Consider the following 57,671-nt stretch of genomic DNA (forward strand, 5'->3'; position numbering starts at 1 on the left):
GGGCAGAAGCTCTTGCCCGAAGGGCAGACCATGGGTAGCCGCAGGCGTAGCCTGACGGTGCGAATACCGCCACAATCCCCCTCCCCGTTGCGTTGCACGCACGGCTACCCACGGTATCCCCTGTCGGGGATTACAGCCTGCACCCCTCGTTCGCACCCATTAGGTGAAAGAAGCAACAACTCGGCTTTCGATATGAACTCCCGTGCCTATGTGGCGGCCAGCTTCAGAGCTCAACTTCAGAAACGATCAATCTGATTATTGGGAGCTTGGCTCAGCAGTTCCGCAGGAGTGGGTTGTTTAGTGGTTTCGTGCTTCAACCGGTGGTGGTTTTTCTGAGAGTGACAGGATGTTGGGGTATAGCAGAGTCGCGATGGCGACTTCTGGTGGTTTGGGCAGGCCCTGAGGCGTGATTTGCGGGCTGAGCGCACCGGTTGCATAACCGTCTTGCGTAGGGTTCCGAGGGCAGCTGACGTCGTAGTAATCGTAGCCATCCACCGCAACTGCCCGGTCTGGCGCGGTGGGGCCCGCGAGCATGCGCAGAAGGCACAGAACAATTCCCAGCCTTCAAGCCAGGAGAGCCGACGAGCCTCTACTCTGGCGGTGAGAAGTTCGGAAAGAAGGAACCGCAGGGCGAGGATGTAGATGAAGAGAAGGACACTTGAGCAGTATGAGGATGGAAACGTTGATGTCCATGATACGACAATCCGGCCTCCCGCGAGATCTGTTTGAGTAAACGAAGATCACCGGCCCCCTGCGTCCGCGGATTGCTCCGGTGGGTCCGATCGTTGGGATTCGGCCCTTTCGAGTTTGAGCTTCTTCGCACGGCCGAGATTGAGGCAGAGGCTTCGAAGGTCGGAGACTATCCTGAGCCTCCGGGAAATCGCATCTTTCGACATATCCCGGCTAATCCCGCGACTCGTGGTCAGAGCCGTATTTACCCCGTTCTGGACAGCCTCGTTCAGTCGCCAGGCGGCCTGCTAAACAGAAGCGCGCCTGAGAGGATTCGAACCTCCAACCCCTGGCTCCGGAAGCCAGTGCTCTATCCATTGGGCTACAGGCGCAGAGAGTTTGAAATAACTCAACAGTTCAAATGCTAGACCCGCCCGTGCATGATGTCAAGTTGGCCGAAATTCTTGCATTGGTCTTAATCGGCCCGATCCGCCGGGGAACTGTGCAGACCTGGCTCGACGCATGAGTGAGGCGCTCAGCGATTGAGCAGTCTTCCCACAATTGCGGATTCCGTCACAGAGAGAATCCTTGCGGGGAGAATCTGCCCCGTCGAGGCATCGTCCGCATCGACTGACACGTTGAGGTAGTTGTCCGAGAGCGCCACGCGCTTGCCAGACCTGTCGTCGGTTTTTTTGAGCACAAGCACGTTCAGTGTGTTTCCAACCAACGTTTGGGCGAAGTTGAGCCTTTTTGTGCGACTTAGACGCCGAAGCAACCTGCTGCGCCTCTTGACCTCTTCCGAGAGGATCAGCTGGCTTTGGGAGTAGCGTTTGGCGGCAGGTGTGCCCGGCCGAACCGAGTAGGAGAAGACGTGCAAATACGATAGGTCGATGTCTTGTATGAACTGCATTGTCTCACGGAAGCTGGCCTCGTCCTCGGCCGGGAAGCCGACAACTAAGTCCGCACCGATACACATTTGGGGGCACCTGGTCTTGAACCAGTTGACCAGTTCTCTGTAATCGGCCGTCAAATAGCGCCGGTTCATGGCTCTTAGAACGACGTCCGAGCCGCTCTGAAGCGGAATGTGGAGATGCCGACAGATTCTGTTGGACGAGACTATCGCCTCCTTCAGCTGCTCATCGAACTCCATCGGCTCGATCGAGCTCAGGCGGATGCGGCGGACGTTTGTGCTCTCAAGTATGCGGCTGAGCAAGGTTACCAGGGTAGGCCCAGCCACAAGATCGACGCCATAAGTGCCCAGGTGCGTTCCACAGAGAACGACTTCCTGATAACCTCTGTCCACCAATGTTTGTATCTGATCTATTACCCAGTCAGGCGACATGCTGCGGTTCGGGCCTCTCGCCGTTGGGATAATGCAGTACGCGCATTGCGAATCGCAGCCCTCCTGAATCTTCACAAAGGCGCGAGAATAATTGAAGAACCGCTCGATCATCGGGTATTGGTCAGTCGGTGCCGACTCGACCGGCTGCCAGACAGGCGCCTCCACAGCGCGGTCGCGTAGGAGGCGCCGAAGCAGGGAGACGATGCGCGTCTTCTCTTTGTTGCCTATCGCAACGTCAACCCCTGGAATCGAGGCGATCTCCTGGGGCGCCACTTGGCTGTAGCAGCCTGCGACCACAATCAGGGCGTCCGGGTTGAGTCGTTGGGCGCGCCTGATGGCTGCTCGGCTCCTGCGGTCGGTCTTGGCTGTAACCGTGCAAGTATTGATGATATAGACGTCCGATGGCCGGCTAAAATCGATTATCTCAAGGCCCGCCTTCTCCAGCTGCGCCGCCATTGCAGCGCTCTCAAATTGGTTCAACTTGCAGCCAAGTGTGAAGAACGCAACAGTTGTCATGATTTAAGTCCTGAGTGCGAAATCACGGCGCTCCAGCAGCGTATGGAGCAGTCCTACAGATACCTACCCATTCACGGTTTTTCCTATGCATAGATCAACACTAATACAGAAGTGCGAGTTTTTCGCTCGGTGTTCTTTTTGTTTTTTTGCGGTTGTGCTGATTGTTTCTTACACTGTTAGGAAACTGAAATCGAGCTCTATGAAAATAACGCTCGAAAGATTAGAGATATGGGCGTTCACCACTATAGCCGGGCCGTTATTGTTTATTTGAATGCTAAAAAAGTACTTGACTTTTTACGATAGAGACCAAAGGATTAAGATGAGTAGGTAGCTTGATCAATCGGATCGGGGATCGAGATGATGCAGAGCAGAGCGCTTCACTATTTTGCTCAGCTGCATGAGTTTGTTGATTCGGCAATCGATCAGCGCGTCTTTGGGGGGGTCGTTTTCTTCGTCAAACGCGAGGGTGATTGGATACTTCATAGCGCCAAAGGTTTTCTGGATACTGGTTCAGAAGACACTCCGATGGACGAGGACATCATCTTCGACGTTGCTTCTCTCACTAAGGTACTAGTTACCACACCTTCAATAATGCTCCTTCAAGAGGCTGGCGAGCTCTCGATCGATGACCCAGTGGCCGATTACATCGAAAGCTTCCGCGGCACAGAGAAGCTCTCCGTTACAATCAAAGACCTCCTTACGCATTCGTCCGGCCTGCCGGCGTGGGCGCCTCTTTATGTTTTTGCTGACGACAAGAAGACCGCGATCGAGTTCATCAGCCACCTTCCTCTCCAGTATAGCCCCGGGGAGGAGATCAAGTACAGCTGCCTCGGTTTTATACTTCTGGGCGGAATAGTTGAACTAGTCTCTAGCCAGAACCTCGCGGAGTTTGCACGCGAGCACATATTTGAGCCGCTTGGCCTGCGCCAGACTTTCTTTCATCCTCCGCGTGACTTTTTCAGCCGGATCGCTCCGACTGAGCACGGAAACGTGTTCGAACAGGCTAAGGCCGCTCGGTTTGTTGAGGAGTTCTCGACCGTGGCGTCTCAGGACAGCTGGCTGATGCCTCGGCTGAGTCAAGCCGAGAAGCGGCTCAACTCGATGAGGCGCGATGGACTCATAAGAGGTGAGGTGCACGATTCTAACGCGCACTTCCTCGGTGGCGTAAGCGGCAATGCTGGCCTTTTCAGCTGCGCCTCGGACATCGTGAAGATGGCCGAGCAGTTTCTCCCGGGTGTTAGCAGTCGCGAGAAAAAAGCGATTCTCTCGCCCGAGAGCATCAGGCTGACCATAACCCCGCAAAAAGAGGTGGGTGGTGAGCGCCGAGGGCTGGGCTGGCAGCTGATCAAGGGCAACGGTACAAGCGGCGGCCGCGTGATGTCCAAGAGCGCATTTGGCCACACCGCGTTTACCGGTTGCAGCCTTTGGATTGACCCTCTGCGCGAGCTTGCCGTGGTCCTACTGTCAAATGCCGTGTGCCCCAGATATCAGCCGGGGCCGATGACTGCTTTCAGGCCAGCTTTCCACGATCTCGTCGTGAAGTTCTCCGACTGCATCTTCACGCCAGCCCACGCCTAGATCTCGCATTTTACCTTGTTGTTTCTACTGCAACGAAGTATATTTTCAATCTTGGTGTTTTGCATCAGTAACTGCGTCCTGCTCATTGTGGGCGGGCGCTTGTAACATCAACTTCCCTGAAAGGAGGCAGAAAGATGAGAGCAGCGGTTGTCCTTCTAGGCTCTGCACTGGTTCTGGCGCTGTGGACGATAGCGCTGGCTGAGCCAACGGTAACTATCTACACCGACGCCGACACATATCAGTCCGGCGACACGATCGAGGTCACGTTAGGTGTAGAGAACCCAGACGGCTCTACGACGCTTGACTTATGCATCGGCTTGCTGATGCCTGACGGGAGCATATACACCATGGGGCCGTCCGGCTGGGTCCAGACAATAGTGCCCTGGAACGCGGAGGTAAGGATGCCTGGCCAGTTCGACATGACAGCACACTTCCGCTTCGAGGTTCCTTCAGTGCTGCCTGCGCCGCCGATTAGCCAAGGTGGGGAATACTACTTCGCCTCGCTCTGCTTAGACCCTGGGACTTGGGGCTGGGCCAGCAATTTTAGCCTTGCGCCTTTCAGCTACAGTTCAGGCGGCCCTTCGACGGACGTTACGATGGTGCCTATTGCCGCCGGGTCGTTTCTGATGGGCTCTCCGGACGACGAGTTGAGACGAGATCCGGACGAGGGGCCGCAGCGGACGGTGAATATCTCGGCGTTTCAGATGTCGGAGACGGAGGTAACGCAGAAGCAGTTTGAGGACGTGATGGGCTGGAACGACTCTTACTTCAGCGGCGATGACCATCCGGTTGAGCGAGTTACCTGGTTTGACTGCGTATCGTTCTGCAACGAGTTGTCCGAGGCTGACGGCTATACGAAGTGCTATACGATTTCAAACATAGGTTACGACGGGGATCACATCACTTCAGCTGAAGTGACGTGCAACTTCGGCGCAAACGGCTACCGGTTGCCGACGGAGGCCGAATGGGAGTACGCTTGCCGCGCTGGGACGACGACGCGGTTCTACACAGGGGATTCTGATCCCGATCTCCGCCGTGCAGGTTGGTATTTTAACAATTCGGGTCAAACGACACATCCTGTAGGCGAGAAGGAGCGGAACGCTTGGGGTCTGTATGACATGCACGGGAACGTATGGGAGTGGTGTTGGGACTGGTATTCATCACGTTATTATGGGACGCGGCCGGATCCGGATAGTGATCCGACGGGCGCCAGTAGTGGCGCCGTCCGGGTCCTACGCGGCGGCGGCTGGTACGGCCTCACCTGGAGCTGCCGTTCGGCTGGCCGCGACTGGCCCGAACCGGGGTACGGGTACTATGGCTACGGTTTCCGCGTGGCCAGGTCGTCTAATTGATCACTTGCCCACTTTGCTACTTGCGTCACCTGGCGAAGGGTCAAGAAGGGCGCAAGCCCAAGAAGACCCTTCGCCTGTCCTTATGAGGATTATGAGGAGGGGGAGTGATTCGCGCTCCCCCGAATCCCACAGCTGAACGGGATATAGGGGAGGTGTCGGCCACAATTCCCCCATCTGAAGATGGGGGCTAGGACAATGATAGCCTTCTATATCGCCTCGGCTGAAGCCGGGCGATAGTGCTGCCCGGCATGGTCCCGTGCGCCGGGCGGTGAGACTTTGCTGGATCGCCAAGCTCCTTCTTCGTGTGTTTTCGTGAACTTCGTGGATGCCCCCTCTTTTCGGCAGGCTGGAAAGCCCACCCTACACCCAGAGATCCCTCCTTCGTGGATTCCTCTACCGCTCCTTGAAAGCAATAGCCAGTGCCTGTTACGCTTGGAGGCATGGCTAGACAGAAAAAAACAATCGCAATTGGCTTTCCGATCGTTCACTCAGTGCAGGGCGGCGCAGAGGTATTGGTGTCGTCGCTTCAGTCGGCGCTTGCTGGGAAAGGACACAATGTTTCCAGGATCGAGATTCCATTCAATTTCTCGCCCGCCAAGCAGCTGATAAGGGACTGCCTGGCCTGGCGTCTGCTCGACCTCACCAAGAGCTACCTTTCGCCCTACGACATCTTCATCGCCACCAAGTTCCCGTCCTACGTCGCACGGCATCCCCAAAAGGTGGTTTATCTTATGCATCAGCACAGGGAGGTTTACGAGCTCTGGGGCTCTCGATATAGCCAGCTTAAAAGCAGCGAGGAAGACCTCGGGATAAGAGACGCCATTATCTCGATTGATAATCGGGCTCTGGCCGAGGCCAAGTCCATCTTCACCATCTCTAAGCGAGTGAGTGAGCGGCTGAGGCGATACAACGGCCTCGAGAGCAAGGTTCTATATCCGCCTCCGAGGCTGGGCAACGTATTCCGATGTGAGGCTTTTGAGCCGTTCATCTTTTGTCCGGGGAGGTTGGAGCTTAACAAGCGACTGGACCTCGTGCTGGCTGCGCTCGCCAAGTGCAAGGTCAAAACCAGGTGCGTGATCGTGGGCAGCGGGCCGCAGGAGCGCGCGCTTAAGAAGCAGGCTAAGAAGCTCGGGCTCGGCGAGCGGGTCGATTTTGCGGGCTGGGTGGATGACAAGACGCTGCTCGATCTCTATGCGAGATGCGTGGGCGTGGTGTTCGCCCCGAAGGATGAGGATTTGGGGTTCATCACACTCGAGGCTTTCCTCTCGAAGAAGCCGGTAATCACGACCGAGAGTTCCGGGGCAGTGCTGGAGTTCGTTGAGGACGGGGTTACTGGATACGTGGCTTCTACAGGGCCCGATGCGCTCGCCGAGAAGATCGATCTTCTGGTGGCTCACCCGAAGCGTGCAAGAAAGATGGGCGAGGCGGGATACGAGACCGCGAGCAAGATCACCTGGGACTACGTCGTTGAGCACCTTGCGGAAGGATGAAGGCGGAAGGATGAAGGATGAAGGCGGAAGGCTGAAGTACTTCCTTCTCTGCTTAGCGATCTGCGTTCTCAGCGGTATCTTCGGCGGAGTTGTAGCTCTGAGGAAGGCGCAGTACGCGCCTGTGGACCGCTCAGTTGCCGTGGCACTTGCGTTTGCCCTTCCGGCCTGGTTTCTGCTGACAACGGCCGTGATGTTGGTGTGGAAGAGACGAGGCAACGGCACGTGGGAGCGAGCGGCGTTTTTCGATCTCTTGTTCTACGCCTTCTTGCCGGTGGCCGCTGGGAGCCTTTGCGGTCTGGACCTGGTTGACGAGCTGTCGATGATTCGGATATTCACCACCATCGCGGTCTTGAAAACGTTGGCGACGGTCTATTTCATGGCACGGACGAGCGATTCTGGTTCTGGGCGGTGGCCGGCCGCGCTGTTTGGGACGGTTCTGTCGCTTGGGGTGGTCCTGACAATCGTCGCCATTTCGGGCCAGAGAGAGCACATCAGGGCCGCGATCAAATTTGGGCCGGACGTCTATCTCACGAGAGAGCACTACACTTTAAGCGAGCCTGTCAAGGCCGGAACGTTCGCGAGAAGGGTTCGGGTCAAGACCGCTCTGGTGCATTCTGGCGGGATATTGCAGGACACAAAGATTGCTCACCTGAGGGTGACGGATACAACGGGTCGGCGCTACGATTTCCCCCTGCGAGCCGGCGTGGACGCCTGCGAGAAATGCTACGAGATCCCTAACACTCGCACGCACATAAGGCACACAAGATCGCACGAGGGGGAATGCTCCGTGGAGTTTCTGGCTCACGGGCAGGCGTACATGGGGCGCAACTGCTCCGCCACATTCAGTTTTGGCAAACGCATTAAACCGAATCTGGTTGAGGTCTTCTTCTCGCTCGACGATCCCAAGCAGGGCCTACTCCGCATTTATCTAAGAAAAATACTGTTTCTCGATCAATGAGCACCCTCATCTACCTCGCCTGCACACTCTGCCTCGCTATCGCATCTCGCCTGTGGTTGACGGGCTATTGGCTCGCGCTGGACATCCCGAGGACGGAGATAGTGTCCGAATACACGCCGATCGTGCTCGTTCAAGCCGTGGTACTGCTGCTTTTACTGCCAAAGCTCGGCGTTCGCAAGAGAGTTAACTCGGCCGCAAAGCTCGTCTGCGCGTTCGGGGCTGTTGCCTTTCTCATCTTCGCATCACCGCTTGTAACGGCCGAATCGCGATATTTCGAGGCGATCGAAGGGACCGTTCTTCTTGGGCTGATAATCGCGGTCTCGGTGACGCTGCTAGTAACGCTCTTCCGCAACGTAGAAGAGCTGTCCAAGCGCAGGCTCGTCATAGCCCTGGTGGTTGTGTCTGCATCGTGCTACTTCTGGTTCGGGCTTTGGACCTACGATCAGCACCCGCCGGACGGTGACGAACCATATTACCTTCTGACAGCGCACAGCCTCGCATACGATCTTGACTTCGACCGCACCAACAACTTCAAGAACAAGGAGTACCTTGCTTACTATCCATACACGCTTCAGCCGCAGTTCCGCAGCATCAAGATCAAGGGTAAGGAGTATGAAGTCCAGAACTACAATGTCGGCTTTCCGCTCCTGATAGCGCTTCCCTATCGCCTGTTCGGGTTCCGAGGCGCGGTGGCCCTCATCAATCTTCTCGCCGCCTTGTTAATCGCAAACGTCTTTTTGCTTTCGCAGGAGCTCGGCGCAGGCAGAAGACATGCCCTGCTCGGTGCGCTCATCTTCGGCTTCTCGGTGCCCATGCTCAATTATGCGAACCAGGTATTCCCCGCCACCGCCAGTGCTCTGGTGGCCATCTATGCCTTCAGACGGCTTTCCCGGATCGGCCCGGGCAAGCGGCGTGAGATGCTCATCCTGCTTGCGCTCTGTGTGGCTCTGTTCATGCTCAAGTTAAGGCTGTCGCTTCTCATCGCTCCCATTCTTCTGGTAGCGATGTGGAGAATGACGAGGAGAAAGGCGACTTGGCTCTATGCTTCGGGAGGGCTCGCAGTGCTCATCGCGTTGGGCTACATGCTGCGCGACCGAATCGTTACGCTACGCCTTCTCACATCGCGCCTTGACGAGTTTCTGCGGATGGGTGTTGGGGACCTTGCGCCAGCAAGCGGGCTTTTGGGCCAGATGCTGGACCAGCAGTTCGGACTGCTCGTGCTCGCACCTCTCTATGTTCTGTCGATTGCGGGTGCGGTCTCGCTGAACAGGAATAACCGAGGCATGTTGGCGAGAATGCTCTTGGTCATCGGGCCGTACTATCTGGTCGTTGGTTCGATGCCCTGGTGGAACGCGTCATGGTGCCCGCCTTGTCGTTTCCTGATAGTGGTCTTGCCGTTTTTTGGCGCACTGCTTGGCTTGGGGCTTGCTCGTATTGCGACGTTCAGGCAGGCGGCGGCCCTCAGCTTCGCGGGAACGGTCTCGGCCATGGTTGCATTCTGGCACCTTCTCTCCCCCGTGTTCCGATACGATCAGGCCAACGGAGCAAACCGAGCCTTCTGTCTTTTGCACATGAACACCTACATCGATCTGTCGCGGTTTCTGCCGTCATTCTTCCGAAGCGACATCATGACGCCAGTCAAGGTGCTGTTTGAGATGCTCGCATTTGCACTTCTGCTTGTGGCAATTGCGAGGGTCGGCAAGCGCGGGTCGAAGGGCGAGGGCATCTTCAAGACCGGCAGATACCTTCACGCTGGCGCAGTGGGAATAGCGGCCGTTGCGTTCGTGCTCGTGGCTGGGACGCTCTGTGATATTAGCATCCCCAAATGTACGTATGAGATGGAGGACGAGCCGCTTTCGATCTATGACCCACCTTCGAGAGCGTTCATTAAGGGCGGCCGGCGAATGACGCCCGGCTATCCGCTCGAGCGCGACGTGCAGCTTGCGCCCGGCGAGAAGCTTATTATTGTTGAGGCGATGATGCGCAACCCTATCTGGACGACAGTGCCACACCTTTGGCTTCAACTTGAGGGCGATTCTGAGACGGTCCGTGTCATCGATGAGCCTGTCGATGTTGAGCTGATGCAGAAGTACTACAACCGAATCAGCGTCGCCGGCGGGCACTATCGGATGCGGCTTGGGATAACGATACCCGGCGTGGATATGAAGAAGATCAACCCTGACAAGGTGGCCGACATCTACGTTGACCGCGTGCAGATATTCGATGCGGATGGGCTCGAGGCCGTTCTCTACGCCAACTTCGGGCGGCTGTATGGCCTGTTTTCGCTGCAAGAAGGAGTTGATTTCATGGGGCAGGCATACTTCATCCAGCCGCGCTACAAGAGCTTGGGCGAGACAGTTTTTCGCTCGTTTATGAAGGCGAAGAGTTGGCCGGAGGCGGCGGACTTCTATTCTTTTCGGGCAGATTCAGACCCATTCGATCTTGGAGCATACCCTCCGGAAGCGCTGCTGATGCTTGCTGAGGCGGAGTTGGACAGGCGGAAGTATCGTCATGCGCTTCAGATTCTCAGGCCAGTTTTAGGAGAGTCAGCGGTCTCGCCCAGGGCAGAGCTCGTCGCCGCCAAGGCACACATAGGCCTCAATCAGATTAAGGACGCGCTGTCTATTCTACCGAACGACGCGGCCGACCCTGCGGTCTTGAGCGAGGCGGACTACCTGCGCGCCGTGTGCCTGATGCGGGAGGGCGGAACTCGCGAGGCGTTCAATCTCCTCGTCAAAGTTGCAGAGCAGTCGTTCGAGCAGCGATTCGATGCGCTGTGTCAGCTCCTTTCGTTGGCCAGAGGTCTCCACGACGATGTCCAGGCAAACCGTGCCACACGGCTGATGCAGGCGACCAGAACAACGGAGCTTGCGCCAGACGAGATGGCCAAGTCCGGCGGCAGGCAGGCCGACGGCGGCTGGTTGCTCGAGCGTAACGGCTTCTTTGAGGCGCCGGTCCAGGTTCTCTCCGACACGCTGGCGATCAAGATGAGCGTCAAGGCGGAGGGAACGTTCGAGACGCACGTTGAAACGGGGCTTGTGATCGATCCAGCGACGGGGCTTGCCAGGTATGTCTTTCCGAATCTCGAGGTTACGCTTGGGGACCTGCCGCCCAAGTACATTCGCGTCCCGTTTCTCAATTGGACCGACACGTTTGTGTTCTTTGATGGGCTCGAGCCGGGCATCTATAACCTGCGAATCGCATACATCAACGACCACACATTCCAGAAGGACAGGCAGGACCGCAAGTTCTTTCTGCGGCATATCTGGTTTCAGAGCGCCATCGTGTTTTTTGGAGATGAGCTAAAATGGCAGATCGATAGCAAAAGGGGCGTCGCAGTTTTTGAAGCTAGGATCGCCCCTCGCTTTCCGATCGAGTCTTTCGCAGTCAACCTGAGCAAGTTCCCTGCCGGGCAGCAGGCAGAGTTTAGGCTCGAGATTGATGGCCAAAAGCGCGCCTCTGTACGCCTCGACCAGACCGCGGGGAGTTTCGTCGAGCGCAAGCTTGCTCTTTCGCCGGGGAGTTATCACGTCTTATTGACACTTCTGCCGGTGGGCGCCGCGAGCGAGGTTCAGGAAATTGCAGGAGGGATTGAGTTGATAGGATTCTCGTATTGAGTATGGAAGAGTCGCACCCGACTCCGCCTGAGTGGTGGGAGGCGCAGGCCAGGGAGGATCTGATAACGGCCAAATTCAACCTAAAGGGGCAGAGATACTATGCAGCGGCCTTCTTCTCCCATCAGGTCGCAGAGAAAGCCCTGAAGTCCGTCATTCTCCGTCGAGGTCAAGATATGCCCTACACGCACAGCCTCAAGCTGCTGCTTGCCGTCTGCGAGCCATCGCCCGCCGTGCGCGAGGCGGCGCTGGACCTTGCGCCTGAATATGGCAAAGCCAAATGTCCTTACCACGCCCGAGGCGTCCCGGCGAACCTTTACGATGAAAAACGCGCGGCCGAGTGCATCGTGCTCGCAGGCATCGTGCTCGCCTGGGCGCTCGGGGACATGGCCGGCGGCAGAGACGTGATCAGCTCCTGAACCCGGATTATCCACAAAATCTGTATCAGGGATGGGCAATATGGCGTAGGACTGCTTGTTCATGCAGGCTATGGCTTTTTGGGGAGTGCGGGTTCACGCGGCGTGCCCCTTTCTCTGAATCACCGCATTAAAATACGGTGATATGGACGGTTCTTATTATATTAGCACCCATCTTCAGATGGGTGGGCTTAGGATGCGAAGGCGCCCCTCCTCCTCCCTCCGAGATTCCTCATCTGGAGAGAAGAGAGAGGAGGGCGTCGAGCCGCTTCTCCTCTCGAGAATCCTTATGTAAAGGGCATATAGAGGCGGCGGGCTCCCCGGATCCCCCATTTGAAAATGGGGGTTAGGGCAATGGTAGCCCAGAAGCATCGCCTCGGCTGAAGCCGGGCGATGAGGCGAGATCGATGAGATGGTGCCGTCAGGCCGTCGCAGTCCAAAAACTGCTCGGCCGAACGGCCAATGCTATTATCCCGGTGAAGGCCATTTTCGGCGAGGTCGCATACAGGGCGTCAGGATGAGCGTTCGGCGCCGGTCCCAGATGCCTCCCCTGCTAACCTGTCGAGATCGAGGCTGTCTATGAAACCGAGCTCGAGCGCAACGGCGGTCTTGTAAAAACTGACCGCCCGCTTGGTCTCATCCTTGTTGGCCATCGAGAAGAGGTGTTTTAGGAGGGCCGCCGCAAGCCTCAGCAACTCCAGACCCATGATCAGGACGCGGTGCGTAAAAAGGGCGAGGCGCCCGTAGTGCTTCCTGATGAAAATGTGTTTGGAGGCGAGGTATTTCAGGACGGTGAAATCGCCCCATCTCTGCTCACAGGACTTGCCCCCGAAGTGGGTAATACATGCGTTGTGGACGAAGAAGACCTTGTAGCCGGCTTTCTTGGTTCGGTAGCACAGGTCAGTGTCCTCATGAAACATGAAGTAGCCCTCGTCGAACGGGCCGATCCGCTCCAGGGCGGTTCTTTTGAGCATTAGGCAAGCGCCTACGAGCCAATCGACCTCGCGAGTTTCGTCGTGGGCCCAGTCTTCATAGACGAGCTTGGCGCGCACACGTTGCGAGAAGATCGGCTTGAAGAGAAGGTGGGACATCATGAGATTCAGGTTTGTGAGGAAGTTCCTTGCTGAGGGCTGGAGAGAGCCGTCTTCGTTGAACAGCTTCGGCCCTACGAGACCTATCCTGTCGTCGGCGTCAAGGACATCGATCATGGCCTGGAACGCGCCCGGCTCCACGATGGAGTCCGGATTGAGAAAGCAAACATGCCGGCCTATGGCGCGCCTCGCCGCGAGGTTATTTGCGGCGGCGAAGCCCTCGTTGCGGAGGTTTTTGATGATCTTGACGTTGGGATACCTCTTTCCTAGGGCCTCGACGCTTCCGTCGTGCGAGGCGTTATCGACGACGATTATCTCGTGCGGCAGGCTTCCAATGGTCCTCTTGATCGAGTCGATGCAGTCAAGCAGGAGCTGTTTGACATTCCAGTTGACGATAATTATCGAGACCTCCGGTCGCGGCTGGGCAATCGCATCTAGGTAGGTGTCGTCAAAAAAGACTTGCAGCGCCGGCCTCTTGGCCGAGTGAAGCTCCTCGTAAATGCCCAAGGTCTGGGACGCCGTCTTCTCCCAAGAGAAGAGCGACGCGCGGGACAGCCCATCCTTTCTCATCTTGCTCCGCAGCGACTCGTCTGTCAGAACCTTGTACATCGCCTCAGCGAGCTCCTCGATCGAGTATGGGTTGATCAGGATCGCCGCGTCGCCCACTATCTCCGGCAGCGACGACGAGCTTGATGTGATGACTGGCGCTCCACAGGCCATCGCCTCAAGCGCAGGTAGGCCGAAGCCTTCGTAAAGCGAGGGGAAGACAAAGAGCTCTGCCCCGCTGTACAGCCTGGGTAAGTCCTCATCCTTGACGTAGCTTGTGAAAATTATCGAGTCCTCAAGGCCAAGCTCCCTGATGGTGGTGAACACATCGCCATAAAGCCAGCCGAACATCCCGCAAACGACGAGCTTGTGCTCGAGGTTCATCTCGGTTTTCAACAGATGATAGGCGCTGAGAAGCCTCGGCAGGTTTTTTCTGGGCTCGATGGTGTTGACGCACAGGATATACGGGCCCTCGATGCCGAACTTCTCCCTAGTCGCGACGATCTCCGCTGGGTCGGTCACGGGCTTGAGGTGCTCATTTGTAGCGGAATAGACCACCCTGACCTTGCTCTCGGGGACTTTCAGTATGCGGATCAAGTCCTCCTTCGTGTGAAAGGATAAGGCGATGATTAGGTCGGCCTTTTCGACGCCGATCTTGGTCATCTGCCTCATGTACCAGAAGTATTTCTTGCTGTTAGTCTGCGGGAACGTATAGACCACAAGGTCGTGCACCGTAACGACCGACTTGTACCTGCCGGAGACCACCGGCAGGAAATAGCCAGGATCGTGAAAAACATCGGTCTCGGCCAATTTAAGCCGGTATGGCAGATAAAAGTTGCGCCAGAAGTCGCCGACTAAGTGATTCTCAATCGTTATCGGGGTCACATAGGTGTTGAAGTTGGGATTCTTGAAATCAACCCTATTGGTCTTCAGCGGATTGCAGAAGATAGTGTATTGATTTCTGGTATCGATCCGCTCCATCGCGCGAAGGAGGTTGAAAGTATAGACACCCATCCCGGCGTGGCGGTCGCTTATCCTCCTGGCGTCTATGGCGATGTTCATTCGGGGCTCAGAGGGATGCGGTGGCTGTCGCTCAGAGCAGCATGTCTAGCGAGCGCATCCGCGAGGCGGCGCCGGGCACAGCCGCTGGCGACGGCGTTGGCTCGCCCCCATGCTTAAGCGAAGGGAGATAGGACTGCTCGAGCATCTTTCGTGCATCAGGCATCAGCTCGATCGCCTTTTGGACTTGATCGTCAATGGCCGTGAACGTCTTGGCGGCCTCCTTGTTGCCCCACAGCGAGCGCACGATGCGCCATCTGATGTAGGTCTTGACGTACTGCTCCTTCTCGCCCACGAGCTCTTCCTTAGTGATCTCTACGCCGTTTTTAGCCGCAAAAGCGAGGAACTCCGAGATCATCTCATCCGTAACGCTGAAATCCATGCCCAAATCTCTGTGCGTGGCCGCGTAGTGCAAACCAAACAGCGTGAATACGTTCTTGCGATGTAGCTTCTCAAAGCCCTTGCCAAGTTCGGTGTATTTGACAACAACGTCCGGATAAATGCCGCCGCCCCCACCCAACTTCCTACCTGCTCTAGACCTATAGATGGCGTGGTTCTCCTTCTCCTCCTCTGTCGTCTCCGCCAGATACCCACTGCCGTATTGCGAATAAGGCTTCTGGATGCACCTGCCAGAAGGAGTGTAGTACCTCGCCGTCGTCAACACCAGCGTCCAGTTGTGCGGCAGCTGGATAACGCTTTGAACCAGCCCCTTACCAAAACTCCTTATCCCAACGATGAGGCCCCTGTCGTTATCTTGAACTGCCCCCGCGACGATCTCCGCTCCCGAAGCAGTGCCGTCATCGATCAACATGATAACAGGCATGTGAGGCAGCTTAACTTCCTTGCTCGCGAAAACCAGCTGGTCAGACTTAGGGGTCCTCCCTTTGGTCGAGACAATGGGCAATCCCGCATCAAGAAACATGTCGCTGACTGCGATCGCCTGATTAAGAAGGCCGCCACCGTTGTAGCGCAGGTCGAGGACCATTTCCTGCATCCCTTGTTTCTCAAGCTCGTGAATCCCCTTTCTCATCTCGCTCGCTGTCGTCTCGGCGAATCTCGTGAGCCTGAGATAGCCTATTGTCTCGTCTAGCATGAAGTAATAGGGAACGCTGGATGTTGGGATTCTGCCTCGCGTGATTGTGAACACCAGCGGTTCCGGGACGCCCTCTCGCTGCACGGTAATCGTGACCTTCGTCCCCTCCGGGCCTTTAAGTTTTTTTATCACATCTATCGTTGTAATGCCCCGCGCATCCTCGCCATTTATCTTGACGATGCGGTCGCCCGCCAGCAGCCCTACCCTGGACGCCGGCGTGCCCTCGATCGGCGCAATCACCGTCAATATCCCACCAATTATGTCGAACTGGATGCCAACCCCATAAAAGCTCCCCCTCTGGTCCTGCCGCAGCTGTTCGCTCATCAGCTTGTTCAATATGTGAGAGTGCGGATCAAGGCTTCTCAACATTCCCTGGATGGAGGCCAAGATCAGCTTCGAGGGCTCCTGCTTCTCCACGTAGCGGTGCTGAACGATGCTCAGCACCTCGTTATATAGGAAAAGATTCCTGAAATGTGTTGAAAGATTGGAGCCAACGCCGACGCCAACCGCCGCAAAAAGAGCGACCAATATGACCGTCGTTACCCCGCGTAGCACTCTTCTCACTGTTCGATATCCTCGCTCTTATCCTTTATGGAACCTGGCTCTGAGCGGAAGTGCTCGTCAATCCTCGTCGCCAAAAACCTGCGCCGTGAACACGTAAATCGTCGCGCCTTTCTTGTAGGCATCGCTGGGAAGCCCGGCCTTATGGCAGGTCTGCTCCAGAAACGTCGTCCTGTCCCAGCCATACTCCGTGGCCACCTGCGGCAGCAGAACGCCCCTGAACGAGCCCCGCTCGATCTCAAGCCCGTGAACGCCAACCTCGACCTCGTCAATGCTACTAATCTTGGATAAGTCCGAAAGAACTGAGATCTCTATCTGCATGTCTCCGGTCTCAGAAACGCTCATCGGCGGAAACCTCGGGTCCTGAGTCGATGCCGCAACCGCCATCTCTTGAACTATCCTGTAAACCGGCTCCGAGACCGGCGAAAACCTACCTATGCAGCCCCTGAGTGAACCCTGGCGCTTGATCGTCACGAACGCTCCGCGCCTCATTTTGAGCCTCTCGGATTGAACCTCGACCGTCAGCGCCCGATGGTGCTTCACGTATTCCTTTATGGTTTCCCTGGCGATAGCAAGCAGCTGTTTCTTCTCGCTATCGTTCAGCTGTTCATTCATGCTAATGCTCCTACCCTCTTGCCTGATCTTGCCCGTTGGGATTGAAACTGCAACGCTACAGTAGCCCACAACAGCGCCTTTATGTCCAGATGTATCTCCCGAATTGAGATACTTAAGGCCCATCATTGATCCTGCACCAAGCCTCTTCGCAACTTGCGCGAGAGTCAGAACCGCCGATCCGCCACACAAGCAGGTCGCCTCGCTGTTGAGCCTCTTCTCCAACGCCACCACATCCAATCTCTTCAGCATCTCGAACGTCATAAGGTCCATCTGACATGCCTCGTCGAACGGACGGTAGTGCGACATATCGCTGCTGGCAACGATGATGACGTCCTTCTGCTGAGAGATGACCTTCGTCAGGACCGAGGCCAACCTCGCAGAATACGCCGTACGGTTGACCAGTATTGGAACGATCTTGAAGCCTCCCTTCAGCGAACGCTGCAAGAAAGGCAGCTGCGACTCGAGCGAATGCTCCCTAGCGTGCGCCTGAGGGACGTATCGGAACTCGCCGCCTGACGCCTTGATTATCTCATCTGCGAGCTTCCTATCATTCTTTATGATACCCAGCGGCGTCTCGTAGTCCTGCACATTGTTGACGGATACCCCGTCGAGTGGGGACCGGTGCGAAGGCCCGATGACTATCACCGTGTTCACCCTCTGGCCTGACTCGGCAAGGAGCTTGTAGCCATACCCGGCCACAGGACCCGAAAACACGAAGCCGGCGTGGGGCGAGACGAGCCCAATCAGCCGACCCTTGACCTTTGGGAGACCTTTCGCAGCCTCCATGAACCCGTCAACCATTTCGGCGAGGTCATCCTTTCCTGCTGGATACCACTGCCCAGCAAACACCGGCAGCCTGACTTCTATTCTTGGCGGGACCTTGGCGCCGCTCTCCTTAGCCTCTGTCTTGTCCGCGCCGAATATGGCACACGGAATGACCGCCACAACGAAAATAGCAACCATTACTTGCAGCCCGCTCAACCATCTACGACCGCTTCTCGCCTTAGGCATCGTTGTTACTCCCTCAATCAGGAACACGCATCCATGCGCATCAGATTCTCACACCGCATCGGAGCTCACACAGCGAGCTCCGCCCCAAAACGGCATCAATTATCATAGCTCAAGCAGCCAAGAACGTAAAGCCTCGGGGAAAGCCCGGGGGAAATCGCTCTCCCCAGCCTCTCTGATTCTGCGGGCCCCAATAATCGAAAGGCAGGGCAAGCACCGCCCCTACGACTCAACACCAACCTCTTGGACAGCCCCTATGTTCCACCGCATTTCGAGCAATAATCCGGCTACGATATGACAGAATAGGCGCTTGCCTATCGTCACCGCAGCGGAAGCTCCGGCAGGCTCTCCGCCGCACGACGAACCGGCGCGAAGGACCTGCGATGCACGGGGCAAGGTCCGAACCTGTTCAGGGCGGCCACATGCGCCCTGCTGCCGTAGCCTTTGTTGCTCGCAAAACCGTAGCCAGGATATTCCATTTCGAGCTCGCACATCAGCCGGTCCCGATATACCTTCGCGATGATCGAGGCGCTGGCGATCGAGAGGCTCTTGTTGTCGCCGCCCTTGACGGTTACTTGCTGGACCGCCCCCGGCATCCTTTGATTTCCATCCACGAGGACGATGTCAGGCGGTTCATTCAGATTTTGGACGGCTTGGGCCATCGCCATCAGCGCCGCCCGCAGGATGTTGATCGAGTCTATCGTCTCCGGTCCCACAACGCCGACGCCATAGCTCACGGCGTTTTTGGTAATGACGTCAAATAAAAACTCACGGGCCGAGGCGCTCAGCTGCTTTGAGTCCCGTATTCGACTGTCGTTGAACTCGTGCGGCAGGACAACCGCTGCGGCAACAACAGACCCGGCAAGACAGCCCCGACCAACCTCATCCACGCCCGCGATTCGCCGGTAGCCCTCCTGACGGATTCCCTCGTCAAATCCCCACATGTCATCACGCCGACCCGAATAGCTCGGAGATGTCCCCTCAGTCATAGACCAATCTCATGTCAACAGCCGCTCAACGGCTGCCGCCACCTTCACCGGCGATATGTTCTTGATGCAGGCCATACTCTTGCACCTGCGCTTGTAACAAGGTCCACAGGCCATCGCGTGTTGAAACACTGCCGAAGGATTCCCGAACGGGCCGTTTCTCGCGGGGTCTGAAGGCCCAAAGAGCGCCACAGTTGGCCGACCGAGGTTGGCGGCGATATGAAGCACAGCCGTATCTCCTGACACGACGACATCGCACGCCTCAAGAAGTGCGCAAAGTCTGGAAATGCCGACAGGCGGCGCAAAGAACACATCGTCGTCCGCGTCTTGCCCTAACGCTTGCAGTATCTCCTCGGCATACTGCTTCTCCCCAGGCCCATAAAGCAGAACGAATCGCATTCGGCGGCCGAGGTCCGTGTCCATAAGAGCTCGTATGACCCTCGCGAAATTCAGCCCGCCCCAACGCTTGGTCTCCCACCCAGCGCACGGATTAAGACCAATGAGCAGGTCATCTGTTCGCACGCCTTTCTCGCCAAGAAAATCGCGGATCGCACGCCGAGCGCCGTCACTTACCACGATGCCCCCTCGTGCCCCACGGCAAAAGTCGGCCTTCGGCACCGGCTCGACGTCGCCGAGCTCCTCCGCAACGCACCAGATGATTGAGCAGAGCTTCTCAACAACATGCTGCACATCAACGGCGTGCCAGCACTTGCGATTGATGAATCGTGCGCTCAATCGCTCCCGGCACTCACGACTCGGAAAGCCGAATCTCAGTCGGGATTTGGACAGCCACGCCAACACACTGCTCTTGAGAAGGCCTTGAAGATCAATAGCGGCGTCATATCTAGCGCTCCTGAGATGGTCCACCAGCCGCCGAATCTCGAACAACACTTTCAAAGGCCGCAAGAAGAGATCGCGACGCCAGCGCTTCGTGTCGATAACAATCCTTGAAGAGATGTCCACGTTACCGTCGAGAACTAGGGCTGATTTCCGCTCTATGAGCCAATCTATCACTGCATCAGGATAGTGTGTTCGGAGCTGATGAACCGCTGGCAACGCGTGGACAACGTCCCCGATCGAGCCAAGTTTTATGACTAGAAACCTTCTCTGTTTCATGCCGAGAATACTATTGCACATATCCCAAAACCTCAAAGCACGACCAGGCAGGTGGCTTGACCCAAGATTGTAGGTAATGTTGCGCTTGTGTCATGGGGTCGGCATAAATGCCGCCCAGGTCGCGGTCTGCGAACGCGTGAGTTGAACATTGACTCATCGCCCGACTTCAGTCGAGGCGATCCAGAAGGGCTACTATAATGCTAGCCCCCGAATTCATTCGGGGGGCCTGCGGCACGCCGGCGCTCTCCTCATCTCTTCCCTTCACACAGGCATTCCGGGAGGGAGGAGGAGGCGCCTCGCCTTCTCAAGCCACCCGAATGAATTCGGGTGCTAGGATAATCAGAGCCTCCTATATCACCAGGTTAAAACGCTGCCTAGTTGAGTGCAAAAGTTCACCTACAATCTAGAAGCACGACCAGGCAGGCCCGGTCTTGCCTGAAGGAATATCTTTTGACTCCACGCGACCTCTAGTATGCTCCCAGTGAGAATATCAACCAAAGGAGAGGCACGTTGTCCAAATCGGTTGTCATTTTAGGTGCAGGACCCGCGGGCCTTGCTACTGCCTACTATCTCTGCAAGGGCGGTTTCAACGACATAACGCTCCTGGAGAAGGAGAAATTCGTGGGCGGCATCGCCGCCACGCTGCGCCGTGATGACACGCTGTTCGACTTTGGCAGCCACAGAATACATCCTGCGTGCGATGCCGAGACTCTCTCGCTGCTAAGGTCGCTTCTCGGTAGCGATCTCCTAACCAGGCCCAGACGAGGCGCGATATGCCTCTCGGGACACATGGTAGAATATCCCCTGCGCCTCGCTCAGATCGCCTCGGCCGTGGGCTGGCTCAAGGGCGCCAGGCTCCTGGCAAGCTTCGGCAAGCAGAAGCTCTTCCCCGCCTCGGCCCCACAGAACCAGGAAACGTCAGAAACGCTCCTTGTGAGCCGATTCGGAAGGGCGATGTTCGAGCTCTTCTACAAGCCATACACAACGAAGGTCTTTGGCATCTCGCCCGCTCTGATGTCGCCAGAACAGGCGAGGCGCCGTGTGGGGGCTAAGAGTCTGCTCGAGATCGCCAAAAACGCCCTCAACCTGAAGACGGCGAACACTGCCAATCCGGACACATTCCTCTACCCCCGACTTGGATTCGGGCAGACATGCGAGGCGCTCGCAGATGAGGTCCGAAAGGCCGGCGCCTCAATAATCCTCGACGCCTCGCCAAAGAAGATTGCGCTTTCTGGCGCTCGCATAGGGCAGCTGGAGTATATAGCAAAAAAGCAGAAGCACACGCTGAAGCCCGACTTCGTATTCTCGACCATCCCGCTTCAGTCGCTCACGTCGCTCTGCCTGCCGCGCTCCAATCCTGCCCATCAGGCCGCCGCGTCGCTCAAAACAAGGTCGCTGGTGCTGCTTTATGTCGTCCTGAATAAAGAGAGAGTCGGCGAGAAGGATGCTTATTACTTCCCCTCCGGCGACATTCTCTTCAATCGCATCTCAGAGCAGAAGAACTTCAGCCCAGAGATGGCGCCAGCGGGCAAGACTCTCCTCTGCGCCGACATCAGCTGCGATGTGGCCGACAGATTCTGGCGACTCACCGACGAGGAGGTCTTTCAGACGGTCAAGGAATCGCTGCGGCGTCTGGGGCTAATCGCTCTTAAGGACGTGGATTACTGGTTTACGCGACGGGTGAGGTTCGCATATCCCGTCTATTCGCTCGGCTACGAAGAGCACCTTCAGACCGTCTTGGACTGGGCTGACCCAATCGAAAACCTGATAACGCTTGGCCGGCAGGGGCTTTTTGCGCACAACAACTTCCACCACTCCGTGATGATGGGCAAGGCCGCCGCCGAACACTTGCTCTCTGACAAGCCAAAATCCGAGGGCTGGAACAGGGCCCGCCGTGCGTTCGACGACTTCAAGGTAATCGACTGATACTGAAGGCGTCAGGGGCATCATAGATGGCTCTAATGCCAGCCAGAGCCGCACCCCACGTCGAGGCCCCGGACCTTGGCGAAGTCCGGGAAACACTTGCGAAGCAATCCGATAAGCAGTTCCCGGCGCCGCTGGCTAATCATGGCGTTGCCCGGCCCGCCGCCCCATCGATGTCTATAGCGACTGTCTTCCCCATAGCGGGAGTAAACCGCCTCAATCCGCTCCTTTTCACTCTTCATGCTTCCAGGCTCCTGCGAAGCGCACCAGGCCACACAAAAAACCGGACCCGTATGAGAAGTGCAGCGTGGCAAAGATAATCGGCAGAATTAGCAGGAACTTCCAGCCTTTGCTGCTGGCTATCCTTATCGAGAAACTGATGCTGAGCGCGGCATAGAGCACCGAGAGCACCCCCAGGACGATTGCCGGCGTTCGCCAGGCGAAACTGAAGGCGCCCAGCACTATCAGCATGAATACCGCCACCGGTGGGACAAACTGCCTCGGCTGCATCATTCTTGGGTGTTTCTGCAGCACTCTCACCTTCCAGTAGCCATACTGGAAATACTGTTTGAACAAGGACTTGAAAGTTGACCTACAGAGGTACTCGGTCTTGATAGCTGGATCGAAATATATTTTGTATCCTTTATTTCTCAACCGATAATTGTATTCATCATCCTGGCAGCGCACCAATTCCCGGTCGAACTTGCCGACCGCTTGTAACACATCCTTTCTGTAAGCCCCAAACGCCACGGTATCGACGTAACCGGGCTTGTCAGAGCACCTGAAGGGAGAATTGCCCACACCGAAAACTGAGCTCATGGCGAGCGAGGCTGCATTCGACCAAGTGTCCACCCCGATCGAGATTATTCTACCCCCTGCACATTCGCAATCGTGCGCCAAAAGCGCTTCCACAGACCTCATAATGAAATCCGGACTAGCGAATGCGTGGCCATCAAGTCGCACAACTATCTCGCCTCGACTCGCCTCAATCCCGATATTCATGGCGTGAGGCACGATTCTCGCGGGATTATCCAGCATCTTCACCCTCCCGTCCGCGTTGCAGAACTGCTGGACTATCTGCCGCGTCCCGTCATCCGACATCCCATCAACCACAATCACCTCATAGCGCTCCGCCGGATAATCCTGAGCAAGAATTGCCTCGAGGCACCGGCGAATAGTCCGCGCCTCATTCCTTATGGGCACGATTACCGACACAAGTGGTTCGTTAGCGTCCTTATTACTCATCGGTATAATGTCTGCTTTCCGCGTGAGAGCTCAGGCCTTTTTTACGCTTAATATCTTCTTCAAGTGATTCAAAAAACCTTCGGCATACGCCTCATCCGAGAAGTGCCTCAGGGCATACTCTCTCCCGAGCTTGCCCAGTCGCTCCCGTAGTTCAGTATCTTCCCAAAGGCTCCAGACAGCGCTTCTCATCGCCCCGACGTCGTCCGGTTTAACAAGGATACCAGTCTCGCCATTGATGATATAGTCCTCAGTTCCTGCAGTATTGGTCGCGATCACGGCTTTGCCGCAACTCATCGCTGCCTCGATTACCCGCTGACCTGCTGAGCAGTTTGCTTTGACCAATGGAATGACCAGAAAAGTACATGACTCGACTAGAGACTCATATTCTGTTCTAGAAATATCATATCGAACTTGAACGGTATCTGGAATCTCGAGGCCCTCAAGATTCTTCGGGCTACATACTAACGTGACCTTGAGTTCTAGGCCCTTCACAGCCTGAAGTAACGTCCCATAATCCCTGCCAGTGCGGCCAGCAGACAGAATGAACGGAGCTTCAGAAGTCGATTTGGGGCGAAGGTGCGGACGGAGCGACGGAAGGTGCAGAAACACTGCGCGGGAAGATGGCCAACCAAGCAGCTCGCAGTAATGCTCGGCCTCAGTGTGTGAGGAACATACGATGAGGGCAACCTCCTTGAAGATGAACTTTATAAGCGCTAGGCGGAACCAGCTCGGCGTTCCCGCTTTGTATGCTCCGAGCATGAACTCCCGCACAATCAGGACTGGACGATGTAGAAACAGCAACCGTTGAAAGAGACCCAGGCAAATAGATACCATGGTTACCTGCCCACAGATTAGCACATCATACTTGCGGCAGGCCCAGAAGGCGAGTCGGCCGATGCGGGCTATCATGGCCAAGGATTCGAGCTTTTTCTTCAGCCCGCGTCGTGTTGATAGGTTGAATGGTGTCAGTATCACAAGGTCAAGCTGCCAGCCCTTCGGAAAGTACTTACACTTCCTAATCGCCTGATGCGTGCTAACACTGCGATCGTATTCTGGTGCCTCGCCAGGTGGGAATCTCAGCAATCGCGGCTTTCCGTCGGGCGTCCCGATCGCCGCGAACATCAACAACTTGGTTGGTTCGCCTCCTTCGATGGCTAACTTGACCATTCCGAGTCGATCAGCTCGATTTGCCTATTCGGGACCTTTGATATCACCGCCCGAAACTTGCCCGAGCGTGTCCTCTCAATCTGTCTCGTTTCCTCAAAGTCTATGTGAACGGCCTCCCCTAGCCTCTGCTGGAGCTGATTCCTAAGAAATGCTATTATCGCTCTCTGCCGTCCAGTTTCCTGTTGCGCCCAGACAACCCTGACAGTTATGTGATCAGGGCTTTCCTGCACTATTTGGGCCTCCTTGATCCCGTTTGTTCCTTTGAAAACAGGGTCTAGCCGACCGACCTTTCTACCATCGGGTGTAGTAACAATGTCATCTTCTCGACCGCAAATCTGCTTTATCACCGGCATTTCTCGCCCGCAATCGCACCGATCACTTGATAGACTTATGGCGTCAGCCATCCTATATCTAATCAGAGGCACAGTGAAGTTCACAAACGAGGTACAGGTCAAGGTGCCTTCAGTCTGGTCAGGGCTGTAGTCGCTTGAGCCCCGAACTTCCACCCAGCTATATTCAGGACAGATATGGTATGAGCGGTGCTCGCACTGAGTGGCGAAAACTGCCATCTCGTTGCAGCCGTATTCGTCGTGGATGTTGCACGCGAACTGCTCCTCAATGACCTGTCGCTGATGTTCAAGCAGTGTCTCGGCGCTTGTGACTATGGCTCTTGGCCGAATATCAGAGATGCTGTGGTCCCGCATGAAGAATGCTACGGTGTAGATGGCGGAAGGATAGGACCGTATGTGGATTGGATCTATCTTCGCTAGTTGCCGGCAGTAATGCGGCAAGTTTCTCTCGCTCAGATGATAAGATGAGAAGTGCCAGTTGTCTGAGAAGACATCGTAGCGCCAGAAGGGAGGCCTTGCCTGCTGCGCAGGAACGACGATACGCCCCCCGAATGTAGCCATCCTGTGCCTTCCAACCGGAAGTCCTGCCCAAGCTCTGGCCCTGGCGAGGAACGCCGCATTGCGCCGTAGGTCATCCGCCGTTACATACGTGCACGTTGGCGTTCCCGTCGTGCCGCTGGAATACGTTCTGTAAAGCCTGCCCTTCACTCCTCTAGCGACCAGTTCCTTGTCCAGTCGCCTCAGGTCCTGGCTGGTCATTATCGGCAGCTCTGCCAGGTCCTCTATCGACTCAACCTTGTACGGGTCAATCCCCGCCTCATCAAATCGTCTCTTCTGATACGGCACCTGCTCGTATGCCCATCTGACGATCTCGCGCAGCTTCCTCGTCTGAAGCGCCTCAATCTCATCCTTGCTGAACCACTGGCTGTCCATCAACTCGTGGAAATAACGCTGAAACTCGCCGCCGTATCGCCTATGCCTGATCACCAGCCCGTATGCCGAGACCGCCACATTCTGCCCCCAAACAGGCAGCCGATTATAGACTCGCTGCTGCATGTCAGTCATTTGCCGGTTTACTCTTTCTCTTCACGCCTTTTTGCTGAAGCAAGCGCTTGTACACCTTGACTGTCTCGGCGAAGTAATCCAGGTGCTCTATCTCCTTCAATTGCGCCTCGATCTCTTCCTTACGAGCTAACGCATATTCGACCTTCTCCGCAAGGTCCTCGGCGTCTCCTTTCTTGAACAGTATCACGCCTTCTGGGCGAAAGTCAGTGTCGCTCGCCACCATGGGCTTTTGAAGCGCAATCCCCTCCCGAACAAACGACGAATCGCCATCAACCAACGTCGGCCTGATCATTACATCGGCGAATTCCTTACAAATGGTTAGCGCAACTGGATGAGGCAGGTCCCCAGTCATGAGCACGCGCTCGGATAGCCCTTTTGCAGCTATCATCTCGGCGCACTTATCGGCATCTACGCCCTCGCCCATGATCACCAGCCCAACCTTAGGGAGTCTCGCCCTAAGCATGTCAACCGCCTCGACCAGCGTCTGCCAGCCATAAACGCTCTCCAGAGTTATCCCCGAAACGAGGACCGGCTTGTGAGTCTCACAGAACGAAACAACGGCCTTCGGAAGCAGCGCCCTATCCACGGTATCGGACAGATAGTGCAGGCAGAACGCGGGAATCAGGCTCGCCTTCTCTTGAGGCACGCCAAGCGATCTCACGGCGGCCTCAATCCGCTCATTAACGCAGATCAAAGCGTCTGGGAAGTGAAGGCCGACCCGTGCGTTCGTTCTCTTGATGAGGCCAAAGCCGCGCACTCGCCCGGGGAAACTGCCGCCATGCACTGTGAGCACGACTTTTCGACCGACTATCTTGCCGAAAGCTCCCAAGAGCAGGCTGGCCCAGAAATTGCCGTAGCTTGAGCAGTTGATGTGGACTACGTCGGCGCGATGCCGTAACAGCAGCCACATCGCAGAAAAGTATTTCAGCACTCGCCCCCCCAACGGCCTGAGAACGTGCTCGGCCTTGCCCCTCGTCTTGTCGCGGCCAACGTCGATCACCTTGCACTCGAAGCCCCCTGCAATGAGATACGCCGACAACCGCTCTGCATAAATGGCCATCCCCGCATACGGCGGCGGGTAACTACAGATGATTGTTACACTGGAGCAACCCACCCCTGGCGCATCGGCCATTACAGCTCGTAGCCCTTCCTTTTTAACATCTCGATATACACGTTTTGAAGCGTATCAACCATCTTCTCGACCGTGAACTCGCGCATCATCTTCTCACGCCCCGCCATCCCGATCTTGCGCCTCAGCTCGGCGGAATCAAGCAACAGCTTGACCTTCTCAATCATAGCGTCCACGTCTCCCGAGGGCACAATGAAACCATTCTCACCGTCATCGATCAGCTCGCGGATGCCCCCAACTTCGGTAGCGACCACGGGGACCCCAGCCGCCATCGACTCCTGAATCGCGTTTGCCAGGCCCTCGCTGTTAGAGGACGAGCAGAACACGTCAAACGCTGGGAGAATCCGCTCCACATCATCTCGCGTGCCTGTGAACACCACCCTCTCAGACAAGCCCGCAGCACGCACTAACGCCTCAGTTTCTTTTCTCAACTCTCCATCCCCAACGAACATCGCATAGAGATTCGGATACTCTCTCGATAGCCTCTCGATGACCTTGACAAGCATCCTGTGGTTCTTTTTGGGAACGAGGCGCCCAACTGTGCCTATCAATTGCGCGCTCTCTGGTATCGCCGACTGACTATTCACATGTCTTTTCGCCTCGTCCCGATTCAGCGACTCTGGCGCCTCGACCGCATTGTGGACAACTAGCATCGGGACATTATTGAGTCCCAGCTTGGTCGCGCTCTTCGCCGCAATCTCGGAATTGATGACAACGGCATCAACGCAACGAAAGATCAGCTTTGCTTTCCAGCCCATTGCGTCCAGCACGAATTCAGGCTGATCCTGCAAGAAACCCATCCTGATGGGAACTCCGGCCAGCCGACCGCAAACGCCCGCGTAGGCCGTGGTGTAGAAGTTCCAAGAGTGACAGATGTCGCACTCGAGCCGGCGCAAGAGCCGCGTGAGGTGAAGTGTCCTGCGCAGCACTCCCTTCACAGACTCAGGCAGCTCGACGACCTCTATCCCCAGTGAACGGATGGGCTTGACCCAGTAGCCGCCAGGATTCAGCAGGACTACCCTTATCGAGAACCGCGAGCGGTCGAAGCCCTTCAGGAAATTGTATAGCTCTCGTTCCGCGCCTCCCTTGCTCAACTGCCCGGTAAGGATCGCTACTCTTATTGGTCTCTTGATTGCTTTGGCCATAACCGCCGAACTCTATTCCTTCTTAGCCAAGCAAACTGTGTTACGCCCTTTCTTCAGAAGATCGCCGAGGCGCCTAACCGCGTTGTTGGGAAAGAAGCGAATGCTGTTTATGAGGCCCCGTGGCGCGAGCTCGGTATGGGTCTCCCACTGAAGCAGCCTTAGGTTTGCCCGCGCGAAAATCTGTTTGAGCGACCGGATATCGAAGAAGCTGACATGAGGCGAGGGGACGGCTCGTGGCTTGCGTGTCCCCATAATTCTGTTGAGGATATAAGGCAAGTTGTCGAACTCGTTCGGGACCTCGATGCAAGCAATCCCGTTGGGCTTGAGAACTCTCGCTACATCTTTCATGAAGACCACGGGCTCGGGAATATGCTCAAGGACGTGGTTTGAGTGAACCACATCATACTCACCGTCAGGAAGATCGCTCACGAAACCGTGATGGACGTTCAATCCTCGGCTCCTTGCGACACCAGCGGCGTATTCAGTCGGTTCCACGCCGAATGCATCGAACCCCACCTCGCTTGCTACTTCGAGAAACTGGCCCGTAGCGCAGCCAATATCGAGTATCTTTCGCCCCGGCGCAAGCCTTAAAAGCTCCTCCAGGCGCTGTCGGAAGAATAGCCTCTTGTCGCCGTGGTGCTTGTGATACTCCTCACCTTCGTAGTGCTTCAGATTCACAAACTCCGTGGCGGGGTTCACGACAAACCGGAATCCGCAGCTGCTACAGACCGCAATCTGCCCAGGAGACGGAATACTCCACAGCTCGGTCTCCTTCTCACGGAGCTGCAGGTCCGCGCCTTGGCAGATTGGACAGACTTCTCTAGACATTACGACCTCCTGCAATCCGGCTCCGAAGGGCGGTTTTTCGGTGTGAGGGCTTTTCGGAGGATTGCTCGTCCTTCAGCCACAGCGGATGCACGACGAGGGCGGTCAGAAACAGGAACTGGCCAAAGTAGCTATAAAGAGCGCGGCGCACATAGAGAACTTCGTTGAACAGGTTTGCGACAAGGATCGCAACGAACAGGCACAAGAACTCATTCGCAAGGATTCTTCCTTCAGCGGAAGGAGAGTGCTTTGCAACATCGCTCCCGGTCTTCCAGATCTTTAACAGAAGCCAGAGATAGATAAGCAGCCCGGGAAGACCTTGATCGATGACGAGATGCATGTAGCAGTTGTGTGCGCCTCCGAAGCCGTGCTCAAAACCTTTGCCTACCACGATCATGGCTGGGTCTTCTCGCAGCCAGCGGGGATAATTCTCAGTGTATATGTGCATTCGGCTTCGGCTGAGCCTCGTAACATCGGTTCCTGTCTTCGTCCTAACCTTATCTACTTGTTTCTGAACCTGCTGCTGGCCTATTTCAAACGGCTCGCTACCAAAAACTAAGAAAAGCAGCAATGCCCCAATCCCAATTCCTGCAAATGCAAAAGCCCTTCTCCGGGAAAACAATAGCGTGGCCGCCGAATAGACGCCGAACATCAAGATGGCGGTTCTGGAATGCGCGTTGAAAAGAGGGTAAATCAGAAGTCCGGAACACGCAGCCAGCCCTAGCCTCATCCAGTTCGACCTCGAGGATTTAATCTTGGCCACCAAGACGACCAGAGCTGAGATCAGATACAACCTGAGGTGCAAGTGGTGAGGCGACATGGTTCCCACGTAGGAGGAGGGACTGTAGCCGTAAACATCATAGTCCCAGAAAGGGCCCACCACCCCCAAGGATTGGAGTGTGGAGAGCAGGCCTTGCACAAGCGCTCCCAGCAAGAAAATGTTAAGCAGGACATTAACTTGCCTTCGCGTCTTAACTGTCGATAATACAAAGACGAATCCGAGTGCATACGTGAGTAACCTATACCAGCGAATCCCAGACATCGGAAATGCGAGCCAGCTAGTTCTCAGGGCAGTGATCACGGTGCTGAATAGGCAAAACGCCACAAAAAAGAAAAGGGGACGGCTTATGGGAGTTTCGGGTATTCTTAGCCGCTTGCCAACGGCGAAATCCGCTAGATAGGCCACGATGAGCGCCGATCCCATTATGTCATAGGCGCGAATGGGATGCTCTCCGAGAAAATAATAGTAGGTAATCGGCAAGCAATATGCGTAGGACAAAGCGAGCAACGCTAGGCCCGCAGTTCGCCTAGCTAGCACAAGAATGAAAAGACCCAGGCCCAATATGGAAACGACAAACAGCCCAGGAATAGTCCCAGTGGCTACATATTTGATGCCAAGCGCCGCGAGTCCCAGGAAGGCCAGAATTGTCACACCAGCAACTGTAATGGCTTGACTTCTTGGACCACCAACCATTGACTTCGTCATGAAACACTCTCTCTCGGTGGCTGCCTCTTACCAGGTGTGTGCAGCGCTATGTGAGCCTTCTTAGCGGGATACCTGCCATTCTTGCTCAACAACCTTTGATAAAGCTCTTCGTATCTCGCCACGCAGCTCTCAATGCTGAAGTCCTTTGCCCGCTCCTTAACCGCCGCGCGGAGTCGCTCGGCCAGCTCATCATCTGAAAGCACTTGAACTAAAGCATCAGCCAACGCCCTAGAGGCTTTCGGTGGCACAAGAATTCCAGCACTCCCCTCATCAAGCACCTCGGTTATTCCGCTAACCTTCGTTCCAATGCAGGGCAATCCTGCCGCCATCGCCTCGACCAGAGCTATAGGCAGCCCTTCCCATAATGAAGAAAGGACGAAGACGTCCATCGCTCGAAGCACGCGAGGTATGTCTCGACGAGCCCCAAGAAATACAAAATTGTCAGTCAGCCCTAGCCCTTTAACCTGCTCTTCGAGAGGCTCCCTCAGTGAACCATTGCCAACAACAACGAAACGGCAATCAATGCCTGCATCAATAACCAGGCGAGCCGCCTCGACAAGATACTTATGGCCCTTTTGTCTAGAGAGGCTCCCCACGGTTCCCACGATCCGCGTTTTTCCAAAACCAATCAGTCTCTTCGCCTCGGCACTTTGAATCTTGCCGTCATTGAAGACTGAGAGGTCAACCCCGTTGGGAATCACGAGGATATCTTTCCTCCTGCGCCAGAGATTGGATGCCATGTTCGCGGCCACAGAGTCCGAGACGGCCGTTCTAATATCGATGTATGGTCTGCATACAATCTCATAGGCCCTCTGGCGAGCTCTTTGAAGGGCATTGGGCGCAAAAGTATTCTGCTGTGTCATCATAATCGACGGGACATGTGCGCGCTTGGCCGCCATTATTTGCCAAAGCACCGACCAGTTCACCTGACTGTGCAGAATATCGGGTCGAACCGTGTTCAATAGATGCTTGAAATCTCTTGTGAAACCAACAAGGCCTCGTTTTCTGATTGAGCATTCATGCACAGGAACTCCCAGCTTGAGAATGTCTTCCAGAAAAGGCCCGGCTCTTTCAAGAGCACAACATACCGACAGATCGTATCTGCCCTTATTCGCCAGCACACGGCACATATCTGTCACGAGCCGTTCGATGCCCCCGAGCGCCAGCGTTCCGACGAGGTGCATCACCTTGATCTTCGCTGTGTTATCGCTCATGGCAGTCTCACGCATCCTCATTCTACATCCAGTCCAATTTCTTGAGTTCCAGCCCCCACGACTCCTCGAGAATCTTCTTGATCCAAATCATCAGGTCCTCGCGAGTCTTATTCTCTACCCATTTTCTGCCCGCGCGGGACAGCCTGGCGTAAAGCTCCTCGTCCGAGGCGAGGCGCGTCATTGCGTCAGTCAGAGCATCAACGTCCCGCGGCTTGACCAATAATCCTCTTTCATTGTCCCCAAGGATTTTTGGGATAGAACTTATTGATGTTGAGATACATGGGAGTCCGTAAAGCATTGCCTCGTTAATTACTTTTGGCCAACCCTCACCGTATAGTGAAGGTAGGACAAGGACGTGGGACTGTTCATAATGCTTGCGCAGTTCAGCCGGCGGCAGCCACCCGTGAAAAACGACCTGTGAATCCAAACGTAACTCTGAAACCAGCCGCTCAGTCTCCTGCCTCAAAGGCCCGTCGCCGACGATGAAAAGCGCGGGCCTAGGGCTAAGGTCTATCCTGGCAAGGGCCTGCATGAGGACGTTGAGCGCCTTCATATCGCTCAGCCGTCCCACGAATAGATAGCGCATGGGGCTTGACAGTCTCTTTGATGCCGCAATCTCGGCCGTTCGATCGAGATCAGAGCGATTGATGCTGCTGTTGAACACCGAATAGATGTGGCCCCGATTCCCCTCCCAGGCGGCGTTGACAGTCACCGGCCCGCCGAAGCCTCTTCTCGACAATAGCCATCGCTGAATCCTGTTCGCGACCGGCTCGCCCTCATAGCCCTCCCACTGGCCCGCGTACTTTGCGCATCGCGGCTTCTTGGTGAACCACAATGCAATCGCGCCGAAGATACCCATATTCTCTGGCCCGCGGATGTGTATTGCGTCACAACCTCGCATCGCGCGCAGGATTCGCAAAACATTTCCTGGCATTCCCCAAACTCGCCGCAGCCTCGACCAGAGGTCTGACCCGCGGACGACTGGGCAATCCGTTAGACTATACCCGACACTGTAAGCGGTGATGTCATCCGGCGGCGGCTCTTTCGACACCGGCGCGCAGATGTGAACTTCGTCAAAGAAATCGCCAAATATCCTAAGATCGCGCACGAAATAGCCGGAGCTCATAACCCGGTTTCCAGCCTGCCAATGCGGAACGTGCGTCGTCGCCAATAGCCTCATCGAAAGCATCTCCTGAAGAACATCCGCTGCCGGTCGGTCTCGCTTCTCTTGAAGCGCTCAATGCACTCTTCGTAGAACGCGATGTTTTTCTGGACGATGATGTCCGCGGAGAAATTCTCTAAAACCCTCTTTCTCGCATTCTGGCCGAGTCGCTCCGCAAGGTCTGGATTGTCCAGAACCTCGAGAATCTTGTTGGCGATGTCGGCCGGATCATAGGGGTCGCACAATAGGCCGCTTACGCCGTCCTCGATGATCTCTGGACCGGGTCCCGTCCTGCTCGCCACGACCGCTTTGCCGCAGGCCATCGCCTCAATCACAACGTTGCCGAAGGTCTCCATAATGGAAGGGAACACGCAAACTGCTGCCCTTACGAATAAGTCCCTCAGGCGATCGTGTGGGAAGAAGCCAGTAAACTCTACTCTCGGTCGAACCCACTTGTCCATTCTGGCCTCGAGCTCAGACTGGCTAAACATCCCTCGCCCCGGCAGCGGCTCTCGGCCCGCAACAATCAGTCTAGCGTTCGGTCTCTTCCTGAGAACAAATGGCATTGCGTCGACGAGTTTATCGATTCCTTTCAGTTGATACAGAGTTCCTGCGAAGACGATAAGGTCTGGCTCAGCGCAGCAAGCACCCCCAGGGCAGAACAGAATGGTATCGACGGCGTTGGGGATCACGCGTGTTAGCTTGGGCCGCAATCTCGCCAGACGGATCGTCTCTTCAAGCACAAACCTGCTTATTGCTGCCAGCGCGTCTGGCTTTCTCAGAGCCCAGTCCTGAAGCGCAGCCCGCGACCAGCGCGGCCTCACACCTCCGTAGAACGTGTGAAAACGGTGGCTCCCACGAAGCTTGATCACCTTGGGTCTAGGCACGTCAAACGGGAGAAACGCGGCGTTGCTCTCGGTTGCCTCAATTAGATCAATTGAATTGCCTGAAATGACCTTCTTCAGAAATCTTCTTGCTCTTAGGATATTCGTTACTGCTGATAGCTTTGGCAACCGTGAAGCCCTCAAATACGTTATCTTGACCCCCATGTCAGTCCACTCACCGTCTTGCGCCCCCATACCCATTACGAAGGCTTTGTGGCCGCGCGCACACAGACCCCTTGCCAGAATCTGCACGGATGTTCCAACTCCGCCGTGTCCCGCAGATGACACCGTTGGGTATTCAGAACATAAGTAGCAAATATTCATCTCTCCTGCCCCAACCATCCTGGCAAAAACCCATAGGGCTTGACATCGTCAGTCAGTGATCCACGGCAGATCTGCCTGTGTCGCTTTCGAATCAGGTCGATGCATGCGTCAAGATTATCTTTCTTGAAGAACATCATGAATCTCCGAGAGTATGCGATCCCCGCTTTTCCCAAAACAACTCGCGAATTCATCAGCGATGAAGCTGTTTCTATTCTCCCTCCCCCTCGAGGGGTCCCTGAGAAAACATTCAACAAGATCGGTCAGTTCTTTAGGTGAAGAGGCGATTTCGACGACCTTGCCTTGAACAATCGGTCTGTAAATATCCTGCTTCCAAAGATCGGAGACAGACACAAGTGGCCTGTCGATTCCAGGCGGGTCGTAGGCGACGTTGACGACAGGTCTGTCCATCCCTGCAAAATCAAGGGTCACTGTGGAAGGGACACTGATATTCAAAGCCGAATGGAAGATAAGGTTCATCCACACCTTAACATCTTCGAGGCTGCTACATATCCACGAAACATCTCTTCGGACCTCCCATCCCGGCTCACAAAGGTAACATTCAGGGAACTCTCTCGCCAATTCGAGAAACTCCGGGTCCGAACCGATGGGGTTCAGGCGAACTACGACCTGAGGCTGCTCAAACAGCGGGTTGTGGCTTATCGCCTCCAGGAACTGCCGGAGAATCTGAGCCTCGTGCAGAACCGTTTTGGGAGCGGCAGCCGAATAACAGATTATAGGTCGAGCTGCGTTGAAGCCAACGGTATGTGCGAACTCTTCTCGAGGCACGATTAGCATGTTGTTGGCGTGAAAGTCAAACTGTGGGGAGCCGACGGGAATCACCCTCTCAGCTTCCAAGTGGGGATTGACCTCGATGACGAAATCTCTCATCCGCTCGTTCCATACCAGCTGTCGATCACAATCCAAGAACACCCGGGCACATTTGTAGATGTTGTTCCAGTTCTGAGGTAGGGCAACTGTCTTTACGCCTAGGTGCTGGGCAACGAGGACGAAGGCGATCGTCGTCACGTTCATATAGTCAGGAGAGAGGACAACCTTCGGCTGCAACTCCTCAAGTAAGTCTATTATTGGTCGCGCGTTCTTTGCGAGCCTTGTCCCAAGTTGGCGCAGCACGGAATCAATAGTGCGGATACACACGGGGTGACAGAAGAGATGAGAGAGATGCCTCCTCGCCCTCCCAGCAAAGGTAGCTGGTTTGGGCTTGAATGCGTAATACTCGCTCGACACGAACTGGCCTCGGGACTCACGCCATTTGCCGTGAGCGCTGTTGCCCAACGCATGGAGCCGGGCAAACAGAGGAGGAATCCTGACCTCCGGGAGCTGAAGGACCTGAACCCCTTCAGGCAGGTGCTGCGCGAACTCGCCGTCCGTAACCCTTGACACTACCGTTACCGGCATGTGCCTGGCGAGTTTCTCCACGAACCCACTGTAAATATATGTCCTAACCTCACTGCCCCAATGGACAAGGAGGATGGCCCCGCCTTTGGTCGAATCAGACATGGTGCGAGCGATTTCCCATCAGGTTTCTCGGCACTGTTAGATTGTAGTTAGAACCTAATATAAGAGGTACCCTAACCTATCGACATAATGCTAAGAACCTTTAATAGCAACCACTTAGGGCGCTACCCAGAACCCAACAGATAATCCCAGAAGTGCTGCTAGAACCCACGCGTCCTTCCAACTCGGCCTATGGTCACGAAGGGCATAGGCCGATGCAGCCACCAAGATGGCTATCGTACCATATCTGAAATAAGGCAATACCTTCTCCGTGGATAGCGGCAGATGAAGCATTACCTCCAGGGAGACAAAGAGAAAGGCGAGGGCGATGGCAACGTAGAACACGCTGAGGTATAGACTCGTCTTGAACCTCAAGCCTTTCAGGGTCTTTAGGGTGAGATAAAGATGTTCCGGATAGAGAGCGGAGAAGAATCCCGGACTTAGCCGCCGGCGCGCTCCGGAAAAGTGCTGTTTATTTGAGAGAAAGCGCTCGGCTCCCAAATGCGGGAAAGCATTCAGCGCTTGTGAGGTGGAGAGGATCGATATATCGCGCTGGGACTTGAGCCAAGCTAGTATTTGCTCGAGCTGGGCGAAGGTGAGCTTCATTTGTTCCCCGGGTGCTTCGATCTCGTACTCGTGGAACAGCGCAACAATAATACATTCAGGATCTGAGAGCTTTCTGGCGGCCCTGACGGCAGAACGCAGCTGATGTGGGCCGCAGGTTTTGGGCAGGAATCTCAGTCTTGAGCTGCACGCGCCCACGCCATACTTGTTACTCGCGCAGATGCATCGTAATCCAAGTTCCTCGAGCGCTTTGAGGGTATCGAGATCATAGGTGTTCCAAGGCGGGATGAAGAGAGCCACCTGCATACCAACCATGTTCTGTAACAAGCGCCTACCATCCTTTATTCTCTCCAGTTGCTCCTCGTATTTTAGACCGCGAAACTCTGAGTTCCCCGGACCGAGGCCTATGGACTGATGTGAGTATCCATGTAGTGCGACCTCGACAGCACCGGACTCAATTGCATTCTTCAGAATCTCTGCCTTGGAGGGAGACAGAGGCACGAGTCCCTGGGGTCCGGCATCCGTGCGATCTCGGGCCACCATATAAGGCACTACGCCAAATGTGCATGAAATGGAATACTTTTTGAAGACTTCTATTATTCTTACTTCGGTATCCGTCTTGCTGACCGTCGAATAGTCATCATACCGAAAAACAACCGTGATCATGCTCGAGTCCTCACACCGCTCCCCCACCTAGAGATACATTCCTCATAAAACGCGAGTGTCTGCCTCGCTATCTTATCGACGGTGTATTCCCTTAGCACGTGTTCCCGCCCCCTCATCGCGACCTCGCGCGCCTCCTGCGCGTTCTTAAGCACATGTATGATGGCCTCGGCGAGCTGCTTGGGGTTTCCTGGCTCCACCAGCCAACCGGTCCTGCCGTGCTCAATGATCTCAGGCGTACCTCCTGCTCGAGTAGCAACCACCGGCACCCCGCAAGCCATGGCCTCCAGTATTACGTTGCTGCACGTCTCCCATAGGGAGGGCACAACGCAGACGCTTGCGGCCCGATAGACCCCGAGCAGCTCCTCCCTTCTGAGGCTCATTCGTAGGTCAAGCCTATCCGGCACACCGAGGTCATTGAAGAGCGAGCGAATCCTACAGCAGCACGCCTGAGAACAAGCGTGACTAGGATTTGCGCCGACGAAAGTGAACCACAGGCCATGCCTCACTTCGTGCAGAACAAGCGGGATCGCGTCCAAAAGCGTATCTAGGCCTTTCTCGGGCGAAAACCTGCCTACAAACAGAATGCGCGCTGTGTTGTCTCTGGGAGAGCCGGCACTCCCTGGCGTCCAGAGCTCCACGTCCACAGGGTTTGGGATAACACTTATGCTTTCGGAGGGAAGCCCGAATTCCGCCTCCGCCGCTTGCGCCAAGGCTTTGCTCGGGCAGTAGATGAACGGCGAGCGCCTCGCCATCTCCCGGTTCCTGGCCTGGGCCCAAGCTCGCTCCCAGCTCGTAGTGCGCTCCGGCGAGAACCGAACCCGCGTGTAGCTTCCGCCACGGAGGCTTAGCAGAAACGGCGTTGTTGCGTGCTTCGAATAGAGCCAGCCCTCCGGAACTGTTGTGTCACAGAAAACTGCAATATCGTAAGGCTCGTCCTCGCTCTTGTTCTTCAGCCACCGTTCGAGAGGCGCCTCCGACGCTAGAAGTCCCAACCACAGCGAGAGATTCCTCAGTCCCAGTCTCGATAGGCCATAACGCGCGGTCTTCAGGCCCCATATAGGTCTCGTCTCAACCCGTATCTCGCTCACCTGGTCCGGACAGCCCTGTTGTTCGCGCTGCCGGCCCGCGCGCACGATCGTCACCCGGCACCCAATGCCCGAAAGAGCCCCTGCGATGTTTTGAATGTAGCTAGTGACCCCGGATCGGCTTGGTCCCCAAGTGAAGGCGCGCCAGACGAGGATGACATGCATCTAAGCCAGCCTCCCCACCCTGAAAACCGCCAGCAACCTCTGCACCGCGCGGGTCGCGACGGGGCCCACGATCCTCTTCATAGTTGACCTGGCCAGCGAACGGTCCAAGAGCATGGAGGGCTTGATGAACACCGCCCGTGCAAGCCAACACCGGGCTCGCCAGCTTCTCCCTCTAGAGAAAGCAAGTCCCGATAGGGCGTAAGCAAAAGCAGATAACTCGCGCGCGACCCCGCTTGCTCCGATCTGCTCTTTGGGGATGATTTCCCGCACTAAGGAACTTCCCTCCTCCCACGTCTTCCAGTAGTCTGGCAAGCCATCCGGGTAGTGATGAGGAAAGCTCGGGTCGAGGTGCCTCAGGATTAGCGCCCAGTTTCGCGCCCTGGTCAAAGCCTCACCGTCAGCGACCACGGCTTCCGAGAACGCCTTGCGCGCCTCGGCTGTCTTGCCGAGGCGCAGGTAGCCGGCGCCGGCCGTTACCCAGGCGCGCGATCTTGCCGCAGGTTCGAGCCACTTCGGCGCTCGATCTCCCAGCTGCGCGAAGTACTTGTCAAGCATTCGCATACCACTACGTAACGTAATGGCCGGATCCCTTGACAGACTGCCCTGTCTGAGTGTAGATGTTGCCACCGCGCCAGGCCCAGAAGACCCAAATCGGCAGCCGGCCGTGTAAAGCCTAACCCACAGGTCCCAATCCTCCGAGCACCTCAGTTCTTCGTCGAAGTAGCCCACTTTCTCGAGGTATTCGCGCCTCACCATAGGGCAATTGACAAGGAACGGGCACCGCAACGCGAGACCCTCAAGCACGTTTGCCGAGAGATTACTCACCATCTCGTGCGTCTGGCCGTTGACGAGGCGTCCGGGTCCATAGCAAAGGCCAACATCAGGATGCTTGTCCAAATACCGGGCCTGCAGTTCGCATTTATGCGGCAGGAACCAGTCGTCTGAATCGAGAAAGCATATATACTTGCCTTGCGAGGCTTTGATCCCCGCGTTCCTTGCGGCAGACGGGCCCTTATTCTCCTGCCGGATGATCTTAATCTGGCCCTCGTAGCGCCTCAGGACACCCGGCGTCCCGTCGCTCGAGCCGTCATCAGCCACGATCACCTCCACCTCTTTCATCGTCTGGTTCAACGCGCTCTCTATCGCGCGGGCAACATACTGCTCGCTGTTATAAACGGCGATGATTATGCTGACAAGCGGTGCGCAGCGCCCTGACGTTTCATCCATCGCTACATCCTGTCGGATTCTGCTGCCGTTACCTGACCTGACCCGCGCCGAAAAAAGTGCAAGAGCCAACTTGTGGATTCTGAAAGGGAGGCCCCGATCAACATTTTTGTTGCCGGCCTCCGGTGCGCACCGGTTGGGAGCTTGCCTCGGCCGAACAACAGTGACTTCAGAAGCCACCATCGAGCAACCCAGCTTCTGTTCCGGATCTCAGAAAACCGCGAAATTACGTATGCAAGGGCTGACATCTCCTGGCGCGAAAGCTCTGCTTTCCGATCATAGGGCAACTTCGTCAGCGCTCTACGAATCGTTCTCACGAGTTCGGCGCACTTGTGCGAACAGATCTCGTCCCTTCTGGCGTTGCTGGCATCGGATCTGGGGAAGCGCTCACAGGTACCGACGAGGAGGACATTGTACCAGAATCTGACGTCCCGAAGCAATTGTCGGTTATACCTGAAGGCACAGCGGACAGCCTCCTCGGCGAGAGCGTATTGCTTTTGGTGAAGGTGATAGCCTGCTGTTATCGTCCATAGATAGCTCAACTTCCGAGCTCGAAGTGCACGTGGCGCCTTTCGTCCCATTGCGGCGAAATGCTTCTTATAGGCATACATCGCGTACAACGAATGCACGGCTATATCCCTGGATTTACTATCAGCTCGCATGGTATAACACCCCAGTGCACCCTCAACGCGGACAAAACGGCAGCCGGCCGCCCAGAGCCGCCACCAGAGATCGGAGTCTTCTACGCACCTCATGTGCTCATCTAGTCCCCGGACTTTCTCAAGCCACTCTGCACGGATTAAAGCCGCGAAGGCACAGAAGTGCGGAGGGAAAAGGTCTGAAGCGGGGTCCCTTTCGGGCTTAGGATTACTGTGGTCGGCGAGGACCCGTCCGTCTCGGAGATCGATATCTAACCAGCCACTGTAGCACAATCCAGCGTCCGGGTTCCTTTCGAGGGCAGCCACCTGAAGTTCCGCTTTCTTTGGCATCAATGTGTCGTCTGAACCAAGGAAGCAGATATAGCGTCCTTGTGATGCCTCAATGCCAGTGTTGAGCGCGGCCGGACACCCCTGGTTATCTTGTCTTATCTGTATAATGCGTCCCTCATACTTCCGGAGGACATCCGGCGTCCCGTCGGTCGAGCCATCATCAACGACAATTACCTCAACCTCCTTCAGCGTCTGCGCCAGCGCGCTCTCGATCGCGCGGGCAACATGCTTCTCATCGTTATAGACGGGAATGATTATGCTAACGATGAGCATTCTTTCAGAGGGACGATCCATATTGAACTCCGCTTCTTCAGCGTGTTGAGGGCTTCTCACCTGCATCCTCATAGAACTTGAGCAAATTCGCAACCTGTTGCTCAAGTGTGAACCCATCTAGCACCCGTTTCCTACCTTGCGCACCCATCTTAGCACGCAATTCCTCGTCTTCAGCCAACACCATGATCTTCTCCGCGAGTGCTTCAGGATCGCGCGGTGGCACAATAAAGCCTGTTATTTCATGTTCCACAACCTCTGGCAATCCCCCAGCACTTGTGCAGATTACGGGGATTTCGAAGCACATCGCCTCCCGTATCGCGTTGCAGAAACCCTCAGATACACTAGGCTGAAGGTATATGTCGGTCTTCTCATAAAGTTTAAGGATTTCGTCTCTATCGAGCCTTCCGTGTAAGTAGACTACCTCACTCAAACCCATTTGCCGCACGGCATACTCGATGGCTGGTCTATGTTCGCCGTCACCGACGATGTCATAGCGCAGTTTCATGCCTCTTTGCACCAAGTCGTGGACAGCTTGCAGGGCATATTCATAGCCCTTTTGCCAAACCAAGTTCCCAACGCTCAGGAGCGCTAGCTGCCCTTGCTGTCCAGCCTTAGGGCCCGACCGCAACGGGAAGCTGGGCCGATAGACGTGAGCATCTGTCCCCTCAGGAATGACCCGGCCTTTCCCATCTGGCAGGCCAAGCTCTCTCGCCCGGCTCAGCAACGCCCGACACTTGAAGCGGAATCCATCACAGTGTCTCAGCAGATTCTTGTATGTCTCTTCATGAAGCAGTGAATCGATGAAAAGGTCGCTCCCTACGAAGCTCGCTATGATTCTGAAAGGGAAATGCTCCTTAAAGAGTACAAGATCCAAGAACTTGCTTGCCACCCAGCCATCCTCGAGGTTAACGATGTCGAAGCGTTCGCCGACGAACGGCAGAAGGCTGGGTAAGCTCGTTACCGTCCGGTGAGGCCCATGGCGACGATTAACCGCGACAATGAGCCGGAGCGTATGCCTTGGATGGGCTAAGACCTTCTGGAGCAAGAGCGCAATCAGTCTGATGCTCAGCTTCCATCTTGATAGCCTCCCTGGGAAGTACTCGACGCGACACCCACAGCTCTCCAAGATGTTCTGTTCTGCTAAATACGGGCATTTGCATTCAGCAAACAAAGTGAGATCTACGTCATGCTTGACAATATATTCTATTCTCCTGACAGCGAATGTTACCGTGGGACCCGCAACAAGGCAGATGCTTAACCGTTTTCTGGTCATGCTAATTGTGGTCCATCTTGCCGCTGCTGTGCCTTCCACAGCTTCTTATATGTGTCGCTGATCCCTAGTAGTTCGTCGTGCGGGGCGAAGGCCTCGACGGTGCCGTCGGCAAGAACCGCGATCTTGTCGGCCTTGCGGAGGGTGGAGAGGCGATGCGCGACGACGAGCGTAGTTCTGCTCTCCATGAGCTTGTCCAGCGCCTCCTGCACAAGCGTTTCTGTGATTGAATCGAGGGCGCTTGTCGCCTCGTCCAAAAGGAGTATCGGGGCGTTCTTCAGGACGGCCCTGGCGATGTTTATTCTCTGCTTCTGGCCGACCGACACGCTCGTTCCTCCCGGCCCGATCACCGTCTCATACTTACCCGGCCAGCTTATTATGTCGTCGTGGATGTTCGCCGCCCTTGCCGCCTCGATAACCTCACGTTCGGTGGCGTTCGGCTTTCCGTATCGGATGTTCTCGAGGATTGACACGTTAAACAGAAAGGGCTCCTGCGTAACAATTGCGATGCTATCCATCAGGTCCGCAAGCCTTATCTTTCTTATGTCTGTATTGTCGAAAAGAACGCTTCCTTTTCTAGGGTCGTAGAATCGGACGGCGAGGTTTAATAATGTCGTCTTGCCGACGCCCGAGGCGCCCACAACGCCGATCGTCTCGCCGGCTCGGATTTTGAGGTTGACGTCCTTGAGCACCATCGCAGTATCGTAGGAATAAGAGACGTCATCGAACTTGATCTCGTGAGGCGACGTCTTGAGCGGCAGGGCGTCCTTGCCGTCCTTGATCTCCGGCTCGGTCGCTAGCATTTCATCGACCCGGTCGAGGCTTACGGTCTGGGTTTTGACCATGGTGTATGCGTGCAGGATGTTTCGTATGGGGCCAAAGAGCTGGTTTAGGATCAGGATAAATGCGATCAGCGTTGGCCAGTCGATAGTCCCCTCGAGCATCTTCATGCCGCCAAACACGATGACAAACACGACCCCGAAACCGGCGAGGCTGTCAAAGATGACGCCGGACAGCGACCGGGTGCGGACCATCCTCATCATCTGTTTGAACCACTCAATTGCGGAGTTCTGGCAGGCCTGCGCCTCCCTTTCCTCGCCGCGAAACGCCTTGACGATCCTAATGCCCGCGAGTATCTGCATCAGGAGGTTCATTATCTGCACACCGTGGAAGCGCGCCTTTCTTGACGCCTCGAGCAGCCTTGTGCCGATGTACATCATTGGATACAGAGCCAGCGGGAGCGCGACAAGTCCCCACAGCGCCAGATTCGCGTTCATCTTGGCGGCCGCGATCAGGAGGCCGCCCGCGGCGAGCAGAGCGGTGATTATCGAGCAGGTAGTGTCAACCAGCATCCGAAGTGCGGTTACGTCGCCGCTGCTGGCCCTGATGATGTCGCCTCTGGTGTGCTTGTCGAAGAAGCTCAGCGAGAGCTTCAGCATGTGCTGCACTATCTTGAGGCGCAGATTGAGCTCGATTCTCCGCCCGAGCTCAGTCTGAAGCACCTTGGAGAAGTAGTCCGCGATGCTGCGGCCCATCCAACATGCGAAGATGAGCGCCGCTGCGCCCCAGAGCATTCCTGTCCCTTGCGAGCCACTCTCAGTTCCCAGGGACTTAAAGATACCCTCTAAGAAAGTCTTGACCATCCACAGGTAGCCGACCTGAAGGGCGGACCTGGCGGTGCCCGCGGCGACGAACTCGGCCGTCACCAGGCGATGCTGCCACATCAACCTGAGAGCGACGAGTAATTTCTTTAGCATCTGCCGCTATCCTGAACCTTGTTAGAGCAGAAGCGCCCGATTATCTGCGCGCAGCGTTCAATCGCATCAGCCTCAAGCTCGGGGAACATCGGCAGGCTCAGTATCTCAGCGGCGAGCTTCTCGGCCACTGGGAAGTCGCCCTGCTTGTAGCCCAAGTGGGCGAAAGCTCCCTGTAAATGAAGCGGAACAGGGTAATGAAGCCCCGCCGAGATGCCGTGCGATGTCAAATGCTCGCGCAATCTGTCCCTCTTGCTCGCCCTGATTACGTATAGGTGATAGACGCTTTCGCTGTATTCTGGCTCAAAAGGAATGATAACGTCAAGTTTCCCCAAAGCTTCGCCATATAAGCCTGCTTTCTCACGCCTCATCTCGTTGTTCTTATCGAGGCGCTTGAGCTTTGCGCTTAGCACCGCAGCCTGCATCGAGGAGAGCCGGCAGTTGTAGCCAACAACAGCGTGGTGATACTTGTCGGTGGTGCCGTGGTCACGAAGCATTCTCACCCTCTCGCTAACGTGAGGATCGTTCGTAACGACCGCACCGCCGTCCCCATAAGCGCCAAGATTCTTGCTGGGGTAGAAGCTGAAGCAGCCAACGTCGCCGATCGCGCCAACTCGCTTGCCTTTGTAGCGCGCTCCGTGCGCCTGACAGGCGTCCTCTATAACCTTTAGGTTGTGCTCTTGCGCGATGTGAAGAATCGGGTCCATGTCCGCCGGCTGGCCGTAGAGATGGACAGGGATGATTGCCCGCGTTCGAGGCGTTATGGCCGCGTCAATCTTGAAGACGTCTATGTTGAACGTCCGCTCATCGACGTCAACGAAGACCGGCCTTGCCCCCGTATAGATTATCGCCTCGCACGTTGCCGCGAATGTGTTCGGAACAGTTATGACCTCGTCCCCTTTGCCAATGCCAAGCGCCAGGAGCGCAAGATGAAGCGCCGCCGTCCCGCTGCTCACACCGACGCAGTGCTTCGCCTCGCAGAAATCAGCGAACTGCTGCTCGAACTTGGTCACAGCCGGGCCCAGAATGAACGCACAGGACTGGATCACCTCGGTCAGTTCATCGTCTATATCATTGTATATCTCGTGCAGCTGCGCGGATAGGTCCACGAACGGAACGTTCTTTCTGCCGCGGTCCTTCTTGAAGATTTCAATAAACTCGTCCGGCGTTACGGCCGGCACAGGAGAACGCTCGAAATGCCGGACGTTGCGCGTCACGATGTAGTCGAGGTTGAACTGCCGAGCGGCCGCCATTTGGAGGCCGTCCTCGAAGTTGTCGGGATACTTAGCCAGCGCCTCGGAGATGAGGGATGTGCGCAGAGGTATTATTGAGACCCTTGCATACAGTTCCCTCAAAACAGCCATTGCCGTTGCCTTATTCACACTCTTGGCGGTGACGTATTCAATTGTGGGGAATGAGTTGGCGACCATCCAACCCTCACAAATGCCTGCTTCGCAAAAGGCCAGAACGGAGTCGCTGTTCTCCCATTGTGGTCTTTGTAGCGCCACATCAAGAGGCACATTCGTATCGACCATAAGCCTTATCATTCGTCCGTCTCCAGGAAGTGCATGTAATACATCTCCTTGATCTCCTCGTCCGTCATTGGAGGCAGGACGCCGACAAGATCTACTAACCAGCCCTCAGCTTTCAGGTTCAGTTCAGGAAAATGCCGATCGAAGTGATCCTGAAGTTGCTTCTTGATGCGCCTTTTTTCAGCACCCTCCGGCGGCCTCCATTTAGTCCTATCTTGTTTCGCCTCGTCAACGGTTAGGACGGCCTGCGCGCCGGGGGCCAGGTCAACCTCTTCCTCCGGCACGAATACTCTCCCATCATACCTCGCTTTGATTGCTCTCATCTCGTCATCTCCCAGTTTTCCCACAAGAAGGAGTTATCCACCAAGAACACGAAGGTGTTCTTCTTGGTGTGTCTTCGTGAACTTCGTGGACCATGAATCTCCTGCATCAATCCGCAATCCCCAACTGCGACTATCTCATGCCCAGCTGTATCAGATCGTGCAGTCGAATCAGCCCCTTGAACTCGTCAGATTCATCCCCAACAACAGGGAGAACCGATATCTGGCTCGGACGGTCCTCCATGAGCGCCAGAGCATGGGAGGCCATCTCACTTTCATGAACCTTGGTGGGGTTCCTCGTCATCACATTGGACACTGGCTCGTCAATGAACTTCTCAATGTGTTCCTTCAGGAGGATTCGGCGCACATCGCCATCCGTTACGATACCCAGCAGATTATCCGCTTCATCAACCACACACACGGCGCCAAGCGGCATCTTTGTCATCTCAGCGACCGTTTGCCTGATGGTTGTGTTCGGAGAGACAAGCCCGACCACATCCTTAGGATGCATTACTTCCCGAACTTTCATGAGAAGCCTCCTGCCCAGGGCGCCAGCGGGATGAGACAGTGCGAAATCCTCACGCTTGATACCTTTGGCAACAATGAGTGCCGCCGCAAGGGCGTCTCCCATCGCAAGCGTCGCGGTCGTGCTCGTCGTAGGTGCGAGCCCCAGCGGACACGCCTCCTTCTTGACCCCGATATCCAGAGTGACGTCCGCAAGCTCAGCAAGCGGCGAGCTTGGTTTGCTGGTCATCGCGATTATCTTTACGTCGCGCTGCACAAGTATCCTTACCGGCCTCAATAGCTCCTCGTTGCTGCCGCCGTGAGAGATGGCGATCATCGCGTCGCCAGGACTTATCAATCCAATGTCACCATGTAGGGATTCGACTGGATGAATGAAGTAAGCCGGCGTCCCGGTGCTGGAAAAGGTGGCCGCTATCTTTCTCCCTATAAGCCCTGATTTGCCCAGGCCCGAGACAAAGACCGTGCCCCTGCTATTCAACAGAATCTGAAGCGCCGCCACAAAATCCTCATCGATCCTGTCGGCAAGCCTCAGAACTGCCTCTGCCTCCTCCCTCAGAAGCCGCCTCGCCTCGCCCACCGAACTAGTTAATACCTTCTCGCCAAGGTCAACCATCCCAAACGCCCTCCGTCATGGACCGCCTCATGGCCTCTCTTATCCTCAGGCAAGTCCCGACAATCCGGCGGAACGCCATCGGCGTTATCATATTTGGCCCATCACAAGGCGCCTTATCAGGATCGTTGTGAACCTCGAAGAACAGCCCGTCGCAGCCCGCACCAACGGCAGCGAACGCCAGCGGCTCCACAAACTCCCTCGCACCGCCTGATGATCCGCCTGCCGCCCCGGGAAGCTGAACCGAGTGCGTCGCGTCGAAAACGACGGGCACGCCTATGGCCTTCATGATCAGGATGCTACGCATATCCACCACGAGGTTCCCATAGCCCAACGTAGTGCCCCGCTCAGTCAAGAAAACCTTGTCATTCCCTGTGCTCTTCACTTTCGCCACGCTGAAGCGCATGTCCCCGGGCGACATGAACTGCCCCTTCTTGATGTTGACGGGCAGCCCAGACCGTCCTGCCTCGACCAGCAGGTCAGTCTGCCTACACAGAAATGCAGGAATCTGAAGAATATCCACCACCTGGGCAACGGTAGAAACCTGCGCCGTCTCGTGCACGTCCGTCAGAACCTTCAACCCAAGCCGATCTTTGACGGTCTGCAACGCCTCGAGCCCCTTCTCCATCCCGATCCCCCTGAACGAGCCGATCGACGTCCGATTCGCCTTGTCGAAACTCGACTTGAAGACAAAATCAACGCCCAGCGGCTCCAACGCCTCCTGAATCATCTCGGCCACCATGACGGCATGATCAGCCGACTCCACCACGCACGGACCAGCGATCAAGAAAAGTCCCCTATCTTCAGGTCCCACAAGCATCATCTATCTCTCCTGGCCGCTATTTGTGTCTCCCCCCCATCAAGAACACGCTTACAATATGTCCTCAAACCGTCCTCGACGCCTATTCGGGCCTCGTAGCCGAGCCCATCCCGAGCTGCCCCGATGTCGGCAAGCGAGTGCATCACGTCCCCAGGACGCCGGTCAATGTGCACCGCCGGAACCCGAACGCCTATGTATTCACCCAGCAGCTCGGCAAGACGGTTTACCGTGATCCTCGTGCCACAGGCGATATTGAAGACACTGCCGGCGCAGTTGGGCGCTTCGGTTCCGGCGAGGTTGGCATCCACAACGTTCTCAACAAAAGTGAAGTCCCGGGTCTGTTCCCCGTCGCCGTATATCTGCGGCGCCTCCCCTTGCAGGAGTGCCGCTACGAACTTAGGAACAACGGCTGCGTAGTGTGAAGTTGGGTCCTGCCGTGGCCCGAAGACGTTGAAGTAACGCAATGAGACAGTCTCAAGTCCGAAAAGCTGGAAGAAGACCCGGCAATAGTATTCACCTGCCAGCTTCGAGACTGCGTAGGGCGAAAGAGGCGCAGGAGCCATCGTCTCCAGCTTCGGCAGCACCTCAGAATCACCATAGACAGACGAGGATGACGCATACACAAAACGCTTCACGCCCGCCTCTCTCGCAACCTGAAGCATGTTCAGCGTTCCTACAACGTTCGCATTGTTTGTAGCTATCGGGTCCTTCACTGAGCGAGGCACCGAAGGAAGAGCGGCCTGATGCAGCACATACTTAACCCCCAAGACCGCCCTCTTGCACATGGACAGGTCGGCGATATCACCCTCGAGAACTTCTATCCTGTCCCAAAAAGCCGAGAGATTCTCTCGCTTCCCTGTGCTGAAGTTGTCGAGCACTCTCACTGTCCTGCCCAGCCGCACGAGGCGCTCGGCTATGTTTGACCCTATAAAGCCGGCGCCTCCAGTAACTAGATAGATGCTCATCTCACTCAATGTCTGTTGGTTTAAGATACCGGCCAAGAACACAACTACACCACCCTCGGACGGGGCTGCTTATGCTCGCTCCCGACAACTCAGTGTCTACCTATCTTACTGCTGGCTTGCGCAAATGTCAAATCCCGATCGGAGAATTGCGGGTTCATCTGTCCCTGATTTCTAGTTTGTGGGTTCTCGCGCAGAAGCCTCCGGACTGCGCCGCAAAAGGAGATATACTACTCCGTCACTCAGGGTCACAATGGGTCTCAACTCGAACAAATGCCTTATGTAAGCAAAATCGCAGGGAACAGCCCGATCCCGGGGAGCGAAGCAAAGCAGATAAATGCTCGTGTCCGAGGCGTTGGCACGTTCATCAGAGTCGTTTATCGCGGAATTGGAAGGGCCTTTTTCTGCTCTGATCCCTGTAAGTATGTACATGGCCTCGGGGGCATTGGTGTAAATCCTCCCGCTCAGAGGATTTCTTCGCAACCAGTCAACCAAGGCGGACTCCCTCCACTCGGTGGTGCCATAGCCCTCCACGCCGGACTGAACACAGGTCGAAACGAGCTCTATGAGGTTGCGCCCAGGAACAAGCACGAGCCAAACCATGCACAAGGCAAGCACCAGGCGATGACTTCTCAACACGCACGAGCTGCGTTTCTCCCGGCCGGGTAGCGAGTCAGCCAATTTAAACCCGATTAGCAATGTTGGCACATACACAGGTAACATGAACCTCTCGAGGTCTCGCAGTGAGGAGTCGACTAACTTGGCAGAAAAGAGGGCCATCATATATGCAGCCCAGAAGACCGCCAATGGGTGCAGGAGCTGCCGCATACGACCCACCTTTCGTATGTTCGCAAACGCCTTTAACGCCAGAATCGCGCCGAGCGCCGCAATCCCAAACCGGATTGACTTGATCGAAATGTCTGTAGCAGGAGAACACCACCCGCCTATCACCCGGAGGATGCTAACCATAGTAACCAAAGCATGTCCGAGAGTCTGCATCGGCTCGGTAGCGAAGCCTCTGCGAGGTCCAGTGAGCGTCGAGCTTACCCAGTGGTTCCTCAGCAGCCACAGAGCCAGTGGGACTGTCGATATACCCCCGAATAGAAATGCTCGCCTAAGTGTAGGCAAGAGGCCAGTGTCTCCTCGGACAAGGATCAGGGCTACACCTGCCAACACCAGGCTCAGCCCAATGTATCTCTGGAGACACCCTAACGCCGTAATCGCCGACAATAAAAAGAGAAGGGAGGGAGCTCCCGATTTCATATACCTCAGTGCAATTATATAAAACGCAATACAGAGAACGATGAAAATGGGCTCCGACAGAGCTATGCTGCAAACTCGCACCAGGGGCGCCGAAACTAACACTGACACTGAGCCCGTGACCGCCAGGACTCGCGACCTCACGTGCCCTAGGAACAGCCACGCCGAGAGCGAAACGATGAGCCCGAAAGCGGCCGCGTTGACACACCTGGCCGCGCTGACGGGTTCAACGCCGGCGAGTCCGAGGGAAGCGAGCAGGGCTGAGAACAGTGGCGGCCACAAAGTGATTGGCTCGCCAGTATAGCTCGTTAAGCCATTACCAGAAACGAGGCTGACCGCTCCGGATATATATTGAACGGAGTCTCTGGTAAGGCCAGGTCCGTACTTTGAAGTAACTACTGTCACCAACCCTACCGCCGCCAACCCGAGGCCTGCGATGAACAACCAAGCCAACAGACTCTTGCGGCCTCCAGCACTCGTCCCATCCTGTTGGAGACGACCAGAGCACGCTGATGTTTCAGTCATAGCCACCTCTCTCTACTTGGATTGTCAACTCGCGGTCCGTCAAGAAAGGTAATAGCGGAATTTCACTAGAGCGCCCCTACCAACGTAAGTCCAGAAAGTCGAATCGCTTCACGCCCGCCTCTCTCGCAGCCTGAAGCATGTTCAGCGTTCCTACAACGTTCGCATTGTTTGTAGCTATCGGGTCCTTCACTGAGCGAGGCACCGAGGGAAGAGCGGCCTGATGCAGCACATACTTAACCCCTAAGACCGCCCTCTTGCACACGGACAGCTCGGCGATATCACCCTCGATCACGTCTATACTGTCCCCAAAAGCCGAGAGATTCTCTCGCTTCCCAGTGCTGAAGTTGTCGAGCACCCTCACTGCCCTGCCCAGACGCACGAGGCGCTCGGCTATGTTTGACCCTATGAAACCGGCGCCCCCAGTAACTAGATAGACATCCATCCTACACACTCACTTTCGATCAAAAAGACGTTCCAATAATGCTCACACTCAGACTAGCCTACCAGCTTGCCTTTTTCAATATCGATTCGCAATTGCATAAACATTATCACGACCACGCAGGGTGCGAGGTCGCAACGCAAGCCTACTCAATACTGCGTTTAGCGGCGGCGCCCCAAAAAAGCTCCGAGCAGACGGTCGGAACGCCCAGACATCGCGCCATAAGACCTGGCCTGGCGAAGCAACGCGTCAATCAGAGCACTCGTTCGGTTCAATCGCGCTATTCGCAGCGCGATGAGATGCCCCCATTCATCAGCTCGCGCTGCCCAGGCTCTTTCGCGCTGCCCAGACTCTCTCTCGCTGCCAACGTCGCAGCATCATAGACTTCCTTCAGGCTCACGTGCGCTCGAAGGGCGGCATCTCGACACGACTTATAGTCCGGAGCCACATTCATAATCTCGTCTGAAGTCCTGCCGATCTTAACTGTTACCTGCCCATATTCGGTGTCAACGAGAGTGCTTTCTCTGAAAAGCTTCCTACGATTCACCTCGCCAACTCGCACTCCGAGCGTGCTCGTGTGCACAAAGACCGCCCTGAGGCAATCATCCAGCTTCTCGTGCGACGTGAGAACGCTGAGTATGAACCCCGCCCGGCCCTTCTTCATCACAGTCGGCGTTACGAACACATCGAGGGCACCCTCACCAAAGAGCGCCTCGCAGGCGGCGCTCAGCAGCTCCGCGCTCATGTCATCGATGTTGGTCTCTAGAAGGACGACCTGATCGTGATCGTACTCACCGCTGTCCGTATCGCCGATCACGACCCTCAACATATTCGGTATCTCAAGGTCCCTCGTGCCAAGCCCATAACCAATGGCATTCACCTTCATCGGCGGCATGGCCCCGAAAGCGACGCAGAGATTCCGCAGAAGCGCTGCCCCGGTCGGGGTAACAAGCTCCGCCTCGATCCCACGCGAATAGACTGGCAGCCCCTTGAGCAGCGCAAGGGTCGCCGGCGCCGGGACAGGAATCTCGCCATGCTGGCACTTCACGAAACCAGTTCCGACGTGAACTCTGGAGCAATATGCCCTCTCGATGCCCAATAGCTCGAGCGCAGCAATGGAGCCAATGATGTCAACTATGGAATCAAGGGCTCCTACCTCGTGAAAATGAATCGTTTCAGCATCTTTTTGATGAATGCCGCCCTCGACCTTCGCGACCTGCTCGAAGACCGCCTTGCTCTTGGCCTTAACAGCGTCGCTCAGCTCGCTCTGGTCGATAATCTTGAGTATGTCACCCAGGTGTCGATGCACGTGCTCCTCCCCGGCATCAACCCGGAACTTCGTGCCCGACAACGCCCCCTTCATGCCCTTCACTGCGCTCAGCTCAACCCCGGAGACCTTGAGCTTGCGCAGCTCCTGCTCGAGCCGATCAAGTGATAGGCCAGCATCCAGCAAAGAGCCGATAAACATGTCCCCGCTGGCCCCGGAGAAACAATCGAAGTATGCGATTCTCACGTTATTCTCCCATCCGGTTTATCACGCTGGCCGCATATCCAGCTCCAAAACCGTTGTCAATGTTCACCACCAAGACGCCCGGCACGCACGAGTTCAGCATCCCCAGCAAAGCCGAGAGACCTCCGAAACTTGCGCCGTATCCCACGCTAGTCGGCACCGCGATGACCGGCCTATCCACAACCCCGCCAACGATGCTTGGCAGGGCGCCCTCCATGCCGGCCACGACGACGATAACGTTTGCAGACGTCAACTTCTCCCTGCTCCCAAGAAGCCGATGAAGGCCCGCAACACCAACGTCGTACAGCCGGTCCACCCGGTTGCCCATTGCCTCAGCGGTTACGGCCGCCTCCTCTGCTATCGGTAGGTCCGACGTGCCCGCGCTCACGATCAAGATCAGATTATCATTCACCGGACTGCGCCGCTCACCGACCAGCACCACCCTCGCCGTCTCGAAATAGACTGCACTGCTTTCGACATTCCGGATCGCATCAAACACCGAGTCGCTGGCTTTTGTCGCCAGGATGGGCGCCCCATAAGAGGAAAGAGTCTGCACAATCTTGGCGATCTGCTCGTTCGTCTTGCCCGTGCAGAGCACCACCTCGGCAAATCCCTTGCGCAGAGCTCTATGAGTATCGACTTTGGCCCAGCCCAGGTCCTCGTAAGGAAGAGACTTCAGCCGTTCAAACGCCTCGCCGGGCGTGGTCTTGTGCGCCGAAACGTCCGAAAGAAGCTCCCTAATACTCTCTCTGTCCACGGCTAACCCCTTCTTTGAGCACCTCGTTCATGCTGCCTGTTCTGTATCCCTCAACGTCCAAGCTTACGAACGTGTAGCCAAGCGCTTTGAAACTCTCAACTATCACCGCCGCAATCTCTTTCTCAACTACCCGCGGGAGGTCCGCACTGGGAACCTCGATTCTCGCTGTGTCCGCGTGGTCCCGCACCCTGACTTGGCTAAAACCCAACTCCCTCATGAACTCCTCGCACGCCTCTATCCTGGAAAGTCGCTCCACCGTTAGCTTCTCCCCAAACGGAACACGCGTCGCCAGACACGAATTCGACGGCTTGTCCCAAGTCGGAAGGCCGAATCCCTTGGACAGGGCGACGATCTCACGCTTCCCAAGCCTCGCCTCCCTGAGCGGGCTTCGGATGCCAAGCTCCCTGGCCGCCCTCATCCCCGGACGGTAATCGCTCTCGTCGTCTTGGTTCACACCGTTCACTACGACAGCTGCCCCCACCTTTGCCGCCTCCCGGAGCAGCAGGTCACCGACGAGCGTCCCACAGCGATAGCACCGGTCCTTCCCGTTTGCCACGAATTCTGCGTCCGTCATCTGATCCGCCGGGAAAACAACGTGCCTGACGCCGAGCTCCTGGGCCAGCAACTTCGCCTGCTCAAGCTCGTGCCGCGGATATATCTTGCCCGTCGCCGTCTCCGCAGTTACCGCGCTGCCCAGAACGTCAGAGGCCACCTTCAGCAGAAAGGCGCTGTCCGCTCCCCCAGAATAGGCAACGAGAACGCTCTGCATTCCGGCAAGCAGGCTCCTCAGTTGCTGGAGCTTCTCGGAAGTTGCTACATATTCAGACTTGGTGCCGCGGATTGGGGCCTCCTCCACAAGAATCCGGCCTTCTGCCCCCCCCAGATCTGACTCACTCCTTCTCCGTTCACAATGGCCGCCAAACCAAAGAACGCCGGCCCAACGTCAGTGATCGCAGATATTCTCCCCGGACGTCAGCACGCCCGCAGCATAGGCCTCGATCAGCGCCTTTGGCTCATCGCTCGAGACGCCCACAATCACATCTATGTTCTGCTCGTCAAAGAGCCTCTTGGCCCGCGAACCCATCCCACCAGAGATGATGACGTTGACCTCGTGCTCGCTCAGCCACTTGGGCAGAAGACCCGGCTCGTGAGCCGGCGAGCTGATCGTTTCGGGGCCGGTTATTTGCTTATTTGCTGCGTCAACACCGAAAATTGCGAACTGCTCGCAGTGTCCAAAATGCGGTGACAGCTTGCCACCGACAATGGGAATCGCTACTCGCATCTGGTCCTCCTTGTGATCTGTCGCTGAGATCGAGTCAGGCGTTTTGGCCGTGAGCTCCGCACCACCGCCGGCCCACCCTGGCAGGCCCGCGGTCTTCTCCCGTCTGTAATCAAGAACTCCCCTGGCAATCTGGGCGAACGCCGCCGCCGCGCCCGGGCCCTCGCCCTCGCCTGCCAACGGCCTGCCAGCGTCCGACGCGACAACGATCGCCGGATCGATGGGTATGCTCCCCAGGTATGGGACACGCAGTTCACGGGCCATCTTTGCCCCACCGCCGGCCTTGAAAATGTCCACCCTCTCGCCACAATTGGGACACACGAAACCGCTCATGTTCTCAATCACACCAATTACAGGTACACGAAGCTTCTCGCAAAAATTGATGCACTTCCGCACATCGATCAGCGATAACTCCTGAGGCGTAGTTACGATGATTGCTCCGTCAACGTCCTGAATCAGCTGGGCAACTGAGAGCGGCTCATCGCCCGTGCCAGGCGGCGAATCCACGATCAAATAGTCCAGATCGCCCCACCGAACGTCCTTCAAAAACTGCTTTATCACGCCGTATTTCATCGGCCCCCGCCAGATGACAGCCGTATCGCTCCTGTCGAGCAAGAAACCGATGGACATGACCTTCAGATGCTCGCCGACTGAGACGGGGAGAATCTTATGTTCCAGGCCCTCGGCCCTCGCGTTCTCAAGGCCGAGCAGCTTCGGGATACTTGGCCCGTGAATGTCTATATCCAGAAGGCCCACTTTATTGCCTTGCTCCCCCAGAAAAAGCGCGAGGTTCGCAGCAACCGTGCTCTTCCCCACACCGCCCTTGCCAGACAGAACAAGTATCTTATGCCCGATATGCGAGAGTTGGCCAGCAATCTCCTGACGGTCGTCGAGGTCGCTTTTCATCTTGCCATCTGTTCCCTGGCGTGCGAAACCGCCCTGCCCCGAACGTCCACATCCTTCGCCGCTTTTCATTCTTTCACCTCTCTAGACCGCTCTACCTTAACAGTTCCAACCAGAAAATCCCCAAACGGCAGCCGCAGAATACGACCCACCGCATCTAGAACCCTCGACAGCCAAAGAAGGCCTCGCCACGGCAGCACAAACGCAGTCGAGAGCACAGATGCATCCCCGAGGCCAGCGAGGAGCCGCAGCAGCTCGCCGGCGGTCATCAAACGCGACTCACGAACGACCGGCGAGCCGCGACGACGCCTGAGCCAGGCGAGCAAGGAGACCCGATTGAGCACGCCGACGACTATTCTTCCGCCGGGCCTTACGCATCGGGTAAGCTCCTCGAGCACCACACTGGCATCGGACACAAACTCAAGCGTCGTGATGGCGCACCCGACGTCAAAACTGCTGCTTGGAAAAGGCAGACTCGAGGCGTCCGCCAGGGCGAACCTAGCGCGCACAATCCCCTTTGATTGCGCCACACGCATCATCCCTAGAGACAGATCAACACCAAAAACCTCCAAGCCAAGCTCGGAGAAAAACTCAGCCCAGTGCCCGGTGCCGCAGCCAATCTCAAGCATCCGCCGGCCCTTTGGACTCGACCCAAGCGCCTCGGCAACGGCCCTCTTCTCGATACGGTCATACACTCGCCCAACCGGACCGCCATACCAATCATCGTATCGACCCGCAACATTATCAAAATCGAATGGCGTCATTACCTCGCGCCCCCTTATCGTAGGGGCGGCTCACGAGCCGCCCTAGCCTGATTGAATCGACATATCAAGGGCGATTCGTGAATCGCCCCTACCGACCTCTTCGCCCTTTGAAAGCGCCGTCCCTGATGTCCCGCCTTGGGGGTCCAACTGTCAACCAATCACCCCATAGCCAACGTAACTCGCCCCCAGAGCGTCCTGATCTCCTGTGCGACAGCCCCGCCAGTGTACTCCACGACCGTGGCGCCCATAACTTGTGCCTTTGTAACCGCGGCATCGTATCTGACCCTCGGAAGGACCTCCACGCCGTTTGCCCTCGCAAACGCCTCGATCTCCTCCGTCATCTCGGGGTTGAGGTCGAACTTGTTGACGCAGACGCCGGACTTGGTCCCGAAATGTTTGGTCAGGCCCAAAACACGCTCAAAATCATGCTTGCCCGAGAGGGTCGGCTCAGTAACGATCAGCACGAAATCAGCCCCCGTAACCGAGGCGATGACCGGGCAGCCAATGCCGGGCGAGCCATCGACCAGAAGCAAGTCCAAACCCCTCTTTTTTGCCAGCTCCTTCGCCTCCTTGCGAACCAGTGAGACGAGCTTACCGCTGTTCTCCTGAGCCGCAAAGAGCTTAGCGTGCACCATTGGCCCATGCCTCGTCTCGGAGATGTACCATTCGCCGCTCTGTGCGTCCTTCGATTCGATGGCGTCTTCAGCACAGAAGTATGCACATACGCCGCAGCCCTCACACGCCAACGGGTCGATCCTGAACGTCTTTGGGACAATACCGTTACCAGGCCCATCGAAGTATATCGCATCAAACCTACATATCTCCTCGCACTTCCCGCAAGCCGTGCAGTGGCCCGGCAGTATCCGAACCTCACGCGCACCGACAAACTTGTGGCGAGATATTACACGAGGCGTAAGGACGAGATGTAGGTCGGCGGCGTCAACATCGCAGTCAGCGGCCACAGCCCTGTTTTTGGCCAGTGCTGCGAACGAGGCCAAGATGCTGGTCTTGCCAGTTCCCCCCTTGCCCGAGACCACGACAAGCTCCTTCATCGTTCACCTCCCAATACCTTCTCAACGAGGGGGCGCAGGTAATCCGAATAGCCACTAACGGCATCAATGGGCAGCTCGCCGTGCGAATAGGCTACCGCAACGTCTCTGTCGTCCGGTATCTCGCCCAACAGCTCTATTCTATGCTGCTGGCAGAACTTTTTTGTCTTGTCGTCCCCAATGTCGCTGCGATTGATGATGACCCCGAACTCGGCACCAACCTGCCGTGTCATATCGACCGCGAGCTTGAGGTCGTTGAGGCCGAAGGGCGTGGGCTCAGTCACTAGAACGACCAGGTCCGCGTGCATTATCGTCTCGACAACTGGACAAGACGTGCCGGGCGGCGCGTCCAGCACCGTGATGCCATTGCTAAGAGCTCGCCGTTTGACACCCTTGACAAGGGGAGGGGAGAGCGCCTCGCCGATCTTGAGCTTCCCGTGGGCGAACCGAACTTCGCCCGCGAAGCCCTCCTCGACCACGCCAATCTCTCTGTCCACCTCGGTGATAGCGTTTGCTGGGCAGACAAGGTAACAGCCTCCGCACGCATGGCAGAGTTCCTGAAACACCAGCGTCTTATTACCAATGCATAAGATTGCGTTGTATTGACATATCTTCTCGCACTTCCGACACAACGTGCACTTGTCCTGGTCCACCACTGGCACTGGCAAGTAGATCGTCTCACGGCTACGAATGGTGGGTTTAAGAAATATGTGTCCGTTGGGCTCCTCAACGTCGCAGTCCAGATACGCGACATCTTGGCCCGCGCGAGAGAGCAAAACAGAGAGGCAAGTGGCCACCGTTGTCTTCCCGGTGCCTCCCTTACCGCTCGCTATTGCTACTCGCATACTTTCACCACTCTCATCAGTGCAATATCACATCTTTTATAGCCAGGGTAGCAGCAAATGCGAGCAGGACTATCCCAAACATCAACCTAATACCGCGGGATTTAAGTTTTGCAGCCATGAGCCTCGAACCACACTGA

45 protein-coding genes and 1 tRNA gene (1 of these 46 running past the window's edge) are annotated in these 57,671 nt (G+C 56.1%); 7 read left to right on the forward strand and 39 right to left on the reverse strand.

The window, feature by feature from the left end:
- Positions 1-988: 988 nt before the first annotated feature.
- Both VM163_11670 and mtaB read right to left on the reverse strand, forming a co-directional pair.
- Positions 989-1,061: transfer RNA gene (locus VM163_11670), tRNA-Arg, on the reverse strand.
- Positions 1,062-1,204: 143 nt separating this feature from the next.
- On the reverse strand, positions 1,205-2,527 hold the full coding sequence (mtaB, locus tag VM163_11675; protein HUT04534.1) for a tRNA (N(6)-L-threonylcarbamoyladenosine(37)-C(2))-methylthiotransferase MtaB: 1,323 nt from the start codon (positions 2,525-2,527) through the stop codon (positions 1,205-1,207).
- Positions 2,528-2,884: 357 nt separating this feature from the next.
- On the opposite strand from mtaB, the gene VM163_11680 reads away from it, so the two are divergent.
- The 6 genes from VM163_11680 to VM163_11705 all read left to right on the forward strand — a co-directional run bounded on the left by VM163_11680 (position 2,885) and on the right by VM163_11705 (position 11,938).
- Positions 2,885-4,105 carry a serine hydrolase domain-containing protein gene (locus tag VM163_11680; protein ID HUT04535.1) on the forward strand — a complete coding sequence of 407 codons (1,221 nt, stop codon included), beginning with the start codon at positions 2,885-2,887 and terminating at the stop codon, positions 4,103-4,105.
- A 134-nt stretch (positions 4,106-4,239) separates the two neighbouring features.
- Positions 4,240-5,457 carry a formylglycine-generating enzyme family protein gene (locus VM163_11685; protein ID HUT04536.1) on the forward strand — a complete coding sequence of 406 codons (1,218 nt, stop codon included), beginning with the start codon at positions 4,240-4,242 and terminating at the stop codon, positions 5,455-5,457.
- A 440-nt stretch (positions 5,458-5,897) separates the two neighbouring features.
- Positions 5,898-6,947 carry a glycosyltransferase family 4 protein gene (locus VM163_11690; protein ID HUT04537.1) on the forward strand — a complete coding sequence of 350 codons (1,050 nt, stop codon included), beginning with the start codon at positions 5,898-5,900 and terminating at the stop codon, positions 6,945-6,947.
- Positions 6,948-6,957: 10 nt separating this feature from the next.
- Positions 6,958-7,905: a hypothetical protein gene (locus tag VM163_11695; GenBank protein HUT04538.1), complete on the forward strand. Its 948-nt coding sequence runs from the start codon at positions 6,958-6,960 to the stop codon at positions 7,903-7,905.
- Positions 7,902-11,522: a hypothetical protein gene (locus tag VM163_11700; GenBank protein HUT04539.1), complete on the forward strand. Its 3,621-nt coding sequence runs from the start codon at positions 7,902-7,904 to the stop codon at positions 11,520-11,522. Before VM163_11695 ends, VM163_11700 begins: the two co-directional genes overlap by 4 nt.
- 2 nt (positions 11,523-11,524) lie before the next feature.
- Positions 11,525-11,938 (forward strand): HEPN domain-containing protein, encoded by a 414-nt coding sequence (locus tag VM163_11705; GenBank protein HUT04540.1) that lies wholly within the window; start codon positions 11,525-11,527, stop codon positions 11,936-11,938.
- A 509-nt stretch (positions 11,939-12,447) separates the two neighbouring features.
- Here VM163_11705 and VM163_11710 read toward each other — a convergent pair.
- The 5 genes from VM163_11710 to VM163_11730 all read right to left on the reverse strand — a co-directional run bounded on the left by VM163_11710 (position 12,448) and on the right by VM163_11730 (position 20,031).
- Positions 12,448-14,634 carry a glycosyltransferase gene (locus tag VM163_11710; GenBank protein HUT04541.1) on the reverse strand — a complete coding sequence of 729 codons (2,187 nt, stop codon included), beginning with the start codon at positions 14,632-14,634 and terminating at the stop codon, positions 12,448-12,450.
- Positions 14,635-14,665: 31 nt separating this feature from the next.
- Positions 14,666-16,288, reverse strand: coding sequence for a S41 family peptidase (locus VM163_11715; GenBank protein HUT04542.1), 1,623 nt, complete (start codon positions 16,286-16,288; stop codon positions 14,666-14,668).
- 57 nt (positions 16,289-16,345) lie between these two features.
- On the reverse strand, positions 16,346-17,911 hold the full coding sequence (gene amrB, locus VM163_11720; protein HUT04543.1) for an AmmeMemoRadiSam system protein B: 1,566 nt from the start codon (positions 17,909-17,911) through the stop codon (positions 16,346-16,348).
- A 317-nt stretch (positions 17,912-18,228) separates the two neighbouring features.
- On the reverse strand, positions 18,229-18,897 hold the full coding sequence (locus tag VM163_11725; GenBank protein HUT04544.1) for a ribonuclease HII: 669 nt from the start codon (positions 18,895-18,897) through the stop codon (positions 18,229-18,231).
- 9 nt (positions 18,898-18,906) lie between these two features.
- A complete protein-coding gene (locus VM163_11730) occupies positions 18,907-20,031 on the reverse strand; it encodes a glycosyltransferase family 9 protein (protein HUT04545.1) in 1,125 nt (374 codons plus the stop codon).
- Between the two features lie 489 nt (positions 20,032-20,520).
- Here VM163_11730 and VM163_11735 point away from each other — a divergent pair, with 489 nt between their 5' ends.
- Complete coding sequence (locus VM163_11735) at positions 20,521-21,936, forward strand: FAD-dependent oxidoreductase (GenBank protein ID HUT04546.1); 1,416 nt, start codon at positions 20,521-20,523, stop codon at positions 21,934-21,936.
- 32 nt (positions 21,937-21,968) lie between these two features.
- On the opposite strand, the gene VM163_11740 is transcribed toward VM163_11735, so the two are convergent.
- The 32 genes from VM163_11740 to VM163_11895 form a co-directional block, all read right to left on the reverse strand.
- Positions 21,969-22,175 carry a hypothetical protein gene (locus tag VM163_11740; GenBank protein ID HUT04547.1) on the reverse strand — a complete coding sequence of 69 codons (207 nt, stop codon included), beginning with the start codon at positions 22,173-22,175 and terminating at the stop codon, positions 21,969-21,971.
- On the reverse strand, positions 22,165-23,178 hold the full coding sequence (locus VM163_11745; protein ID HUT04548.1) for a glycosyltransferase family 2 protein: 1,014 nt from the start codon (positions 23,176-23,178) through the stop codon (positions 22,165-22,167). Before VM163_11745 ends, VM163_11740 begins: the two co-directional genes overlap by 11 nt.
- Positions 23,179-23,208: 30 nt before the next feature.
- Positions 23,209-24,345, reverse strand: a complete 1,137-nt coding sequence (locus VM163_11750; protein ID HUT04549.1) for a glycosyltransferase family 4 protein — start codon at positions 24,343-24,345, stop codon at positions 23,209-23,211.
- Positions 24,333-25,760: a hypothetical protein gene (locus VM163_11755; GenBank protein ID HUT04550.1), complete on the reverse strand. Its 1,428-nt coding sequence runs from the start codon at positions 25,758-25,760 to the stop codon at positions 24,333-24,335. The genes VM163_11750 and VM163_11755 overlap by 13 nt, the downstream gene beginning before the upstream one ends.
- Positions 25,753-26,892: a glycosyltransferase gene (locus tag VM163_11760; GenBank protein ID HUT04551.1), complete on the reverse strand. Its 1,140-nt coding sequence runs from the start codon at positions 26,890-26,892 to the stop codon at positions 25,753-25,755. Before VM163_11760 ends, VM163_11755 begins: the two co-directional genes overlap by 8 nt.
- The gene (locus VM163_11765) at positions 26,892-28,034 is read right to left on the reverse strand and encodes a glycosyltransferase (protein HUT04552.1); all 1,143 of its coding nucleotides are present in this window, start codon (positions 28,032-28,034) and stop codon (positions 26,892-26,894) included. Before VM163_11765 ends, VM163_11760 begins: the two co-directional genes overlap by 1 nt.
- Positions 28,035-28,046: 12 nt before the next feature.
- Positions 28,047-28,862 carry a methyltransferase domain-containing protein gene (locus VM163_11770; protein HUT04553.1) on the reverse strand — a complete coding sequence of 272 codons (816 nt, stop codon included), beginning with the start codon at positions 28,860-28,862 and terminating at the stop codon, positions 28,047-28,049.
- Positions 28,855-30,345, reverse strand: a complete 1,491-nt coding sequence (locus tag VM163_11775) for a hypothetical protein (protein ID HUT04554.1) — start codon at positions 30,343-30,345, stop codon at positions 28,855-28,857. The genes VM163_11770 and VM163_11775 overlap by 8 nt, the downstream gene beginning before the upstream one ends.
- Positions 30,342-31,559, reverse strand: a complete 1,218-nt coding sequence (locus tag VM163_11780; protein HUT04555.1) for a glycosyltransferase — start codon at positions 31,557-31,559, stop codon at positions 30,342-30,344. Before VM163_11780 ends, VM163_11775 begins: the two co-directional genes overlap by 4 nt.
- A 22-nt stretch (positions 31,560-31,581) precedes the next feature.
- Positions 31,582-32,739 carry a glycosyltransferase family 4 protein gene (locus VM163_11785; GenBank protein ID HUT04556.1) on the reverse strand — a complete coding sequence of 386 codons (1,158 nt, stop codon included), beginning with the start codon at positions 32,737-32,739 and terminating at the stop codon, positions 31,582-31,584.
- Complete coding sequence (locus VM163_11790; protein ID HUT04557.1) at positions 32,736-33,929, reverse strand: glycosyltransferase family 4 protein; 1,194 nt, start codon at positions 33,927-33,929, stop codon at positions 32,736-32,738. The genes VM163_11785 and VM163_11790 overlap by 4 nt, the downstream gene beginning before the upstream one ends.
- Before the next feature lie 114 nt (positions 33,930-34,043).
- Positions 34,044-35,447 (reverse strand): hypothetical protein, encoded by a 1,404-nt coding sequence (locus VM163_11795; protein ID HUT04558.1) that lies wholly within the window; start codon positions 35,445-35,447, stop codon positions 34,044-34,046.
- 114 nt (positions 35,448-35,561) lie between these two features.
- Entirely contained in the window at positions 35,562-36,674 is a 1,113-nt protein-coding gene (locus VM163_11800) for a DUF2334 domain-containing protein (GenBank protein HUT04559.1), read from the reverse strand.
- Positions 36,671-37,924: a glycosyltransferase family 4 protein gene (locus tag VM163_11805; protein HUT04560.1), complete on the reverse strand. Its 1,254-nt coding sequence runs from the start codon at positions 37,922-37,924 to the stop codon at positions 36,671-36,673. Before VM163_11805 ends, VM163_11800 begins: the two co-directional genes overlap by 4 nt.
- On the reverse strand, positions 37,925-39,151 hold the full coding sequence (locus tag VM163_11810; GenBank protein HUT04561.1) for a glycosyltransferase: 1,227 nt from the start codon (positions 39,149-39,151) through the stop codon (positions 37,925-37,927).
- A gap of 2 nt (positions 39,152-39,153) precedes the next feature.
- Positions 39,154-40,470, reverse strand: a complete 1,317-nt coding sequence (locus VM163_11815) for a glycosyltransferase (GenBank protein ID HUT04562.1) — start codon at positions 40,468-40,470, stop codon at positions 39,154-39,156.
- Positions 40,448-41,683 carry a glycosyltransferase family 4 protein gene (locus tag VM163_11820; GenBank protein HUT04563.1) on the reverse strand — a complete coding sequence of 412 codons (1,236 nt, stop codon included), beginning with the start codon at positions 41,681-41,683 and terminating at the stop codon, positions 40,448-40,450. Before VM163_11820 ends, VM163_11815 begins: the two co-directional genes overlap by 23 nt.
- Positions 41,680-43,437 carry an ABC transporter ATP-binding protein gene (locus VM163_11825; protein HUT04564.1) on the reverse strand — a complete coding sequence of 586 codons (1,758 nt, stop codon included), beginning with the start codon at positions 43,435-43,437 and terminating at the stop codon, positions 41,680-41,682. Before VM163_11825 ends, VM163_11820 begins: the two co-directional genes overlap by 4 nt.
- Positions 43,431-44,981 carry an aminotransferase class I/II-fold pyridoxal phosphate-dependent enzyme gene (locus VM163_11830; GenBank protein ID HUT04565.1) on the reverse strand — a complete coding sequence of 517 codons (1,551 nt, stop codon included), beginning with the start codon at positions 44,979-44,981 and terminating at the stop codon, positions 43,431-43,433. Before VM163_11830 ends, VM163_11825 begins: the two co-directional genes overlap by 7 nt.
- Positions 44,978-45,289, reverse strand: coding sequence for a hypothetical protein (locus VM163_11835; GenBank protein HUT04566.1), 312 nt, complete (start codon positions 45,287-45,289; stop codon positions 44,978-44,980). The genes VM163_11830 and VM163_11835 overlap by 4 nt, the downstream gene beginning before the upstream one ends.
- A 130-nt stretch (positions 45,290-45,419) precedes the next feature.
- Positions 45,420-46,424: a KpsF/GutQ family sugar-phosphate isomerase gene (locus tag VM163_11840; GenBank protein ID HUT04567.1), complete on the reverse strand. Its 1,005-nt coding sequence runs from the start codon at positions 46,422-46,424 to the stop codon at positions 45,420-45,422.
- Positions 46,417-47,244 carry a 3-deoxy-8-phosphooctulonate synthase gene (gene kdsA, locus VM163_11845; GenBank protein HUT04568.1) on the reverse strand — a complete coding sequence of 276 codons (828 nt, stop codon included), beginning with the start codon at positions 47,242-47,244 and terminating at the stop codon, positions 46,417-46,419. The genes VM163_11840 and kdsA overlap by 8 nt, the downstream gene beginning before the upstream one ends.
- Complete coding sequence (locus tag VM163_11850; protein ID HUT04569.1) at positions 47,241-48,206, reverse strand: SDR family oxidoreductase; 966 nt, start codon at positions 48,204-48,206, stop codon at positions 47,241-47,243. The genes kdsA and VM163_11850 overlap by 4 nt, the downstream gene beginning before the upstream one ends.
- A 1,858-nt stretch (positions 48,207-50,064) precedes the next feature.
- Positions 50,065-50,430, reverse strand: a complete 366-nt coding sequence (locus tag VM163_11855; GenBank protein HUT04570.1) for an NAD-dependent epimerase/dehydratase family protein — start codon at positions 50,428-50,430, stop codon at positions 50,065-50,067.
- Between the two features lie 277 nt (positions 50,431-50,707).
- A complete protein-coding gene (larC, locus tag VM163_11860; protein HUT04571.1) occupies positions 50,708-51,940 on the reverse strand; it encodes a nickel pincer cofactor biosynthesis protein LarC in 1,233 nt (410 codons plus the stop codon).
- A 1-nt stretch (position 51,941) separates the two neighbouring features.
- Positions 51,942-52,679, reverse strand: a complete 738-nt coding sequence (gene larB / locus VM163_11865; GenBank protein ID HUT04572.1) for a nickel pincer cofactor biosynthesis protein LarB — start codon at positions 52,677-52,679, stop codon at positions 51,942-51,944.
- Positions 52,675-53,550, reverse strand: a complete 876-nt coding sequence (larE, locus tag VM163_11870; protein ID HUT04573.1) for an ATP-dependent sacrificial sulfur transferase LarE — start codon at positions 53,548-53,550, stop codon at positions 52,675-52,677. The genes larB and larE overlap by 5 nt, the downstream gene beginning before the upstream one ends.
- 87 nt (positions 53,551-53,637) lie before the next feature.
- Entirely contained in the window at positions 53,638-54,948 is a 1,311-nt protein-coding gene (locus VM163_11875; protein HUT04574.1) for an iron-sulfur cluster carrier protein MrpORP, read from the reverse strand.
- The gene (locus tag VM163_11880) at positions 54,945-55,640 is read right to left on the reverse strand and encodes a methyltransferase domain-containing protein (protein HUT04575.1); all 696 of its coding nucleotides are present in this window, start codon (positions 55,638-55,640) and stop codon (positions 54,945-54,947) included. The genes VM163_11875 and VM163_11880 overlap by 4 nt, the downstream gene beginning before the upstream one ends.
- A gap of 158 nt (positions 55,641-55,798) precedes the next feature.
- The gene (locus tag VM163_11885; protein ID HUT04576.1) at positions 55,799-56,692 is read right to left on the reverse strand and encodes an ATP-binding protein; all 894 of its coding nucleotides are present in this window, start codon (positions 56,690-56,692) and stop codon (positions 55,799-55,801) included.
- On the reverse strand, positions 56,689-57,534 hold the full coding sequence (locus VM163_11890) for an ATP-binding protein (GenBank protein ID HUT04577.1): 846 nt from the start codon (positions 57,532-57,534) through the stop codon (positions 56,689-56,691). The genes VM163_11885 and VM163_11890 overlap by 4 nt, the downstream gene beginning before the upstream one ends.
- Before the next feature lie 16 nt (positions 57,535-57,550).
- Positions 57,551-57,671: the final stretch of a sulfite exporter TauE/SafE family protein gene (locus tag VM163_11895; GenBank protein ID HUT04578.1), read on the reverse strand. The gene runs 632 nt beyond the window's last position; the window shows 121 of its 753 coding nt (coding positions 633-753); its start codon lies beyond the right edge, outside the window; the stop codon is at positions 57,551-57,553.

The sequence above is a fragment of the bacterium genome (genome assembly GCA_035527515.1).
Classification (GTDB): Bacteria; B130-G9; B130-G9; order B130-G9; family B130-G9; genus B130-G9.

Excerpts from the sequence above, each read along its gene's own strand:
- amrB (HUT04543.1), bottom strand. The coding sequence starts at position 17,911 with ATGCCTAAGGCGAGAAGCGGTCGTAGATGGTTGAGCGGGCTGCAAGTA.
- mtaB (HUT04534.1), bottom strand. The coding sequence starts at position 2,527 with ATGACAACTGTTGCGTTCTTCACACTTGGCTGCAAGTTGAACCAATTT.
- VM163_11775 (HUT04554.1), bottom strand. The coding sequence starts at position 30,345 with ATGACGAAGTCAATGGTTGGTGGTCCAAGAAGTCAAGCCATTACAGTT.
- VM163_11795 (HUT04558.1), bottom strand. The coding sequence starts at position 35,447 with ATGTCTGATTCGACCAAAGGCGGGGCCATCCTCCTTGTCCATTGGGGC.
- VM163_11805 (HUT04560.1), bottom strand. The coding sequence starts at position 37,924 with ATGCATGTCATCCTCGTCTGGCGCGCCTTCACTTGGGGACCAAGCCGA.
- VM163_11740 (HUT04547.1), bottom strand. The coding sequence starts at position 22,175 with ATGAAGAGTGAAAAGGAGCGGATTGAGGCGGTTTACTCCCGCTATGGG.
- VM163_11790 (HUT04557.1), bottom strand. The coding sequence starts at position 33,929 with ATGAATATTTGCTACTTATGTTCTGAATACCCAACGGTGTCATCTGCG.
- VM163_11755 (HUT04550.1), bottom strand. The coding sequence starts at position 25,760 with ATGACTGACATGCAGCAGCGAGTCTATAATCGGCTGCCTGTTTGGGGG.
- VM163_11850 (HUT04569.1), bottom strand. The coding sequence starts at position 48,206 with ATGAGCATCTATCTAGTTACTGGAGGCGCCGGCTTTATAGGGTCAAAC.
- VM163_11745 (HUT04548.1), bottom strand. The coding sequence starts at position 23,178 with ATGAGTAATAAGGACGCTAACGAACCACTTGTGTCGGTAATCGTGCCC.
- VM163_11750 (HUT04549.1), bottom strand. The coding sequence starts at position 24,345 with ATGGTCAAGTTAGCCATCGAAGGAGGCGAACCAACCAAGTTGTTGATG.
- VM163_11685 (HUT04536.1), top strand. The coding sequence starts at position 4,240 with ATGAGAGCAGCGGTTGTCCTTCTAGGCTCTGCACTGGTTCTGGCGCTG.
- VM163_11825 (HUT04564.1), bottom strand. The coding sequence starts at position 43,437 with ATGCTAAAGAAATTACTCGTCGCTCTCAGGTTGATGTGGCAGCATCGC.
- VM163_11820 (HUT04563.1), bottom strand. The coding sequence starts at position 41,683 with ATGACCAGAAAACGGTTAAGCATCTGCCTTGTTGCGGGTCCCACGGTA.
- VM163_11730 (HUT04545.1), bottom strand. The coding sequence starts at position 20,031 with ATGTGCAATAGTATTCTCGGCATGAAACAGAGAAGGTTTCTAGTCATA.
- VM163_11725 (HUT04544.1), bottom strand. The coding sequence starts at position 18,897 with ATGACTGAGGGGACATCTCCGAGCTATTCGGGTCGGCGTGATGACATG.
- VM163_11700 (HUT04539.1), top strand. The coding sequence starts at position 7,902 with ATGAGCACCCTCATCTACCTCGCCTGCACACTCTGCCTCGCTATCGCA.
- VM163_11810 (HUT04561.1), bottom strand. The coding sequence starts at position 39,151 with ATGGATGAAACGTCAGGGCGCTGCGCACCGCTTGTCAGCATAATCATC.
- VM163_11890 (HUT04577.1), bottom strand. The coding sequence starts at position 57,534 with ATGCGAGTAGCAATAGCGAGCGGTAAGGGAGGCACCGGGAAGACAACG.
- VM163_11760 (HUT04551.1), bottom strand. The coding sequence starts at position 26,892 with ATGGCCGATGCGCCAGGGGTGGGTTGCTCCAGTGTAACAATCATCTGT.
- kdsA (HUT04568.1), bottom strand. The coding sequence starts at position 47,244 with ATGATGCTTGTGGGACCTGAAGATAGGGGACTTTTCTTGATCGCTGGT.
- VM163_11840 (HUT04567.1), bottom strand. The coding sequence starts at position 46,424 with ATGGTTGACCTTGGCGAGAAGGTATTAACTAGTTCGGTGGGCGAGGCG.
- VM163_11695 (HUT04538.1), top strand. The coding sequence starts at position 6,958 with ATGAAGGATGAAGGCGGAAGGCTGAAGTACTTCCTTCTCTGCTTAGCG.
- VM163_11680 (HUT04535.1), top strand. The coding sequence starts at position 2,885 with ATGATGCAGAGCAGAGCGCTTCACTATTTTGCTCAGCTGCATGAGTTT.
- VM163_11885 (HUT04576.1), bottom strand. The coding sequence starts at position 56,692 with ATGAAGGAGCTTGTCGTGGTCTCGGGCAAGGGGGGAACTGGCAAGACC.
- VM163_11875 (HUT04574.1), bottom strand. The coding sequence starts at position 54,948 with ATGAAAAGCGGCGAAGGATGTGGACGTTCGGGGCAGGGCGGTTTCGCA.
- VM163_11780 (HUT04555.1), bottom strand. The coding sequence starts at position 31,559 with ATGAGCGATAACACAGCGAAGATCAAGGTGATGCACCTCGTCGGAACG.
- VM163_11765 (HUT04552.1), bottom strand. The coding sequence starts at position 28,034 with ATGGCCAAAGCAATCAAGAGACCAATAAGAGTAGCGATCCTTACCGGG.
- VM163_11830 (HUT04565.1), bottom strand. The coding sequence starts at position 44,981 with ATGATAAGGCTTATGGTCGATACGAATGTGCCTCTTGATGTGGCGCTA.
- VM163_11710 (HUT04541.1), bottom strand. The coding sequence starts at position 14,634 with ATGAACATCGCCATAGACGCCAGGAGGATAAGCGACCGCCACGCCGGG.
- VM163_11880 (HUT04575.1), bottom strand. The coding sequence starts at position 55,640 with ATGACGCCATTCGATTTTGATAATGTTGCGGGTCGATACGATGATTGG.
- VM163_11770 (HUT04553.1), bottom strand. The coding sequence starts at position 28,862 with ATGTCTAGAGAAGTCTGTCCAATCTGCCAAGGCGCGGACCTGCAGCTC.
- VM163_11785 (HUT04556.1), bottom strand. The coding sequence starts at position 32,739 with ATGAGGCTATTGGCGACGACGCACGTTCCGCATTGGCAGGCTGGAAAC.
- VM163_11800 (HUT04559.1), bottom strand. The coding sequence starts at position 36,674 with ATGATCACGGTTGTTTTTCGGTATGATGACTATTCGACGGTCAGCAAG.
- VM163_11835 (HUT04566.1), bottom strand. The coding sequence starts at position 45,289 with ATGAGAGCAATCAAAGCGAGGTATGATGGGAGAGTATTCGTGCCGGAG.
- VM163_11705 (HUT04540.1), top strand. The coding sequence starts at position 11,525 with ATGGAAGAGTCGCACCCGACTCCGCCTGAGTGGTGGGAGGCGCAGGCC.
- VM163_11855 (HUT04570.1), bottom strand. The coding sequence starts at position 50,430 with ATGGATGTCTATCTAGTTACTGGGGGCGCCGGTTTCATAGGGTCAAAC.
- VM163_11690 (HUT04537.1), top strand. The coding sequence starts at position 5,898 with ATGGCTAGACAGAAAAAAACAATCGCAATTGGCTTTCCGATCGTTCAC.